We start from the raw sequence: 57,671 nt of genomic DNA, 5'->3' as shown, positions 1-57,671 counted from the left end.
GCCGAGGCTCACCGGGGACGGGTGCCGATGGCCGTGGCCTCGGGAGGCGCCCGCCAGGCCGTGGAGGAGACCCTGCGTGTCACCGGCCTACGCCCCCTCTTCGACACCGTGGTCACCAGGGACGACGTCCGCTACGGCAAGCCCGCCCCCGACGTCTATCTCCTCGCCGCGCGCCTCCTCGACGTCGCCCCGTACGCCTGTGTCGCCTACGAGGACACCGACGAGGGGGTGGCCTCCGCCCTCGCCGCGGGGATGACCGTCATCGACGTCCGCCCCTCGCTGCGCTAGACGCCCCCCACACTGGCCATCTGTACTATCCAATGATGCGGATATCCGAGCTCAGCGCCGCATCGGGCGTGTCCATCCCGACGATCAAGTACTACCTGCGCGAGGGCCTGCTTCCCGCGGGCGAGCAGACCTCGGCCACCAGCGCGCGGTACGGCGAGGGCCATGTGCGCAGGCTGCGGCTGATCCGGGCGCTGCTGGAGGTCGGGCGGCTGCCCATCGCCTCCATCGGCAAAGTGGTGGCCGCCGTCGACGACGAGAGCCTGGACCTGCACCACGTCCTCGGGGTCGCGCAGTACGCCCTCGCGCCCGCGGTCGAGCCGCACACGCCCGACGAGGAGTGGACGCGTGCCCGCGCCGAGGCCGACACCATGATCACAGATCTTGGCTGGCAGATCGATCCCGAAGCCCCGGCCCGTGACGAGCTGGCCCAGGCCGTCCTCACCCTCGGCCGGCTCGGCATGCCCGCCGACGGCGAGGCCCTGCGCCCCTACGCCGACGTCGCCCTGCGGCTCGTGACCGAGCACGAGATCGGCACCGTCCCGTTCGACGGACCCCGCGAGGCCGCGGTCGAGGCCCTCGTCCTTGGCACCGTCGTGCACGGCAGGGTCCTCGACATCATGCGGCGGCTCGCCCACGAGTCGGTCTCGGCCCGTCTCCTCGGCACCTGATATCACATGAGACAAAGGTGACGAAAATGACTCAGCGCAATAACCAGCGTCACCTGTGACGGATGTCTCAATCGTTCCAATCGTCCCATGAAAGGGCAGCTCACAGCCCTGGAAAACATCTGTGAGGATTTCAATACAGCCACTGCCTGCCCATATAGGCCTGAGTAACACTCTGTTCACACATGGGCAACAGATGCGAAATCGCGACTTGCGAATCTTTGAGAGCAGAAGATCCCTCCATCCTCAAGGACTCCGCCGATGACCTTCAAGGCTGAATACATCTGGATCGACGGCACCGAGCCGACCGCCAAACTTCGTTCCAAGACCAAGGTGATGGCGGACGGTGCGGAGCTCCCGATCTGGGGCTTCGACGGGTCCAGCACCAACCAGGCCGACGGCTCCTCCTCGGACCGCGTGCTCAAGCCGGTCTTCACCTGCCCGGACCCGATCCGCGGCGGCGCCAACGTGCTGGTGCTGTGCGAGGTGCTCAACATCGACATGAGCCCGCACTCCAGCAACACCCGCGCCGCCCTCGTCGAGGTCGCCGAGAAGTACGCCGACCAGGAGTCGTGGTTCGGCATCGAGCAGGAGTACACCTTCTTCAAGGAGGGCCGCCCGCTCGGCTTCCCGATCGGCGGCTTCCCCGCCCCGCAGGGCGGCTACTACTGCGGCGTCGGCGCCGACGAGGTCTTCGGCCGCGAGATCGTCGAGAAGCACCTCGACTACTGCATCGAGGCGGGCCTGGCCATCTCCGGCATCAACGCCGAGGTCATGCCGGGCCAGTGGGAGTTCCAGATCGGCCCGGCCGGCCCCGTCGAGGCCTCCGACCACATGTGGATCGCCCGCTGGCTGCTCTACCGCACCGCGGAGGACTTCAACGTCGGCGCGACCCTGGACGCCAAGCCGGTGAAGGGCGACTGGAACGGCGCGGGCGCGCACACCAACTTCTCCACCAAGGCGATGCGCGAGGAGTACGACCCGATCGTCACCGCCTGCGAGGCCCTCGCCACGAACGCCCTGGAGCACGTCAAGCACTACGGCGCCGGCATCGAGGAGCGCCTCACCGGCCTCCACGAGACCGCCCCCTGGAACGAGTTCAGCTACGGCGTCTCCGACCGCGGCGCCTCGGTCCGCATCCCGTGGCAGGTCGAGGTGGAGAAGAAGGGCTACATCGAGGACCGGCGCCCGAACGCCAACGTCGACCCCTACCTCGTCACCCGCCTCATCGTGAACACCTGCTGCTCCGCTCTGGAGAAGGCCGGCCAGGTCTGATCCGACCGCAGACTCGAAGGCCGCGGAAGCCCTGCCGGGGGTCTCCGCGGTCTTCGGCGTTCCTCTCGTCGCTCACCCGCCCGCGCCCCTTCGGCGGCGGTCTCCGGGGCTTCTCGGAGAATCAACCCGCGAACGCGGCCAATACCGCGAGCCGAGCAAGACGATACGTTTCGACTCGCTAAATGGTACGTTCGGGCACGTGAAGACCCCGAACCCGGCCCGTCGCAGCGAGCAGTCGCGCCGGGCCATCCTGAGCGCCGCCTTCGACCTGGTAGCCGAGTCCGGATACGCCAAGCTGACGATAGAGGCGATCGCCGCCCGCGCGGGAGTGGGCAAGCAGACGATCTACCGCTGGTGGCCTTCCAAGGGCGCCGTGTTCATCGACGCCTTCCTCTCCAGGACCTCCGACGAGGAGGGGAGCGTCGCACTCCCCGACACCGGCGACCTCGGGGCCGACCTTCGCCTCACGCTGCGGGCCATCGTCGACGAGTACAACGATCCCGGGCTCGACACGATGACCAGGGCACTCACCGTCGAGTCCCTGAACGACCCCGCGATCAGCACCGAGATCACCGCGCGACTCCTGGGGCCGCACCTGGAGGCGACCAGGGAACGGCTGCGCAGTGCCCAGCGGGTGGGCCAGGTCGCCGAGGACGCGGATCTGAACGTGGCCGTGGAGCTGCTGTACGGACCGATCTACCACCGCTGGATGCTGCGCACCGCCCCTCTCACCCACGAGTACGCCGACACGCTCGTGGAGTTCGCCCTGCGGGCCTTGAAGGCGGCATAGCGGAGGCGCGGAGACCGCGACCGAAATTACCGCGCACGCCACCCGCGCGGGACGGGCCCCGGCCCGCGGCGCCCCCTCCCGCGGAGGCCGCCGGGGCCGCCGGGCTCCGGTCCCGGACAGGATCGGGCGGTGCCCGTCGCAGGCACCTGAGCACGCATGATGACGTCAGCGACCGGACAAGAGCGAAACGCCTCCCGGTGGAGCGCTCCCACGCTTCGGCGCCCCCGTTCCATGGGTCCGGACGACCTCACGTCACAAAAATCCTACAAACAGGTGCTTTAGGACAGCGCTAAACGGGTAGCTCGCGCCGTACCATAACTGCGATGCGGGACGTAGTGGAGCAATTACAGCGCTTGGGCATGTCGGGTTACGAGGCCAAGGCGTACGTCACCCTGGTCGGTGCCGGACAGCCCCTCAACGGCTACGAGGTCGCCAAACGTTCGGGGGTGCCGCGCAGCACGGTCTACGAGACGCTTGGCAAGCTGGTGGCCAAGGGCGCGGCCTACGAGCTGCGCGGCTCCGACGACGCCACCGACTACCTGCCGCTGCCGCCACGATCCCTGCTGGAGCGCATGCGCAGGGAGTTCGCCGACTCGATCGGGGCACTGGAGGTCGCGCTGCCCGCGATCGTGGCGCCGCCCAAGGCCTATCTGATCCACAGCCTCAAGGACCCCGTGGCGCTGCTCGACCGGGCGGAGGACGTGGTGGCCGGGGCACGGGGCGACCTGTTCGTGTCGATCTGGCCCGAGGAGATGAAACCGCTCTCCCCGCTGATCAAGCGTGCCGTCGAGCGCGGGGTCGAGACCTCGGTGATGCACTTCGGCGCGGCGCGGGAGCCGGTCGGGAACCTGTACGAGCGCCGTTTCCCCTTCCCCGTACCCCTTCACGAGGGCGAGGGGAACGTGAAGGAGGACCAGGACCACCGGCTGCTCGTCGTCACGGGGGACCGGCGGGAGGCCCTCGTCGGCGGTTTCGCCGGCGGTACCGCGTGGGGCGTCTACACCGAGGACCCGGCCGTCGTCGCGATGGCGGTCGAGTACGTGAGGCAGGACATCGCCCTGCAGATCGTCGCCGACCGGGTCGGACGCGAGGCCATGCGCGAGATCTGGACGACCGACCCCGAACTCAGACGCTTCCTCACCGACCGCGACCGCCCGGCCGCCCTGCTGCGCGCCGCCGGGATGCCCGGTCACCGTCCCTACGGTTCCCTCGCGCCCCCCGCGACTCCCACCTCTCATGACCACGCCTGATCAATGCTGGCTTTAACACGGGTGTGACATCCTTCGGAGAGATTGTCCTTAATATCGGCTATCTCCATCTCGGGGGAAGGCAGGACATGGAAAAACCGGTCATCATGACGGTCGACGACGATCCTGGCGTGTCCCGTTCCATCGCCCGCGACCTGCGGCGCCGCTACGGCCACGCCTACCGCGTCATCCGGGCCGACACCGCGGTCGACGGCATGGCCAGTGTCCGCGAGCTGCGGCTCAGGGGCGACGACGTGGCGGCGATCCTCGCCGACTACCGGATGCCCCAGATGAACGGCGTGGAGTTCCTGGAGCAGGCGATGGACCTGTATCCCTACGCGCGCCGCGTACTGCTGACCGCCTACGCCGACACCGATGCCGCGATCCAGGCGATCAACGTGGTCGATCTCGACCACTACCTGCTCAAGCCGTGGGACCCGCCGGAGGAGAAGTTCTACCCGGTGCTGGACGCCCAGCTCGACGCCTGGCAGCGGACGGATCGGCGCGAGTCCGACGAGCTGCGGGTGGTGGGCGCGCGCTGGTCGGCCCCGTCGTACGAGGTCAGGGAGTTCCTGTCGCGCAACCAGGTGCCCTACCGCTGGATGCTCGACGACTCCTCGGAGGGCGCCGAGCTGCTCGCGGCGGCCGCGGAGACCGGGGAGAAGGGGTCCGCCGGCCCGGCCAGGCTGCCACTGGTCATCACCGGCGACGGCACGAAGCTCACCGCGCCGAGCACCTCGGAGCTGGCCGAGGCCGTGGGGCTGTCCACCGCCCCGGCCACCGACTTCTACGACCTGATCGTGATCGGGGGCGGTCCCGGCGGCCTGGGAGCCGCGGTCTACGGCGCCTCGGAGGGGCTGCGCACGGTGATGGTCGAGCAGCACGCCTCGGGCGGGCAGGCGGGCCAGAGCTCCAGGATCGAGAACTACCTGGGCTTCCCCGACGGCGTCTCCGGCGCCCAGCTCGCCGATCGCGCCAGGCGCCAGGCGCTGAAATTCGGCGCCGAGCTGCTCACCGCCCGCACGGTCACCAGCCTTGAGGTCAAGGGCCAGGCCAGGGTGGTCGGCTTCGCCGACGGCGGCTCGATCGCCGCGCACACCGTCATCCTCGCCACCGGCGTCTCCTACCGGCGGCTGAACGCCCCCGGCCTCGACGACTTCATCGGCTCCGGCTGCTACTACGGCGCGGCCCTCACCGAGGCGCCCGAGTGCGCGAACCGCGAGGTCTACATCGTCGGCGCCGCCAACTCGGCGGGCCAGGGCGCGGTCTACCTGTCGGGGTACGCCAGCAAGGTCCACCTGATCGTGAGGGGCGACGGGCTGGAGAGGACCATGTCGCACTACCTGATCGAGCAGATCTCCCAGATCCCGAACATCGAGGTGCACACCGAGACCGAGGTGGTCGGCGCCGAGGGCGAGGGCCACATGGAGCGGATCACACTGAAGGGTCCCGAGGGCGAGCGCACCGTCGAGGCCGAGTGGCTGTTCGTCTTCATCGGCGCCCAGCCGTTCACCGACTGGCTCGGCGACACCGTCGAACGCGACGCGAAGGGCTTCGTCCTCACCGGCCCCGACCTGACCGCCGACGAGAACAGGCCGCGCAACTGGCCGCTCCGGCGCGGGCCGTACCACCTGGAGACGAACGTGCCGGGGGTGTTCGCCGCCGGCGACGTCCGTGCCGACTCCATCAAGCGGGTCGCCTCCGCGGTCGGTGAGGGCGCGATGGCCGTGGCCCTCGTCCACCGCTACCTGGAGAAGACGTGAGTGCCCCCGACGAGGTCTCCTGCGGCGCTCACGAAGGAGGTCACATGATCGACATCGAGGTGCTCCGCGGCCTGTTCCTCTTCGAGAAGCTCGACGACGAGAAGCTCCGGTGGCTCGCGAGGTACGGGGACGAGGAGGAGTACGAGGCGGGCGACCCGATCGTCAAGCAGGGAGATCCCGCCGAATGCTTCGCCGTGCTCGTCGAGGGCGAGGTGGTGATGGTCACCGAGACCACCGCCGGACCTGTCACGATGAACCCCACCTCGCAGCCCGGCGCCTACGGCGGCGCGGTCCTCGCCTACCTCGGAGACCGCGCCCCGGCCACCTACGCCCACACGCTGCGCGCCACCAAGCCGACCCGCATGTTCATGCTCCCCGCCAGGAAGTACGGCATGATCATGGCCGAGTGGTTCCCGATGGCGGTGCACCTTCTGGACGGGGCCCGTCTGGGCGGGATGGCACAGCGGGAGCTCATCGACCGGCGGCAGCGGCTGACCGCGCTCGGCACGATCACCGCCGGGCTCACCCACGAGCTCAACAACCCGGCCGCGGCGGCGGTGCGGGCCGTCGACGACCTGCGGGTCAGGATGAAGACCTCGCGCAGGCGGCTGGCCGTGCTGGCCGAGGACGGCATCGAGCCCCACCGGCTGGGCGCCCTGGTCGACCTGCAGGAGGCGTGCGCCACCAGCCTCGCGGAGATGCCGCCCCGCTCCCCGATGGAGATCTCCGACGCCGAGGACGAGTTGTCCGACGCCATGGAGGACGCGGGGGTGGAGGACCCCTGGGAGATCGCCTCGCCTCTGGTGGCGGCCGGCTTCAAGCCGGAGAAGCTGGACAAGATCCGCGAGGCACTGGGCGAACGGTATCTGTCCGGGGCGATGCACTGGCTGGCGGAGGCCATCGAGATCACCCAGATGCTGGACGAGGTGACCGACGCGACCGAGCGGATCTCCTCGCTGATCGCCTCCGCCAAGCAGTACTCCCAGATGGACCGGGCGCCGTACCAGACGGTGGACGTGCGGGAACTCCTGGACAGCACCCTCACCATGTTCCGCGGCAAGATCCCGCCGGGGATCAGCATCGTCACCGACTACGACCCGGAACTGCCGCCCGTCCCTGCCTACGCCGGGGAGCTCAACCAGGTGTGGACCAACCTGATCCACAACGCGCTGGACGCGATGGCCGGCACCGGCGTCCTGACCGTCCGCACCCGCCTTGAGCACGACACGATCGCGCTGATCGAGATCTGCGACAGCGGCCCCGGCGTCCCCGAGGCCCTGCGCGAGCGGATCTTCGAGCCGTTCTTCACCACGAAGGCGGTCGGCGAGGGCACGGGGCTCGGCCTGGACATCTCCTTCCGCATCGTCGCCGGCCGACACGGCGGCGACCTGCGCGTGGAGTCGAAGCCCGGCGACACCCGCTTCGAGGTGCGTCTGCCCCTCACCGAGACGGCCGCTCCCGGCTGAGACCGGAACGTGGGGTCCTCCTGCCCGGCGGCGGGAGGACCCCACGGCCTCCGTGACGTCCGGCCGGTTACCGCGGTTCGGGAGGCGTGGGCGTTCGGGAAGCGCGGGTGCTCAGGAGCCGTGGACGCTCAGCGGTCATGGGCGCTCAGGAACCGTGGGCGCCGCCCGCGATCTCCATCAGACGGGCGAGGACCTTGCCGCCGGAGACCCTGACACCGTCGTGCTCCCACTCGTTGGTCACCCAGGTCCGCACGTTGCCCACCGCCTTCGCGGTGCGCATGGACAGGCCCTGATCGACGTACATGTCGTCGTAGTAGACGGCGGCGGTCACCGGAACCCGGTTGGCGGCCAGCCGGGCGGGATCGTAGAGGGCGGGCCAGTCCGAGACGGTGGCGAGGATCTCGGCGGCGCCCTTGAAGGGGCGGAGCGCGGCGATCTCGTCGAACATCCACGGATAGATCATCTCTCCGGTGGGCAGCGTCGGCCCGGCGTCCTCGCGGAACTCCTCGGGCAGCAGCCGGTGCGCGGCCCAGCCGGTGGCGGCGCCCTGGGCGTAGATCGACTCGTGCAGGACCGCGTAGAGCGGGTTGCCGACGAAGCCGGTGGCCATCATGACCTCGTACAGGAACAGGTCGGAGAGCCTGCCGCCGCTCCAGGCCTCCTCCAGCACCCAGTGCAGGTATTCGGCCCCGTCGCTCATGCCCAGGCACATGCCGAGGGTCTGCAGGCGGCGTACGGTCAGCACGTCGCCGTCGGGGAGGAGGACCTCGCGAAGACGCAGGTGGGCCGCGATCGCGTCCAGGCGCTCAGAGTCGTGCGGGTAGCGGGCGAAGTAGCGGTTCACCTTGTCGCGGACGCGCGGGTAGGTGCGGGAGTAGACGTCGTCGGCGGTGGCGTCGAGCCCGACCAGGCCACCGGTCAGGTAGCAGGCCGCCAGGCCCTCGGGAGCCCGGGAGAGGTAGGTCAGCGTGATGAAACCGCCGTAGCTCTGACCGAGGGTCTCCCACGGCCGGTCACCGGAGAGCTCGCGCCGGATCAGCTCGGCGTCGGCCACGATCGAGTCGGCCCGGAAGTGCGCGAGGCGGGCGGCGAGCTCGGCGTCCGTGCCGCGTACGGTCCTCGCGGTGATGGGGGTGCTGCGGCCGGTCCCCCGCTGGTCGAGCAGCAGGACCCTGTGGGTCTTCAGCGCGTGCCCCAGCCACCCGTCGGCGGAGGCCGGGCGAGGTGACTTGCCTCCGGGACCGCCCTGCAGAAAAAGCAGCCACGGCAGATCCTCCCCCCGTCGTTCCGGAGCCACCGCCTCACGGGCGAAGACCTCGATCGTCTCGCCACCGGGGTCGGCGTGGTCGAGGGGAACGGTGAACACGTGGTCGGTGAGCGCCACACCGGGCAGAAGGACAGTCACCCACGGAAATTTATCGGACCCGTGCGCCCGTTCTCGCCTTCGCATGCCGCCCGGGGCACGGCTTCACCGCGCCGGTTCAGGCGGGCGCGTGCCCCGCAGGGGCCGGAGCCGGGGGTGCGACGCGGCCCGCCGGGCGCACCGCGTGGCTGCGCAGCAGGAAGTCCTCGACGACCAGGGTGGCCGCGCCCAGGGCGACCGCCTCGGCGCCGAGCCTTCCCAGCTCGATCGACGTCTGCGAGAAGGGCAGCGGCAGGGCGTACCGGGAGGCCGCGGCGCGGATCTCGGGGAGGAACCGCTGCCCGAGAAGGGACCCGGCCCAGCCACCGAGGATGACGCGCTCGGGGTTGAGGAGGTTGATGAGGTTGGCCAGGCCGGCCCCCAGGGAGCCGATGGCCTCCTCCAGCGCGGGCCGCGCGAGCGGGTCGGTGAGGAGCTCGGCGAAGACGCTCTCCTCGTCGTCACCTCCCAGGTCCCTGCCCGCGCCGGCGAGTATCGCCTCGGCCCCGACGTAGGCCTCCAGGCAGCCCTGGCCGCCGCATCGGCAGGGACGCCCGTCAAGAACGATCTTGGTGTGTCCCCACTCGCCGGCGCCGTTCGCCGTTCCCCGGTAGGTGACGCCGCCGTTGACCACGCTCGCCCCGGCCCCCGTGCCGATGAAGGCCATGACCAGGTGCTGGGCACCCTTGCCCGCGCCGAACCAGAGCTCGGCCTGGCCCGTCGTCTTGACCCCGTTGTCGGCGAAGACCGGCAGCGGGGTGCCCTCGCGGATGAGCGCGCCCAGGGGAACGCCGTCCCAGCCGAACGCGCGGGCGTGGATGAGCAGGTCAGAACCCTGCTCTGCGACGCCGGGGACACCGAGGCCCATGCCCAGCACCTCGGACTCGCCGGCTCCGGCGTCGGACAGGACCGCCTCAAGACCGTCGAGGACGTGGCGGGCCACCACCGCCGGCTCGTGGTGGCTCGGGTCGAGGGCGAACTCCTTTTTCGCCCGCCCCTCCAGCGCCAGGTCGTACAGCTCCACGCGGACGCGGGTCTCCCCGACACCCACCCCGACCACGTATCCGTACGAGGGATCCACCCTGAGCATGATCCGCGGCCGCCCGCCGTCCGAGTCGACGGAGCCCGTCTCCACCACGATGCCGTCCGCGATGAGGTCGCCGATCACGTTGCTGACCGTGGCCGCGCTGAGCCCGGTCAACCGGGCGAGATCGTGCCTGCTCAACTCGCCTGCGAAGTACAGCGTCCACAGGACCACGGACCGGTTGCCCTTGCGCACGTCACGAAGGGTCCCCCGCTGTGGACGGCTCATACTTCTCCCCCGGGGAATTAATTTCAGATGTTAGTACAACTATTCTAGTCACTGCCGGTACAGGCTTTCCCGCTACGCCCACCCGTCCTGGAACGGTCCGCTGGCCTCGCGTACGGGGCGGGTTTCCCAGGCCGCGTCACGCATCACCGTTCCCGGCGATCCCTCGGCCGAGAACGTCCGCGACTCCCTTTTCAGGACTCGCATGACTCATTAATCTCATATGCCACTAAATCGGTTACCGGGCATTATTCCAATGTCACCCTCCGCCAAAGTTGACCAATCGTGACAACCAACCGCAGGGGTGAGACCGTCGAACAAGTCGACGGCACTCGGAAGGGGACGGGATGGTTCCGGGATACCGCGAGATTCGGGAACTCGGCATCGGCGGAGGCGGACGCGTGGTGCTGGCCACGTACGCCCCCACCGGCGCCTACGTTGCCATCAAATACCTCAACACGACCCTCAAGGACGATCATCGCTTCCTGGCGCGCTTTCGCGCGGAGGCGCGCGTCATGGTGGAGTTGCAGGACCCGAACGTGGTCCAGCTCTACGAGTACTACGAGGACGTCCTCGAAGCCGCGATCGTGATGGAACTGGTCGACGGGGTCGCGCTCAGGCGGATCCTGTCCGAGCACGGCAGCACGAGCCCGGAGGCGGCGCTGGCCGTGCTCAAGGGCTCGCTGCTCGGCCTGGCCTTCGCGCACGCCGCCGGGATCGTGCACCGCGACTACAAGCCGGAGAACGTGCTGATCCAGGCCGACGGCGGCAGCAAGCTGGCCGACTTCGGCATCGCGGCCCACGTCGGGGAGGCGGGGGTGACCGCCGGCACCCCCGCCTACATGGCCCCCGAGCAGTGGGAGGGGGCGCCGGCGAGCGCGGCGAGCGACGTCTACGCGGCCACGTGCGTCTTCTTCGAGTGCCTCACGGGCCACAGGCCGTACGCGGCCGATCACCGCGTCGTGATGATGCATCGGCACCGGCACGCGCCGATCCCGGCGGAGGAGGTGCCGGCGTCGGTACGCGGGCTGGTCACGCGAGGTCTGGCCAAGAACCCGGCGGACCGGCCGCGAAGCGCGCGGGCGTTCCTGGAGGAGCTGGAGACGGCCGCGCGGGCGGCGTACGGACCGGACTGGGAGCAGCGCGGGCGGCGGCACCTCGCCGAGCTCGCCACGCTGCTGGCGCTGGCGTTCCCGCTGGCCAAGCCCACGCCGAAGGCCGGCTCCTCGGTCGCCCAGACGGTGCTCGGCCGGGTGGGGCGGGCGCGCCGCCCCCGGCTGGGCCCCCGGACCCTCGCCGGGCTGGGAGTGATCACCGTCGCGATGACCGCCGGTGTGATCGCGGCCAACCGGCCGCAGGACCGGCTCTCCGCGGACACGATCTTCACCCCGCCGCCCAGCTCCGCGATCATCCAGGAGACCCCCGCGCAGCGGCGGCAGAGCCGGGTGTCGGCGCCGCCGGATCCCTCCCCGGGGCCTGAGGCCCCCTCGCGAAGCGCCGCCGTCAAAAAGCCCGTCTCCCCCTCGGGCGGCGCGAACCCCGGCCAGGCCACCTCGCCCCCCTCACGGGTCCCGTCCCCCACGCGGACGGTGATCGTCCCGCCCTCCTCACCGCCCACACCTCCCACACCGACCGGTTCGCAGCCGCCACCCCCGCCGCCCACGCCCACCCCCACACGCCCGCCCACGCCCGCCCCCGAGCCCACGGGAACGGGGACACCGGGGCCCGCGCACACGGTGAGCGGCCTGAAGGTCGTGGGGATCGACGCGCACGGGACCACGGTCGGCTTCCGCGCCTCCACGACCGGGAACGTCGCGGTGACCGTCACCTTCGCCGAGGGACCCGACCGTGACCGGCTCGTCCGGGCGGCCTCGCGCACCTCCGTGATCGGCGGGCTGAAGACCTACTCCCACACCGTCCCGCACGCCTTCACCGTCCCCGCCTGCGGGCAGACCCTCTACCGCCGCGTCACGGTCTCCACCGCGCCCCGTTCCACGGGCGGGACGTCCAGCCGCACGGAGATGGTCCACGGTGAGCCGTGCGCGCCACCCGCCGTCTCGATCACCTCCTTCGACGGCACCACGGTCAGGTTCCGCGTGAGGACCCCCACCACCTCGACGGTGATCGTGCGGCTCGGATTCGCCCAGAGAGTCGGGGACACCCGTGAGACCCTGACCGGCGGCGCACGGGAGCTGGAGCTGTCCGGCGACACCGAGTACGAGCGGGAGGTGACCGGGGAGTTCCCTGACCTGCCCGGGTGCGGGGGGTATGTCACCCGGCTGGTGACGATCACCACCTCCCCCGAGGGGGACACCCCCTCCCGGGCGGCCAGGATCGACCTGCCCTCCTGCGCCCCCGATCCCGGCACCGGCCAGGACCAGGACACGGGCGCGAACCCGGGTCCGCGGGAACCGCGGGACTCCGAGGGGCCCACAGGGAACGAGCCCGGCCTGATCGACCTGGACCTGGACGTCGACCTGGGCGGCATCCTGTGAGTTGACCACGCCCGCACCGCGTGGCGGTCGGCCGCCGACCTCTCCGGCCGGCCCCGGCCCGTGACGTGCCCGCCCACGGGTTCCCTGCCGAGGAGGGCGGGCCACCGCCTCGGGGAGCCGCGCCCACCGTACGCGAACCGGTCCTCGCCGACGGACCACCGCCCGGGGAAACCACCCCGGTGAGTGCCCGCTCGACCACAGGGTGTGCGCGGGAGGCGGCGTGCGCATAGGGTGGATTACGCCAACCAGATCCGGACATAAAGCGATCTAATTGATAAAACCGGCGTAGGGGTTGATGGGAGAGGTGGCATCGGCCACCCCGAAGCGGTGGCAGGCGACGAGCCTGCCCCCCGAGGTGACCAGTTTCGTGGGGCGTCGGCATGAGATGGCCGAGGTCAAACGCCTGCTGTCCGGGGCACCCGTGGTGACCCTCACTGGTCCCGGCGGCGTCGGCAAGACCCGGCTGGCCCTGCGCGTCGCCGCCGACGTCCAGCGGGCGTTTCCCGACGGGGTGTGGCTGGTCGAGCTCGCCGGGCTGGAGAATCCCGAGCTGCTCGCCGCATCGCTGAACGAGGCCCTGGAGATCAGGGACGTCTCCCACCGGTCTCCCCTGGATGTGCTCGTCGACCACCTGCGGGAGAAGCGGGCGCTGCTGGTCATCGACAACTGCGAGCATCTCCTGCGACCCTGCGCCGTACTGGTGGGAGCCCTCGTACGCTCGGCCCCCTCACTGCGGGTCCTCGCCACCAGCAGGCAGGCGCTGGGCATCTCCGGCGAGCAGACGCTGGTCGTCCCCACGCTGCCGCTGCCACCGGACCCCGGCCTCCCCAGGCTGTCCACAGAGGTGCCGGCGCCGTCGGAGGCGGTACGTCTGTTCACCGAACGGGCCACCGCCGTCCTGCCGGATTTCACCCTCACCGAGGCCAACCGGTCCGCCGTGGAACAGATCTGCCGCCGTCTGGACGGCATCCCACTCGCGATCGAGCTGGCGGCGGTGCGGCTGCGCGCCCTCTCCCCCGAAGATCTGTTGTCCAGGCTGGACAACCGGTTCCGGCTGCTCACCGGCGGCTCACCCGCGGCGCTGCCCCGCCAGCAGACGCTGCGCGCGCTGATCGACTGGAGCTACGCCCTGTGCGGCGAGGAGGAGCAGCTGCTGTGGCAGCGCGCCTCGGTGTTCACCGACGGCCTGGACCTCGAAGCGGCCGAGGCGGTCTGCTCGGGGAACGGCATCGAGCGCGAGGACGTGGTCGACCTGGTGATCGAACTCGTGGGCAAGTCGATCCTGATCCGGGAGGACCCTCCTTCGGCCTCCACCGCGACCCGCTACCGGCTCCTGGAGACGATCAGGCAGTACGGGAGGGAGAGACTCGCGGCCTCGGGGCAGGAGGACGCGCTGCAGCGGCTGCACCGCGACCACTACCGGCGACTCGCGGCGGAGGCGTACGCGCAGCGGTTCGGCCCGCTGCAGGTGTTCTGGTTCGGCAGGCTGAAGCTCGACCACGCCAACCTGCGCACCGCCCTGGAGTACTGCCTCGCCGACCCCGGGGAGACCCCCGCCGCCCTGGAGATGGCCGCCGACCTGCTCTACCACTGGACCACCAGCCACTATCTCAAGGAGGGACGCCGCTGGATGGACCTGAGCCTGCTCAACGGCACGGGACCGGACGAGGTCCGGGGCCGCGCGCTGTGGTCCAACAGCTGGCTGGCGATCATCCAGGCCGATGTCGTCTCCGCCACGAGAATGCTGGAGGAGGCGAGGGAGATCGGGGAGCGTCCCGGATGCGAGCGGACCCTGGCCTACGTCGCGCTCTACTCGGGGATGATCGCCATGTTCCGTGGAGACGTCGATCGCGCGATCAGCCTGTACGAGGACGCGGCGGCGCGTCACCGCGCCGACGACGACCCGACCGGTCAGGCCCTGGCGCTCATTCGTCTCTGCCTCGCCCACTCCTTCCGGGGAGACTGGTCGAGCGCCGTCGCCGCCGGCGAGGAGTGCATCGCGCTGTGCGACGCCCACGAGGAGGGCTGGCACCGGGCGTACGCGATGATGGCGCTCGGCTTCGGGGTCTGGTGCCAGGGCGACGCCCGGCGCGCCACCGAGCTGGAGAAGGAGAGCCTGAGGTTCAACCGCTCTCTCGACGATCTTCTGGGTGTCGGCGTGAACCTGGAGGTGCTGGCCTGGATCGCCGCCGCGCAGGACGACCACCAGCGGGCCGCCAGGTTGCTGGGAATCCTGGAGCAGGTCTGGCAGGTGTTCGGAGCGCCGCTGTCCGGTTTCGGGCACCTGAGGCGCTACCACGACGAGTGCGAGAAGCGTACGCGCGAGGCTCTCGGAAGGCAGTCCTTCGACACCATGCTCAGGCAGGGCTCGAAGATGCGGTGCGATAAGGCGATCGCCTTCGCCCTTGAGGAGAGCGCGCCCCGCGGCGAGCCCGCGGGCGAGGCCGAGGAGCCTTCGCCACTGACCCGCAGGGAGACGGAGATCGCCAGGCTCGTCGCCCAGGGACTGAGCAACAAGGAGATCGCGGCCTCGCTCACGATCGCGCAGCGCACCGCGGAAGGTCACATCGAGCACATCATGACCAAGCTCGGTTTCCACTCGCGGGCCCAGATCGCCGTATGGACCGGCGAGCACATCCTGAACGTGGACGGGGAGCGCCCGCCCGGCACCTGACGGACGGGACGGAGAGGCCGGGGAAGCCGGGACGCCGGAGCCGGCGAGTGCGATGATCTCGTCGGCTCCGGCGTCCTGCCGAGGCCGGGTCGGGGGACCCGGCTCCGGCATTCGGCCGAGGTCGAGTCGGGGGACTCGACCCCGGCCCTTCGGAGATGGTCTGTGTGGTCGGCTCCCGAAGGAGCCTCGCGGGAGGGTTTCCTCACCTGGCGTTCCCGGTGGCCTCGCGGTCAGGCCGCGAGCGCGTCCGCCGTCGTGAGCTCGAACCAGACGGCCTTGCCCTCGGAGGTGCGGGCACTGCCCCAGCAGCAGGCGAGAAGTTCGATCAGGTGAAGCCCTCGTCCCCGCTCCTCGTCGTCGCGTGCCCGGCACGCGCGGGGCAGGAAGGGGTCGGCGTCCTCGACCTCGCAGCGCAGCAGACCGTCCTGGAAGGAGAGGACGAGCCCGATGGCCCCCCACGAGTGGCGCAGCGCGTTGGTGACCAGCTCGCTGACGAGCAGCTCGGCGACCATGCTCTGCTCGTCCAGCCCCCAGTCCGCCAGGTGGGCGCGTGTCAGGTGGCGGGCACGGGGCACCGACGCCGGCTCGGGCGCGAAGGAGTACGACATCTCCTGGCCGTCCAGCTCTGCCTGCTCGTACGGCTTTTCGAGGAGTGGGTTCATTGTCCACCTCCCTGGTCGGCGGTTACCTCGATCGGATGCGGATCGCACGCGCGTCCCCCGCCGGAGACCATCGGCCGCCGCGGAACCACTCGTCCGCGTGGCGCGTTCGGTCCCGGCACGGCGGGCGCGCGGCGCGAGGTCATGCCGCCTGGCCCAGGGTGACCGGGTGGAGCGGGAGCGGCATGTCGTGGACGGGAGTGCTGCGGCCGTCAGGCATGAGCGCTCCGGTGTCCTCGAAGACCACCACACCGTTGCAGAGCAGACCCCACCCCTGCTCGGGGTGGAAGGCCACGAGCGACGCGGCTTCGTGGTCGGGTGCGCTGGCGAGTGGGCATCTCGGCTGGTGCTGACACATGGCTCGTACCTTTTTTAACCTTCTCTGACTGCTGTTGAGCCTTACCTGGTGTGACCAGCATCTCCCGAGACCACTACCTACATATCGGGAGAAATACCCACATGTCTACCCATTTCCCCCAAAGGCAAAGAAACCGGACATCGAGGCAAAGGGCGATCGACAAGATCAAATGGCGCGGCCACGGCGGTCCCGGCCCCGCTCACGACCTCCGGTAGATCCTTTTCATGGGCGCTTTACCACTGAAGATCACACAGAAGCGCTCTGACGTCGACTTTTGTCCGCCTATGTGACATTGATCGACTTGACGCGCCCTTTAGTCTGTCTTGACCTATCCTTGAGGGCGGGTAACCTCCCTCGTCACGGAAGACAACCGGCCAGTGGTGCCGCCACACGCGTCCCTCCTCACCCTCGGTGGGTTCGCGTGAACGCGCCGTCGCTCAACCTCGTCTGCCGGTAGCCAGGTCGCGAGGCGGAGCGACCATGCCCGCACGGCCACCGGGGGTCCCCCTGAAATCCTCTATGACACCTGAGATGCGCAAGTTCATCGAGCTGCTGGAGAGTCAGCTCGGCTACTCCGAGAAGAGCGGCGGCTACACCAAGTTCGGTGACTGGTACGGCAAGAACGTCGAGTTCGACGCCGACTACACCTCGGCCCCCTGGTGCGACATGTATCTGTCGTGGGCGGCGGAGAAGCTGGGCTACCAGGAGTGGATCGGCCAGTTCGCCTACACCGTCCACCACGCCCAGTGGTTCCGGCAGCAGGACGCCTGGGGCACCGTTCCCAAGCCGGGCGCCATCGTCTTCTTCGACTGGCGCGGCTCGGACAAGATCAGCCACATCGACCACGTGGGGATCGTCACCAGGGTCGAGGGAAACCGGATCCACACGATCGAGGGCAACATCGACGGCGGGGTCGCCAAGCGCAAGGAGCGCGACACCGGCAAGGTCGTCGGCTACGGGTATCCGGAGAAGATCAAGGCCCGGCTGGACCGGGAGGCCACCGAGAAGCAGACCATCGTCACGCCCGCCACGACCGGGGACAACGCCGTGGTGATCGGCCCCGGGCCCAACCTGATCGCGATGGTCCCCGCCCCCGCGCCGACGCGGGAGACCTCGGCCTCCACGAGGCCGGACAGGAATTCGGAGGGAGCGACGAGCAAGCCGACTCCCGGGCACACCGCCGCGACGGCGACGGGGAAGGCCGCTCCGGGCGGCGACGCCCACGCCGCGTCCGGAGGGAACCCCGCCGCGAACACCCAGCGGAGCGACCGGGCGACCACGAAGGCGCCCGGCAAAACCCAGGCGCCGGCCACCGGCCGTACCTCGCCGGGCAAGCACGCCAAGGCCTCCACCGCCGACACCAGCGCGCTCGCCGTCACCCCCACCGCCACCGCCCGCGACCTCGCCACGCCCGTCCCCGGTTTCGACACCCCCGCCGTGCTCGCCCCGGTCCTGCTCGCCGCGGCCGCGATCCTCGCGCACGGCAAGGCGAGGCAGTCGAGGGTACGGCTCCTCGCATCCGCCTCGGGGCGCGCCGCGGTGGCGGCCCCCACATCCTCGTCCCGCAGAACTCCGGGCCGCCGTCGTGCCCCGGGCCGCCGTCGCATGCCCAGAAACGCCTCCGCCCGCGATCTCTCGTACACGCCGCCCCCGGTCGGCACCCCGGAGAACACGCCTGTCTTCCCCGGCCTCGGGAACGCGCCGGCCTCGCCCGGCACCCCGGAGAACACGCTCGTCTCCCGCGATCCCCTGTACGCGCCGATCCCGGCCGACGCCTCGGAGAACACGCCCATCGCCCCCGATCTCGGGGACCCGTTCTTCCCCTCCCGCAGGGCCACGAGTCCCAGGGAGATCGTTCCCGAGAGCACGTTCGCCCCGGCCGCCGCCGCCGGGTTCCCCTCGGTCACGACCTCCGTCGCCCACGTCGAGGAGCCCTCAGGGCGCCCTGCCGCGCTCTCCCCCGTACCGCGCCCTCGCGACGACCGCCCCCGGGCCCCCTACCGGGGCAGGCGTCGCCTGCAGGAGCAGGCCGTGGCGGAGTCGTCGACCTGGGTCCAGGATTCCCCGCCGCGCGGGCGCCGCCACCGCCGGGCCGACCCCGTCGTCACCACCGTCCCGGCCCCCCCGACGCGCCCCGCCCGTCCTGTCCGCCCCATCGCCCCCACCCGGTCCACCACGTCCGCCCGCCCGGTCCCCGGACCGAGAACGGCCGTTCCGGTCTCGACGGTACGGACCGGCCGGGGTGAACCCGCCATCCCGGCGGCCTCCGCCACGCTCCTCGCGGAGCCGGGCGACATCCTGGTCCACAGCGGCTATCGGGGACGGCGCCGGGCGAAGACACCGGTCTAGGCGACGTCGTCGAAGTGACGGCCGAGTCTCGTGGCGCCCCGTCACCCGGCCGTCCCACCGGAGGTGGCCGTGACACCTCGACGGCGAGACCTGGGACGCCCCGGACGGACGCGCGGATCCGTACCCGCGCGCCCGCTCATGCGAGGAACACGAGCTGCGCGGCGGTGAGGATGTCGAAAACACCGCACCACTCCGCGTACGAACGCGACACGACCGCGTTCCTCCTGAGGTGTACGAAGTCCCAGACGCCGTGCAGGAACCAACCAGCCGCGACCAGATGGCGGCCCAGGTCGGGCTCCACCATCAGCGCGGCCAGGACCAGAGCGCCGAATCCGATCATTCCCAGGGACTGCGCCCGGAACGAGCCCGAGCGGCGCAGGTCGCCGGAGACGGCGCCCCACACCAGGACGGCCAGTGCCACGACGGCGACCACGACCGGTACGGCGACCACGTCCAGTGTCCGCAGGACCAGGTAGAGGACGACGGAGACGAGGAGCGCCGGCCACGACGCCTCCCGTCGCCGGATCTTGGCCACCACGAGGTAGACCAGGGGCAGGAGCAGCAGGATCTCGGTGAGCGCGGTGATCTCCCCCGCCGAGGAACCTCCGGCCGACGCCGCCGACACCGCCGACACGGCCGCCGTCCCGCCCGCCAGGACGGTCGGCCAGCGCCGCAGCACGGCCTTCCAGCGAGTACCGCGCGCCATGACGTCAGACACGGGAGGGACCCCCGTACTCGTCGCGGCGGCGGAGCATCACCAGGAGCATGAGCGGGAGCATCAGGACGTGTTCCAGCAGGAGCAGCGCGTCACCCGAGATCACCCCCATCCACAGCAGCGGGAACAACGCGAGGGCGGAAACGAGCATGGCCCCGGCCATCTCCAGCGTCGCGGCCCAGCCGTGACCTCGGTACCGCATCCAGACGATCATCCCGGCGGACATGTTGACGGCCATCTCCGAGGCGACCACCTCCGGTCGCGCCGGTAACTCCAGGCCCGTGAGCGCCAGCCCGGCGCGCACGGCGGCACCGAGCACCGCCATGCCGACGACCATCGCCGCGAGCATCTCCAGGTAGTGGCGCCAGAACGGCCACCAGGTGCGGACATGGACGGTTCTTACTGTCATCTCGTGCTCCTCCGGTGTACGGGGTCGGGGTACGTGCCCCCAGACTGCGGGAGGGCGGCAGCCGCCAGTAGTGGCGAAACGGCACGTCCCGGCATGGTCGTGTCACGAGATTTCGTGACATTTGTCATCGGGGCACCCCATGGCCTCCACCTGGCGGGGGACAATGGCCGCGTGCGTGACGGGCCGAGTGAGCAACCGATTCAGCAACCGATTCAGCAGCCGGGTCAGCACGGAACGGGACTCAGCGGTTTCCGCCGCTACACCTGGTGGAGCCTCACCGGGGGCATCACGGTCTCCCTGGTGCTCTTCGTCAGGGCCTGGGCGATGGACGAGGGCGTGCCCTCCCAGATCAGGGGCGTCACCGGCCTGGCCCTCGCCGTGCTGATCGTGTCCGTCGGCGTGCTGCTCGGCCGCCGGCTGCCGCGCGTACCCGGTGACGAGCGGGACCGGTTCCGCGCCTCACCGGCGCGCGAACGGGCCGCCGGGCCGCCGGTGGGCTGGTTGGTGACAGGGGGTCTCGCGACGACCGTGCTGGGCGCGGTCCCGCTCGCCTCACGCGACGACGGGCTGTGGGCGGTGGCACCGGCGGTGATGGTGTCGATCACGGCGATGTTCCTGCGGCCGGCGCACCGGCGCACCCTCATCGCCGGTGCGGTGGTCGTCGCGGCGGCACTCGGCGGGTCCGTGGCCCTCGCCTCGGGGGACTCCGACTGGCTCCTCGCGGTGGCCTTCCCCGTCGGCACGGTCGTCTCCTTCGCCTGGATGGCGCTGGGCATGCTGTGGGCCTGGGACGTCGCCGACCGGCTGGACCAGGCACGGCGCCTCGCCGCCGAACTGGCGGTCAAGGACGAGCGGCTGCGGTTCGCCGCCGACCTGCACGACATCCAGGGACATCACCTGCAGGTGGTCGCGCTCAAGAGCGAGCTGGCCGAGAGGCTCGCCGAGTCCGATCCCGCCCGGGCCGCCGCGGAGATGCGGGAGGTACGGCGGCTCGCGTCCGACGCGCTCCGCGACACCCGTGCCGTGGTGCAGGGATACCGGCGCACGACCCTGGAGGACGAGATCGCCAACGCCGCGAAGGTGCTGACCGCCGCAGGCATCGACACGGCCGTGGAGCACGGCCGGGCCGGCGGGGCGGACACTCTGCCCGAGCCCGCCCGCCACATCCTGGGCCTGGTGATGCGCGAGGCCACCACCAACGTGCTGCGCCACAGCCGGGCGCGTCGGGCACGCATCGCCTACGACGTCGAGGACGGCCGCGCCCGGCTCCGGATCGGCAACGACGGCGTCGAGGACGGTCGCCTCCAACGGGGAGCGGGCGGTGAGGGAGCCGAGAAAGGCCACGCCCGGCTCCGGATCGATGGCGAAGGGACCGACGGCGAAGGGACCGACCGCGACCGTGCCCGTCGAGGCGTCGGTGGCGAAGGAGCCGAGGAGGACCGCGCCTGGCAGGGGGGCGCCGAGCGGCCCCCTGCGGGAGCGGGCACCGGCACCGGGCTGCGCTCCCTGACAGAACGGCTGGAGCGGGCGGGCGGCACGCTGGACTGGCGGTGCGACGGCGACCTCTTCGAGATGGTGGCCGCCCTGCCCGCCGACGCGCACGCGTACCCGGCCGAGGCGGGCGCACGGTGATCCGGTTGCTGGTCGCCGACGACGAGGACCTCATCCGAGGGGCCCTGGCGGCGCTGCTCTCACTGGAGGACGACCTGGACGTCGTCGCCGAGGCGGCCACCACTACGGACGCGGTGCGCCTGGCACGCGAGCGGCGACCGGACATCGCCGTGCTCGACCTGGAGATGCCGCCCGCCGACGGGCTGCGCGCCGCGCAGGCGATCCGCGCCGAGCTGCCCACCCGGATCGTCCTCGTCACCCGGCACGCCCGGCCCGGCGTGCTGCGGCGTGCCCTCGCCGCGGGGGTGAGCGGGTTCGTGCCCAAGACCACGCCCGCCACCCGGCTGGCCGAGATCATCCGCGACGTCGCCGCAGGCCGGCGCTACGTGGATCCCGACATCGCCGCCTCCGCGCTGTCGGAGGACGACTGCCCGCTGTCCGAACGGGAACTGGAGGTGCTGCGCGCGTCACGGGCGGGCGCCTCGGTCAACGAGATCGCGGCGCAGGTCCATCTCGCCCCCGGCACGGTCAGGAACTACCTGTCGGCGGCGATGGCCAAGCTCGGTGTCGGCTCCCGCCACGCCGCCGCGCACCGCGCCTGGGAGGAGGGCTGGATCTAGGTCTCGCCCGCCGCGTCACGGTGAACACGTCACCCTTGGAACCTCCCTCCGCCCAGGTGAGGCAGATGGTCTCTCCTGGGCCGGGAAGACGGGTCGGTCCCCGCCGGTGTGGCACCGGCGGGGACCGCGTTCACCAGGACCCGGAGGCCGGGCGCCCCGAGGGCACCCCGGCGCATCCGGGATGGCGCGCTCAACGCTGCTCGGGCGGGCGCTGCCCCATCGAACGGCGCAACTGCTCCAGCTCGGCCTCCAGACCGGCGATGCGGGTGTTGGCCCCCGGGCCCCCTGCGCTCCCGGGGCCGGGCTGGGGGTTCGGCGGACCGTAGGGCGAGTGCGGCCGGACCGCCCGGGTCTCCTCCGGCGCGGCCGGGAGCGGATAGGGCGCCCGCTGCTGGTACTGCTGCGGCGCGCCGTACGGCTGTCCCTGCTGTCCGTACTGCGGCTGCCCGTACGCGGCACCGCCGTGCACCTGTGCCGCGTAGCCGGGCTGCGCACCGTAGGGGGTGGGCGGGAACGGGGCCGGTCCCCTGGAACGGCGCCTGCCCCTCGCGACCGCCACGATCGTACCGATCACGAACAGGACGACCAGGCCGCCGCCACCCCACAGCAGCCACGGCAGGATCGGCGTGCCGCTCTCGTCCTTGCCCGCGGTGATGGCCTGCTGGGAGTCGCTGATGTACTTGGCGACGTACGGATGGTTCGGCTGCAGCGCCTGCACCTCGCGGAACCTGGGCAGCGCGTCGGAGTACCTGTTCTGGAAGAACAGGTCGAGCGCCTCGTTGTAGGCCTTCGTCGTCGTCGACTCGACCGGCTTGATGTTCTTCTCGTTCAGCTTCTCCTTGACGATGCTGACCGGCAGCACGAAGCTCTCCGCCTCGGTGGAGCCGCCGTCCTGCTGGACCAGGCCGCCGACGAGGACACCGATCACCTTGCCGTTCTTGGCGAACACCGGACCGCCCGAGTTGCCGGGATAGGAGGGCGCCTGGGTCTGGATGTACGGCACCCCTTCCGGGGTCTGGCGGGCGGCGTTGTAGGGCCCCTCGGTGAAGGCCGGATCGAGCTTGGACTCCAGGTTGAAGATCGAGGTCTGCGTCACCGTGCCGGGGAACCCGCTGATGTAGAGGGTGTCGCCGACGCGCACGTCGGAGTCCTCTCCCAGCGGCACGGTCGGCAGATTGTTCTGCCCGTTGGCCTTGAGGATCGCGACGTCCTTGCCCGGGTAGACCGTCCCCTTGGCGACGAGCTCGATCGGCACCGTCTTGGTGGTCTTGTCGACGCCGCCGCCCGGCAGGCTCTGCAGCAGCGAGAGCGAGCTCTGAACGTTGCGGATCTTGATGTTGTCCGCGTTCCAGATCTGGAAGATCTTCGTCGCCGTCCTGAGGATCTCCTCGTCGGAGGCGATGTCCCCGAGGTCGGCGACCAGGTCGGCGGCGTCCTTCTCGTTGATCTTCGTGAGTGCCTGTGCCGCGAAGGTCCGCGCCAGTTCGGTCTCCTCCTGGCCGACGCAGTGCGCCGCGGTCACCATGTAGCCGTCCGGCGTGACCCACCAGCCGGTGCACAGCCCGCCCGCCGTCGCCTCGACGACCCGCTCACGCCCGCCGGGCGAGAAGTAGCGGCCCGGGTCCTTCGCCATCTGCTGGACGACCCAGCGGTAGATGCTGTTCTCGTCGGAGGAGATCTTGCCGCTCTGCACGGCGTTCACTCCCTGCTGGGTGAGGACCCTGATCGCCTCCAGGTTCGCCTCGGGCGTCGGCACGGCCACGTCGGCCGTGTAGGACACCGAGGTCAGCTGGACGGCCGGGTGCGTCCTGGCGGCCAGCCACGTCCCGACGGGGACGTCGACCTCCTTGGGTTTCGCCACCGCGGTGCCCGGCAGCACCAGCGTGCTCGCCAGCACCAGGCCGGCGACGGCGCTGATTCTTCCCCACATCTTCGTACTCTCCCAAAACTCGCTTCCCAGGCGAGAGCATGGCGGAGGCCACTTGGGGAGGACTTGGAAGCGACTGGGACGGCGTCCCGCCCTTCAGCCGCGACCGGCGCCGACGAGTTCCCTGTCCGGCTCCTCCGCCTCCTCGTCCTCCTCGTGGCCTTCGACGGAGAGGTTGGGCAGGATACGGTCCAGCCAGGCGGGGCACCACCAGTTGGCCCTGCCGAGCAGGGCCATGGTCGCCGGGACGAGCAGTCCCCGGATGATCGTGGCGTCCACCGCGATGGCCACCGCCAGTCCGACACCGAAGATCTTGACCATGGGGTCGGGGTAGGCGATGAACGCGACGAAGACCGAGACCATGATCAGGGCGGCGGAGGTGATGACCCTACCGGTCGACCCCAGCCCCTCGGCCACCGCCCTGCGGTTGTCGCCGTGCCTCAGGTACGCCTGCCGCACGGCCGTGAGCAGGAAGACCTCGTAGTCCATCGACAGGCCGAACAGGATCGCGAACAGCATCAGCGGGATGTAGCTGTCGATCGGCACCGTGAAGAACACCGTGCTCAGGTACGAGTCGTCCGCGCTGACCGGCGTGTCCATGCCGACCAGGCGGCTGCCCAGTCCCAGGGAGAAGACCAGCGAGAGCGCTCCGAAGGCGGCGCCGAGGGAGATCAGGTTCATCAGCGCGGCCTTGATCGCGACGACCGGCGAGCGGAACGCCAGCAACAGCAGCAGCGCGCTCAGCAGGACCACGACGCCGACGACCAGCGGCGTGCGTCCGGCGATCCTGTCGCCGGCGTCGGCCATGCCGGCGACCTGACCGCCCACGTGCACCTGGGCGCCCTCGACGTCGAGGGCGCGCACCGCCCTGACCACGTCGAGCGCCCGGGGGTCACTCGGAGCGTAGTCGGGGATCGCCTGCACCAGCGCCGCCGTGCCGTCCTCGTTGAGTACGGGATCGCCGACGTGGGCCACTCCCTCGACGTCCGCGACGCGGTCCTTCAGGTCGCGCAGCACGGCCGGGGTCGGTTCCCGGTCGACGACCTTCGTGTCCAGGTCCGCCACCACGACGAGCGGGCCGTTCATGCCGGGTCCGAAACCGGCCTGCAGGAGTTCGTAGGAGCGTCGGGTGTCGGTGCCGCGGTCGGCGTAGCCGTTGTCGATCGTGCCCAGCTTGATGGCGAGGGCGGGTGCGGCCAGCGCGCCCAGCAGGACGATGCTGAGCGCGAGCACGCTCCACGGCCGCCTGGCCACCCAGTTGCCCAGCGAGGTCCAGCCCGACGAGCCGTGGTTGCCCTGTCTTCCCATGAACGGCAGGCGCAGCGCGTTGACCCGGTGCCCGAGCAGGCCGAGCAGCGCGGGGACCAGCGTGACCGAGGTGACCACCGCGCAGACGACCGAGATGCCGGTGATCCAGCCGAGTGTCTGCAGCAGGGGGAAGCCCGCGAGCATGAGCGCGCTGAGCGCGATGATCACCGTGGCTCCGGCGAACACCACCGCGCCGCCGGAGCTCGCGACCACCCGGCGGACCGCCTCGCGGACCGGCAGGCCGTCGGCCAGCAGCTTGCGGTGCCTGCTGAGCAGGAAGAGCGCGTAGTCGATGCCGACGCCGAGACCGATCATCGTCGCCATGATCGACGCCTGCTTGGGCACGTCCACGACGTGGCCGAGAAGGCTGACCACGCCGAGCCCGGTCGCGATGCTGACCAGCGCGGTGAAGATCGGGATCATCGCGGCCACCAGGGTGCCGAACGCGAGCAGCAGGACCAGCAGCGCGCAGATCACACCGATGATCTCGCTCGTCCCGGTCTTGATCTCCTTGTCCGCCGGGTTGGCCGAGGCCGCGGGCACCGCCTCGATGCCCGCGGCCCGTGCGGGCTCGGCCGCCTCGGAGAGGAGTTTGGTGGTCTCGGCCAGCTTGGTGGTGTCGTTCCCCTCCAGCTTGACCGCGATGATGCCGATCTCCAGGCTGGGGGCGAGACCGCCCACCTGGTAGGGGGACTTCACCTCCACCACGTGCGGCACCTCGCGGATCAGGTCCACGGCGCGTTCCACCGCGCGCTTCCTGGTCTCGGAGATGAGGGGGCCGTCGGGCGAGTAGAGGACGATCTGGGCCGAGCCGCCGGCTCCGTAGCCGGGGCCGAAGCCGTCCTTCATCAGGTCGACGGCACGCTGGGCGTCCGTGCCGGGGATGCTGACGTCGTTGCTGACCGGTCCCGGGAAGAGCACGGAGCCCGCCGTCAGCAACGCCGCCGCGATCACCCACAGGGCCAGCACGGCCTTGCCGTGCCGCGCGCACCAACTTCCCAGCCGCCCCAGCAAACCAGACATCGGTGACCGCCCCGCTTTTGGAGTATCAAACATCCTGAAAACTCGTACTGTACGCTCGTACAGTACCTACGGGAGAGCGTAGGGGGATAAATCGGTAAATGCTGTAAGCAGCGTGGGACTGAGACGATGACCACACCTGAGCACGGGCACGAAACGCGGGAGCGAATTCTCGACGCCGCCCGTCAACTGTTCGCCGAGCGCGGTTACGCCGCGACCTCGCTGGCCGACATCGCCTCCGTCGTCGGCCTGACGAAGACGGCCGTCGCCTACCACTTCCATCCCAAGGACCGTCTGGCCACAGAGCTGATCGCACCCGCGGGCCAGGACATCGTGGCTCTGATCGAGGACGACTTCACCGACGACCGCGCCTTCGTCGAGGCCCTGGTGACCTTCACGGTGAGGCATCGGGCGATCATCCGGCTCATCATGGAGGACATCCACTGCGCCGACGACGCGCCTCCCGGCTCCCCCGGCGAGGCCATCCGCGCCTTCCGCGACGCGATCTACGACCGTCTGGCCGGACCCGACCCCGACCCCGCCCGCCAGGTCTGGGCGTGGGCCACACTCGGCTCGCTCCAGTCGGTGATCAAGACGATCGACCTCCCCCAGGAGGAGGTCAGGAAGACCCTCCTCGCCACCGTCCTCGCCTCCCTGTGAACACCCCGGGCACGGCGCCGCACGCGGCTCCTCCCGGGCGTGACCACGCTGGACGGCGCTGAACTCTCCACGCCTGCCTCCGAAGGTTCCGCCACCCCGGTCCCCTCACATCGGGCCGGGACGGCGAACCCTCACCGCGTTCGACCGGCCCTCAGGTGTATCGGGCCGAAGGAGCGCCTCACCCGGAAGGAGCCGCCTCCCCGGGAACGGACGTCGGCGGGACCGTGGGGTCGGGGGGCTCGATGGTCTCCCCCGGGTCCGGCCCAGGTCCCGGTCCCGGGCCCGGACCGCTCTGCGCCTCGACCCCGACCGTGAGCACGATCGTCGCGCCTGGTCTCGCGCAGGTGCCGGCCGCCACGCTCTGCGCCAGCACCACTCCGTCCTGGGCCTCGTTGGTGACCAGACGCGCCCGCGTGCGCACGGCGAAACCCGCCCCGCCGAGGGTGTTGGAGGCGTCGGTCGCGCCCTGACCGGTGACCGGCGGCACCGGAACACCGTGCCTGGAGACGACGAGCGCCACCGCGCTCCCCGGAGAGACGCGCCTGCCCGCGCCGGGAGTGCTCGCGAGCACCCGCCCGGCCGGCTGGTCCGAGCAGCGTGTGCTGACCCCGCCGGAGACCAGCCCGGCCTGGGCGAGCGCCGCCTCGGCGCCTCCCCTGGCGAGACCGACCAGCGTGGGCACCTGGGTGCCACCGGAGACCTGCAGATCGACCCTGCCCTTCTTCGGCAGGGCCGTCCCCGGCGCCGGGCTGCTCGCGAGCACCTCCCCGAGCGGCCGGCCCGAGTCGACCGCCTTCACGGCCCCCGCGACCAGTCCGGCCCGTTTGATCAGGCGCGCCGCCTCGGAACGATCCAGCCCGATGAGCGCGGGCACGACCACCGTGGCGGCGGGGGGCGACAGCGGGGAGGATTTGACGCCCTCCGCGCGCGGGGGCCCGGCAGGGACGGTCGGCACGACCGGGAGAGGTTTGATCGGAGCGCTCGCCCTGCCCTCGTGCGACGTGGTGCCGCCCTGGGCCGTGGCCTCCACCACGGGGACGATCGGCGGCGCGGACGCGCCTCCCGGCGCCACACCGCTCAGTGCAGGAACCAGCACCCCCACCAGCACGGCGGCACTGACGAGCAGCGCGCCGGAGACCGCGACCGAGGCCCTGGTCGCCGCACGCCCCGGATGAGTCCGGGGCTCGTCGAACTTCTCACCCTCCGCGGGGAACGCGCGCCCGCCGGACCTCGCGCCCGCCGAGGACGCACCGCCCGATTCGCCGGACCGGCCGGCCCCGGCCCGCCGGGCGGACCCGGAGACGCTCCATCGGCCGGAAGCGCCCGTGAGACCGGACCACCCCGAGGGGCCAGAGGCGTCAGGCCCGCCGAGCACGGCCGGGAACCCCGGCACCGGCGACAACCGGGACCCGACCACCGAGCGGCCCCCGTCGTCGCCGAGCAGCGCGAGCAGCAACTCCCGGCTGGTGGGGCGGTTGCGGGGATTCTTGTCCAGGCAGTCGACCACCAGCGCGCCGAGCAGCCCGTCGAGACGGCCCAGTTGCGGGGCCGCGGTGAGAATCCGGTTCAGCACGGCCGCGATCGAGTCCTGTCCGAAGGGCGCCTGGGCGTTGGCGGCGAAGCACACCGTGGCCCCCCAGGCGAAGACGTCGGCCGCCGGATCGATCTCGGCGCCCTCCACCTGCTCGGGCGCCATGTAGGCGGGGGTGCCCGCGCCGCGCCCGCTCTGGGTGGCCGCGGCGTCCAGCGCCCTGGCCAGCCCGAAGTCGATCACCCTTGGCCCGTCGGGACCGAGCAGCACGTTCTGAGGCTTGAAGTCGCGGTGCACGATCCCGGCCCGGTGGATGGCCGCCAGCGCGGTCGCCGTGCCGATGGCCAGGCGCTCCAGCCTGCCTCCCTCGCGGGGCCCGCTCACCGCGACCTCGCGGTGCAGCGACGGGCCGTCGACGTACTCGCTGACGATGTAGGGCCGGTCGCCGTCCAGCCCGGCGTCGATCACCTGGGCCGTGCAGAACCTGGCGACCTGCTTCGCCAGCTCGACCTCGCGCAGGAAGACGTCGGGATCCTCCCCCACCGAACCGTGCAGAAGCTTGACCGCGTAGGGCTCGGAGCCGGTGTCGGGGCGCACCCCGACATAGACCACCCCCTGCCCACCCTCTCCGAGACGCCCGATGATCTCGTACTCACCGAGCCGTGCCGGATCCCCCGTTTTGAGCGGCTGCGCATACGGCACGCGAGCCTCCCCTCGCCGCCACCCTTCTCACTCAAGAAGAAGCATCGCCGACAGTCAACGGGGATGAAGGTCTTGTCTTCCTCACCGTGACACTCATGTGATGCTCAGGTCAGGGCAAGACACAACACATCCCCCGAATACGCAGCCGCCTTTATTCTCCCTGCCCGCCATGTCGCTCCGCGGACCAGCCGGTAGCCTGGCGAGGTGCTTGAAGCGATCAAAGCCACCCGTTATGTGACACCTCTGCGTGAGGGTGGCTCGCTGCCCGGGATCATGGAGGCGGACGACCTCGGCACCCACGTCGTGAAGTTCCGCGGCGCGGGGCAGGGCCGCCGGGTCCTCGTCGCGGAGATCGTGGCCGCCGGGCTGGCCCGGCGTCTGGGGTTCCGTACACCCGAGCTGAAGGTGATCGACGTCGATCCGCAGCTCGGCGCCCGCGAGCCCGACGAGGAGATCCAGGACCTGCTCAGGGCGAGCGAGGGCAACAACCTGGCGGTCGACTTCCTGCCGGGCGCGCTGGGCTTCGAGCCACTCGCCTGGCCCCCCGAGCCCGGGTTCGCCTCCCGCCTGCTCTGGTTCGACGCGCTGATCCACAACGTGGACCGCAGCTGGCGCAACCCGAACCTGCTCCTGTGGCACGGCGACACCTGGCTCATCGACCACGGCGCCGCGCTCTGGTTCCACCACAACTGGCCCTCGGCCAACCCGCTGCGCGACTTCGACGCGAGCGACCACGTGATGGCGCCCTTCGCCACCCTGATACCCGAGGCCGACGCCGAGTTCAGTGAGATGATCACCAGGGACCTGCTCGACGGGGTGGTGGACGAGGTTCCCGACGAGTGGCTGGAGGACGAACCGGGGTTCGACGGGGCGCAGGCGGTGCGGCAGGCGTACGTCGAGCATCTGCTGGCCCGCGCCCAGGGGCCGCGCACCTGGCTGCCGGGGCCCGCGGCCCAGGAGGCGGGACAGGACCAGGAGAGGAAGACCGGCTCGGTGGGCGCGTTCTGGAGGGACAACCGGTGAAGGACGTCTACGAGTACGCGATCATCCGGGTCGTCCCCCGCGTGGAACGCGGCGAGCTGATCAACGCCGGGGTGCTGCTCTACTGCCAGCCCCGCGGCTACCTGTGCGCCCGGGTGGAGCTGGACGAGGCGCGCCTGCGCGCCCTCGACGACAGCGTCGACCTCGAAGGAGTACGGCACGCCCTCGGCGCCTACCAGCGCTCCTGCGGCAGCGACTCGGGGCCCCTGACCAAGGAGCCGCTGGGTAGCCGCTTTCGCTGGCTGACCGCCCCGCGCAGCACGATCGTGCAGACCGGCCCGGTCCACGCCGGCCTCACCGAGGACCCGGAGACGGAGCTGGAGCGCCTCGTGACCCGGCTGGTCCGCAGCCCCTGACCGGCCCGAGATGTCCGGCCCCGGAGGTTCGACGTTGGTTCGAGGCCGCCCGGGTCGCCCGCCCTCGGGAGATCGGCGCCGCTCGCCGACGTGATCGCCACATCCCGGCCCGGCCGGGCGCCCCTGGGGCGGCCCAGATGGTCCGGCCTCGGAAAACAGAGGGCCGGTCTTGGGAGAGCACGGACGTGTCCGGGGGCGGGTTTCAGAAGAGCACGGACATGAAGGTGCCGACCTCGACGAAACCCGCCCTGCGGTAGGCGGCCCTGGCGGGGGCGTTGTAGTCGTTGACGTACAGCGAGACCACCGGCGCGAAGTAGTCGAGCGCGTGCTTGACCACCGCGGCCATCCCCGCCACCGCGTGGCCGCGGCCGCGCAGGTCGGGGTGGACCCAGACACCCTGGATCTGGCAGGCGTGCGGCGTCACCGCGCCGATCTCGGCCTTGAAGACGACCCTGCCGCCCTCGATGCGGGCGTAGGACCTGCCGATCCTGATCAGCTCGGCGACCCTGGAGCGGTAGAGGGCGCCACCGTCCCCCGCTTCGGGGGAGACGCCCACCTCCTCGGTGAACATCGCCACACAGGCCGGGAGCAGGATGTCGAACTCGTCGGGCCGGACGCGCCGCACCAGCGGGTCGGCGGGTACCGGCGACGGCTCGGCGATCACCATGACCGGCTGCGCCCAGCGGATCGCGCGGGCAGCCCCCCAGTGCGGCTCCAGCCGCTCCCAGAGCAACTCCACCGCGTCCGCGGGGCCGACGATCGAGGAGCAGCGGCGGCCCTGCTTGCGCGCACGATCGGCGAAGGCGTGGACGGCGTCCGTACCGGCGTTGACCGGAACCAGGTTCGCCCCGGCGTAACAGATGGAGGTCAGGCCGCCGCGCGGCCCGAACCCCCACATCTGGCCACCGAGCCTGGCCGGATTGAGCCCGACCGAACGGACCCTGGAGGCGACGAAGACATTGCCGACGGGATCGGTGTCGAGAAGCGCCAGGACCTCGTCTCGATCGTTGTCGTCGAGCACGCGCGACGCCGTTGTGCGCAGCATCACGTGCTCAGCCTACGCGACCCCCTCGATTTTGGCAGGAACCAACACAGAGCCTCTCATCTACCTGCTTTGGCCATCTCTTTCCACCGAGTGCCTCACCGTGTTCCCAACCATGTGCCCCGCCACGCGACCCGCCACGCGACCCGCCACGCGACCTGCCGCGTGACCGGCGGGGACGCGGACGGGCGCGGGAGCGGCCACCGGCACGGGGGCGGGGACTCCCGGACAGCGGGCGTCAGGGGCCGAGGTCTGACGGGTGCCGGGAAGGGTGCCGTCCCTGAGGTAGGCGGCGAGGCGCCGGTCGACGCAGGCGTTCCCGTTGAGCGCGATCCCGTGGTTGCCGCCGGGCACGGCCAGCAGCCGGGAGCGGGGGAACAGAGCGCGCATCCGCACCGCCCCGGCGTACGGGGTGGCGGCGTCGCGCTGCCCCTGGATCAACAGGACCGGCGGCAGCTTGGCGTCGTCGTGAATCCGTACCGGAGTCCCGGCCGGCTGGGGCCAGAACGCGCACGGCGCGTTGTACCAGGCGTTGGGCCAGGTGAGGAAGGGCGCCCTGGCGTGGACCCTGGTCATGTCGGTCCGCCAGTGTGCCCAGTCGCGCGGCCAGACGGCGTCGCGGCACTGCACCGCGAGATAGACCGCGTAGTTGTTCTCGTCCTTGTCGTCGTTCACCGCGTGCTTGCGGTAGGCGTTGACCAGAGGAGTCGCCTCCCCCTTCTTGACGTAGGCGGAGAATGCCTTGGCCAGCTGCGGCCAGATGACGTCGGAATAGCCGCCCAGGGTGTAGACGTCGTCGAGCTCGCTCGGACCGACCACCCCTCCGGCCGGGCGGCCGCCCAGCCGGGCCCGCATGGCGTCCCAGGCGAAGGAGACCGCCTTCTCCGTGGCACCGAGCCGGTAGACCGGGTTGTGGCGGGCGACCCACTTCAGGAAGTCCTCGTGCCTGTCCTGGAAGGCGACGCTCTGGTCGAGGTTGGAGCGATACCAGATGCCGCGCGGATCGACCACGCTGTCCAGGACGAGCCGCCTGAGCCGGTCCGGGAAGAGCGTCGCGTAGACGGCCCCGAGATAGGTCCCGTACGAGTAACCGAGGAAGCTGATCTTCGACTCGCCGAGGGCCGCCCTGATCACGTCCATGTCCCTGGCGGAGTTCTCGGTGGTCATGTGCGGCAGCATCCAACTCCAGCGCTCGCCGCACGCCTCGGCGTACCTGCGGGCCCGGCCGATCAGCACGTTCTCGTCGCGCCTGGTGACCGGCACCTGGTCGGGACGCGGCGCCTCGTAGTACTTCTTGGGATCGACGCACTTCAGCGCGGGATCGCTCGCCCCCACCCCGCGCGGGTCGAACCCGATCACGTCGAACCGGTCGGCCAGGCCGTCGGGAAGCCCTGCCACCACGGTCCTGACCAGGTCGCGGCCGGACGCCCCGGGGCCACCCGGGTTGACCAGCAGCGCGCCGAGACGGTCGTGCACCGCCCTCCCCCTGATCCGGTTCAGGGCGATGCCGATGGTCTGCTGCGGGTTGGCGTAGTCGAGCGGCACCCTCAGGGTGGCGCACTCCATCGGGTTGGCCCCCCCTCCGGTGGACACCACCCCGGTCACCGGAACCCCGCCCTCGCAGGAGCCCCAGACCAGCCCCTCCCTCGCCTTTCTCTCCTGGGCCACCGCCCCCTGCGGCACCCCCATCGCCACGGCCAGCATCGCGATGCTCGCGGCGATCCCGACGACCCTCTTCTTCACTGTGTGATCCCCCTACTCATACGGCAGAGGCGATGGTCTCCCGAGCGCGGCACGGTCATCCTGAACACAGCCGAACACCTGGCAAAGTGTAGTCAGATAATTGCTAACTGTAATGATCGAAGGTGAAGCGGCCCGATTGAGGGGCCATGAACGCCGACAGCGGCCATCGGGGCCCCAATGGCCCCGGCGACCCGCCCGCGCCGCGGTACGGGTGCGGCGAGGTGCGGCGCCCGTAAGACCGGCGAGTACACAGCTCCGGCCGCGCCTTGAGGCGAGGCGGCGCGGGGCTGAACGCCAAAGGAAACCGCCCGCCCCGGCGCGAACGCGATCTTCGGGGACGGGCGGAGGGGAACTTCGCGGCAGGGCGGCCGTCTGCCCCGCTCTCCGCACGTGCCGCGCCGTCGCGGTCGGCGGCTGTATCCGCCGCGAGGAGGCGGTCACCCCGGGGCGGACGGGAGCACGTGCGGGATGCGGGGTCAGCCTCCGACGACGACCTGGGGTCCGGGGGCGTCGTCGTCGAGGTCGACCTCCACGCCCATCTCCTCCGCGAGGCGCAGGGCCTCCTCGATCAAGGTCTCGACGATCTGCGACTCGGGGACGGTCTTGATGACCTCGCCCTTGACGAAGATCTGGCCCTTGCCGTTGCCGCTCGCGACGCCGAGGTCGGCCTCGCGAGCCTCGCCGGGACCGTTGACGACGCAGCCCATCACCGCGACGCGCAGCGGGACCTTCAGTCCTTCGAGCCCCGCCTGGACCTGGTCGGCGAGGGTGTAGACGTCGACCTGGGCGCGTCCGCAGGAGGGACAGGAGACGATCTCCAGGCCGCGCTCGCGCAGGTTGAGCGACTCCAGGATCTGGTTGCCGACCTTGACCTCCTCGACCGGAGGGGCCGACAGCGACACACGGATGGTGTCGCCGATGCCCTCGGCAAGCAGGGCGCCGAAGGCGACCGCGGACTTGATCGTGCCCTGGAAGGCCGGACCGGCCTCGGTGACGCCGAGGTGGAGCGGGTAGTCGCACCGGGCGGCGAGCAGGCGATACGCCTGGACCATCACGACCGGGTCGTTGTGCTTGACGGAGATCTTGATGTCACGGAAGCCGTGCTCCTCGAACAGCGAGCACTCCCAGAGCGCCGACTCCACCAGCGCCTCGGGGGTGGCCTTGCCGTACTTCTGGAGCAGGCGGGGGTCGAGCGAACCGGCGTTGACGCCGATCCTGATCGGCACGCCGCGCTCGGCCGCCGCTCGGGCGATCTCACCGACCTTGTCGTCGAACTTCTTGATGTTGCCGGGGTTCACCCGGACCGCCGCGCAGCCCGCCTCGATCGCGGCGAAGACGTACTTCGGCTGGAAGTGGATGTCGGCGATCACCGGGATCTGCGACTTCTTCGCGATGATCGGCAGCGCGTCGGCGTCGTCCTGGGAGGGGACGGCGACCCTCACGATCTGGCAGCCCGAGGCGGTCAGCTCGGCGATCTGCTGGAGCGTCGCGTTGACGTCGGCGGTGACCGTGGTGGTCATCGACTGGACGGAGACCGGCGCGTCCCCGCCCACGGGGACGGAGCCGACCATGATCTGACGGGATATGCGTCGCTCGGCGATCGGCCTGGTCCTGACGGACGGGATTCCGAGAGCAACAGAAGTCATTTTCAGCCCTTGAAGAGTCGACGACATTCATCAGTCTAGGCAGTCCCGGTGAGCTCGCGTGCCCGTATCCTCGCCCAGGAGTCGGCGTCGAGCACCTCGGCGACCGAGGCGGCCTCGGTCACCGCGTGCTCGGAGACCACCGCCGCCACGGTGTCGACGATGCCGGGGAACGGCAGGCGCCCGGCCATGAAGGCCTCGACACAGACCTCGTTCGCGGCGTTGTAGACGGCGGGGGCGGTGCCGCCGGCCTCGCCGACGTGCCTGGCCAGCGCGACGGCGGGGAAGGCCTCCTCGTCGAGCGGCTCGAACGTCCAGGTGTGCGCCGCGGTCCAGTCGACCGCGGCGGAGGCGTCGGCGACCCGCTCCGGCCAGCCGAGGGCGAGGGCGATGGGCAGGCGCATGTCCGGCGGGCTGGCCTGGGCGATGGTCGAGCCGTCGACGAACTCGACCATCGAGTGGATGACCGACTGCGGGTGGACGACGACCTCGATGCGGTCGAAGCCGATGTCGAAGAGCAGGTGGGCCTCGATGACCTCAAGGCCTTTGTTGACGAGTGTGGCGGAATTCACCGTGATGACCGGCCCCATCGACCAGGTGGGGTGTGCGAGGGCCTGCTCGGGGGTCACGTCCGCGAGGTCCGCGCGCGACCTGCCGCGGAACGGCCCGCCGCTCGCGGTGACGACCAGGCGGCGCACGGCGGAGGCGTCGGGGCCGGCGGGGCCCGCCGCCCACAGGCACTGGGCCAGCGCGGAGTGCTCGGAGTCGACAGGGATCAGCTGGCCGGGTTTGGCCAGGCGTTTCACCAGCGGCCCGCCGACGATCAGCGACTCCTTGTTGGCGAGCGCGAGCACCCGGCCCGCCTCGAGCGCGGCCAGCGTGGAGGTCAGCCCCAAAGCCCCGGTGATTCCGTTGAGTACGACGTCGGCGGGCCAGGCGGCGGCCTCCGCCACCCCCTCGGGGCCGATCAGCACCCGCGCGCCCACCCCGTGCGCGGCGAGGGCCTCTCGCAACTCCGGCAGCGCGGAGGGGTCGGCGACGGCGACCACGTCGGGCCGGAACTCGGCCGCCTGCCTGGCCAGCAGATCGACCCGGCCACCGTAGGCGGCCAGCGCGGCCACCCGGAACCTGCCGGGGTTGCGGGCGATGACGTCGAGGGACTGGGTCCCGATGGACCCGGTCGAGCCGAGCAGGACGACGGAACGAACGGTGTCTGGCTGCACCGCCCCATTCTCCCGGCTCGGACCGCGCTGTCGAATCGGCCGTACCGGGGTGAATCGGCCCCCGTCCGCGATCCGACGCCCCAAGGGATCGTCGAATCGGCCGTACCGGGATTGATCAATCCGGATCAGCGTACGTCAGTGGTGATCAGGCAGGATCACGGCGAAAAACTGTTAGCCGTGGAACACGCGATAAAAGGCAGTATTTAAGTCCGAATTTCGTCATATCAATAGTTGTAAAGCCTGAGAAATGCGTACGTACAGCGCACTAGCTTCCCGGAACAGCGACAGGCCCTCGGGAGGTACATATGCGGCGCACGGCACGATTCGTCCCTATTCTCACCGCCATCGCGGGAAGCACACTGCTCTCCGCGACGGTCGCGCACGGCGCCACCGTGGATGCCACGGTGGATGCCAGGCTGGACACCCCGGCGGGTGCCACAGCGGGCGCGGCGGGCAGGAGCGGGGGCGGCGTCACCCCGGCGCGGGCCGTTCCCCAGCCGGTCGAGGAGGAGGCGGCCGACACCAGGAAGGAGCAGCAGACCGTCCAGCGCTACTGGACCGAGGCGAAGATGGAGGCGGCCAAGCCGCTCGCCGCCCTCGTCCCCGAGAAGGACGGCGCCCGGCTCACCGCGGGGGCGATCGCGGCCCAGACCGCGGCCGACCCCGTCTCCGTCCCCGCGACCGAGCCCGACGGCGACGCCGTCACGGTCACCAAGGGCTCGGCGGCGGCCCGCCCCTCCACCGGCGCGGCGTGGACCCGTCGCGGGGCGATCGCCAAGACCGCGGGCCGGGTGTTCTTCACCTACCAGGGCCGCAACGCCTCATGCTCGGCGAGCGCGGTGACCAGCGAGAACAAGAGCACCGTGATCACAGCGGGGCACTGCGTGAGGATGGGCGGCGCCTTCCACGGCAACTGGGTCTTCGTGCCCGGCTACCAGAACGGCGACCGGCCCCACGGCACGTGGGTGGCGACCACCCTCTACACCACCCCGCAGTGGAACAACAGCGAGGACATCAACTACGACGTGGCCTCGGCCGTGGTGGCCCCGCTGAACGGCAAATCGCTGACCGACGTGGTCGGCGGCCAGGGCGTCTCCTTCAACCAGGCGCGACGCCGGCAGATGCACTCCTTCGGCTACCCGGCCGCCGCCCCGTACGACGGTTCCAAGCTGGTCTACTGCGCCGGGCGTGCGTTCGACGACTTCCTGATGTCCCGCGACATCGGGCTGAACTGCGACATGACCGGCGGGTCGAGCGGCGGGCCCTGGTTCCTCGACTTCAACGAGAGCACCGGCCTCGGCACCCTGAACTCGGTGAACAGCTTCAAGTACGGCTTCGCCGAGGGCTGGATGTTCGGCCCCTACTTCGGAGCCGAGGCGCGGGCCGTCTACGAGGCGGCCCAGACCACCGGCACCCCCTGATATTGACCAAAAGTAATCACAGGAACACCACGCGTAGTGCAAACTCGGGTTTCATGACCTCAAGCCTCCCCCTGCTTGCGGCCGCCTCGCTCCTCGCCGGGTCGCTGAGCGCCCCGGCGGCCGGCGCGACGGCCACCTGGCAGGCGGTCACCGAGCTCGGGAAACGGTCCGCGAAGTCCCCCGCCCACCCCTCCGTGAAGACGACGGGGGAAGCCGGGACGACGGAGACGGCGGGAAAACCCACGACGGTCGCGACGTCCGGCATGACGGACGTCGCCGAGCACGCGCCCGCTCCCACCGCGTCGGAGCGGGAGCGTCTGCTCGGCTACTGGACCCCTCGCCGGATGGCCTCCGCGACCCCCTTCGACCGGCTCGACAAGGTCACCGGAACGCTCGGGCGGCTCTCCGCCGCCGGCCGGGGGGTCGCCTCCCGCCAGAGTTCGCACGGCGCCGTGTCCCGCACCGCGGGCGCCCGGTGGACCTCCGGCGGGGCGGTGGCACGCACCACGGGGCGAGTCTTTCTCACCATCAAGGGCAGCGACTTCGTGTGCTCGGCGAGCTCGGTCAGGAGCGCCAACAAGGATCTGGTGGTGACCGCCGGCCACTGCGTCAAGGACGGCACCGGCGCCTGGGCCGACAACTGGACCTTCGTCCCCGGCTACAGCCAGGGCCGCCGCCCGTACGGGCAGTACACCGCGCGCCGCATGTTCGTCGCGGGCCCCTGGTCGCGTGAGGGCGACGACAGCCACGACATCGGCATGGTGGCGGTCGCCACCAGCGGCGGCAGGCACCTCGGCGACGTCGTCGGCGGCCAGGACATCGCCTTCGGCGTTCCCAGGGGGCGCCTCGCGAGCGGTTTCGGCTTTCCCGCCGACGCACCCTACGACGGCGAGCACCTGGTCTACTGCGCGGGCCCGCTCCGCGACGACCCGAACGGGCAGACCCGAGACCAGGGCATGCGCTGCGACATGACCGCCGGATCCAGCGGAGGGCCCTGGCTGAGCGGCTTCGACGCCTCCACCGGCCGGGGCACGATCGTCTCGGTCAGCAGTTTCAAGTACAGCGACGACCGCCGCACCATGTACGGCCCCTACTTCGGTGACTCGGCCAAGGCCCTCTACGCCACGGCCTCCGCATCGTGACCTCGACGCGGAGACCGCGCCGAGAGCGCCGCAAGGTCGGTTCGACGGCGCCGAGAGCCGGGCCCCGGCCCGTCAGAGGGTGAGACCGGTGAGGACCATCACCTTCTCGTAGGTGAAGTCCGCGATCGCCGAGCGAAGTCCCTCGCGGCCGACCCCCGAGTCCTTGACCCCTCCGTAGGGCATCTGGTCGGCGCGGTACGACGGCACGTCACCGATGATCACACCGCCGACCTCCAGCTCCCGGTTGGCGCGGAAGGCGTGGTCGAGGTTGCGGGTGAACACCCCTGCCTGCAGGCCGTACCTGGAGTCGTTGACCGCGGCGAACGCCTCGTCCACGCCGGACACCCTCTGGACGACCATCACCGGGCCGAAGACCTCCTCGCGGGAGACCTTGGCGTCGGCCGGCACGTCGGCGAGCACGGTCGGCGCAAACGTGGCGCCGTCGCGGGTGCCGCCGGTCAGCAGGCGGGCGCCCGCGGAGACGGCCTCGCCGACCCACTGCTCCACGCGCTCGGCGGCCTCGGCCGACACGAGGGGGCCGACCTGCGTCTTCTCGTCGGCGGGGTCACCGGTGACCAGGGCCTCGACGGCCGGGACGAGCCGGGCCACGAAGTCGTCGTGGACCGACGCCTCGACGATCACCCGCTGTACGGCGATGCAGCTCTGACCGGCCTGGTAGTTGGAGAACAGCGCGATCCGCGAGGCAGCCCAGTCGAGGTCGGCGTCGGCGAGCACGACCGCGGCGGCGTTGCCGCCGAGTTCCAGGGTCACGTGCTTGCGCGGGACCCGGTCGATGATCGCGTACCCCACGGGGGCCGAGCCCGTGAAGGAGACGACCGGCAGGCGTGGGTCCTCGACCAGTGCGCCGGCGCGGTCGTTGGGCACGGGGAGCACGGAGAACATGCCCTCCGGCAGGTCGGTCTCGGCCAGGATCTCACCCAGGACCAGCGAGGAGACCGGCGTCGCCGGTGCGGGTTTGAGGACGATCGGGGCACCGACGGCGATGGCCGGGGCCACCTTGTGCGCGACCAGGTTGAGCGGGAAGTTGAACGGGCTGATGCCCAGGATCGGGCCGTGCGGGACCCGGGAGACGTAGGCGAGGCGGCCCGCGGAGGCGGCCTCGGTGTCCAGGCGCACGGTCTCGCCGCCGAGGCGGCGGGCCTCCTCGGCCGCGAACCTGAAGGTGGAGATCGCCCGGCCGACCTCGCCGCGGGCCCAGAAGATCGGTTTGCCGTTCTCGGCGGTGATCAGGGCGGCGATCTCGTCGGCGCGCTCGGCGAGGCGACGCGAGACGTGCGCGAGGGCCTCGGCCCGTACGTGGATCGGGAGCGCGGCGGCCTGTTTCCGCACGGCCGCCGCGGCGGCCACGGCCTCCTCGACCTGGCCGTCGGTCGGCACGGAGCAGACGGCGACGACGCGGCCGTCGTGCGGGTTGGTCACGGTGAGCTCGGTTTCGCCCTTGGCGGAGCGTCCGGCGAGCCAGAAGGGGCGCACGTCCATACCCAGACGCTATGTCACCGGCGTGGGAGCGGCCTTACTCCACTCCGCACAACAGCCTCACGACGGCACGCCGTTCCGCATAAACCCGCCCGCCCGTTCCCTGTAACGAAAACAGGGGTAATCGGGGATATTCCTTACAAGGCACCGGTTTGAATGATCTTCACCGTGGCTAAGTCACCGGATGACGATGAGAGCGGAAGGGCGTGGGCGCATGACCTCCTCGGCGCCGCGCGGCCTTCAGGGCGCCTACCTTGTCGGTGAGCGGGCATCTCAGGACGAGCTTCGTGCCAGGTTGCTCGACGTCGCCAGCCAGTTGCTGGTCACCATCGGGCCGGAGAGCCTCTCGATGCGCCGCATCGCCACCGAGGCGGGATGCTCGACGACCGTCATCTACACCATGTTCGGCAGCAAGGAGGGCCTCGCCGAGGCGCTGTACCTGGAAGGCTTCGAGCGCTTCCGGCGCCGTCTGGAGGCCGTGCCCTCGCGCAAGGACGCCCTGGAGCACCTCATCGCGCTGGGTCCCGTCTACCGGGAGGCCGCACTGGACGAGTCCGGTTACTACGCCCTGATGTTCGAGCGCGCGATCCCCGGCTTCGTGCCGAGCGAGCGGGCCAGGACCCTCGCCCGCGCGGCGCTGAACATCGTCGATCGGGTGATCGCGGACTGCATCTCGGCGGGATACATCGTCCCCACCCAGCCCAGGAAGATCGCCGACGCCGTGTGGGCCGCGGCCCAGGGCGCGATCGGCTTGGAACGTGCCGGGCACCTGCGCGACAGCGCCACCTACGAGACGGTCACCTACGCCGTCATCTCCCGCTATCTGGTCGTCGACCGCGACTGACCCCGACGGCGTCCCCCGATCTGGGCCCCCGCCCTCACCTGGCGACGGCGAGGGCGACCCAGAGTTCGGCGCGGACGGCGGGATCCTCAAGGTCGCGGCCGACCAGCTCCGCCACCCGGCGCATGCGGTAGCGCAGAGTGTGGCGGTGCACCCCGAGCCGCTGCGCCGCCGCGTCCCAGTGGCCGTTGCAGTCCAGGTAGACGCGGAGGGACCCGAGCAGATCCGCACGTGAGCCGTACTCCCTGAGCGGGGCGAGCAGCGCGGAGGAGAACGCCTCCGCCACGCCCGGGTCGAGCAGGGAGAGCAGCCCCTGACCCGCCAGGTCGGCGAAGCGCGCCACCGGCGCGGTGCCGCGCCCGGCCGCGGCGAGCGCCCGGTCGGCCTGCTCCAGTCCCGCGCGCAGGTCGTCGAGACCCACCGGTTCACCGACCCCGACGGGGCCGTACTCGCCGAGCGTCGCGGCCACGGCGTCGGCCCGCGCGGGCGGGACCAGCAGGACCACCCTGTCGCCGTCGGCCGCCGCGAACTCGGCCCCCGCGGCCTCGAGCACCGCCTCCGGCTCCCCGGCGCAGGCGATCGCCACCAGCGGCTCGTCGGCGAACCGCTCCCCGAGCCGCTCCAACGTCTCGCACCCGGCCTCCAGCTGCCCGGCCAGCAGCAGCCGCAGCACCGCGGAGCGGACCCGGCGTTCGGCGGCCAGGTGCTCCACGCCGTGCTCGACGGTGAGCGTGAGCAGGGACGCGGCGGCGTTGACCACGGTGTGCGCGACCGGGGTGAAGGACCGGCCGATGCCGACGGCGAGGAATCCCCTCACCCGACGGGCTCCCAGTGGCCGCACGATGACGTGTTCCTCGGGCGAGGAGAGGGCCACACTCGCGGGAGCGCCCTGGCTCGTGATCCTTCTCAGCCGTTCCAGCTCGGGGCCGAGGTCTCCGGCCGCCGCCGCGGCACCTCTGCCCGCCAGATGTCGTACGGCCCCCGCCTCGTCGAGCAGGATCGCCCAGCCGCCCAGCTCGCGGGCAAGGCGGTCGATCACCGCGCGAGGGCCCTCCGGGCGCAGCGCGGCGCGGGTGAGACGTCCCTGGGCGGCGAAGGCGCTGCTGAGCTCGTCGTACTGCTCGGCGGCGATCAGCTCGCTCACCGCCTTGCCGATGGCGACGAACGGGGTGTCGCGCGGCACCTCGACGAGCGGCAGCCCGGCCCGCGTGGCGGCCTCGACCAGCGCCTCGGGGATCGTCTCGTGCCCGAGTCCGACGCCGAATCCCAGTCCGGCGACGCCTCTGGCGACCAGGCGCTCGACGTAGGGGCCGGCGTTACGGGCGTCCAGGCGCATGCCCGTGGTCAGGACCAGTTCACCACCCTCAAGAAACGGGGTGGGATCTTCCAGCTCGCTGACCGCCACCCAGCGCACCGGCCGGTCGAGCGCCTCCCGCCCGGTGAGGACGACGAGCCCGAGAGCGAGCCGCCGTACGACGGTGTTCAGCGTCGGCGCCATCCCCACCCCCTTTTTTGTACGTTATGTCTATTCCGCTCTTCGCAATTTTGCCATAGCGCATCATCGGCACACCGGCATTGGCGACATAGCTTCACATCATGAGCACCGTCACCGAGGGCGGCCCCTCGCTTCCGCAGGAGCGCCGCCTCGTCACCGAGATTCCCGGCCCGAGGTCCCGCGAACTGCTCGCGCGCAAGCAGGCCGCCGTACCGCCGGGCATCGGCACCACGCTGCCCGTCTTCGTGACGCACGCCGGGGGCGGTGTCGTGGTCGACGCCGACGGCAACTCCCTGATCGACTTCGGGTCCGGCATCGCGGTGACCGGTGTCGGCAACTCCGCCCCGCGCGTCGTCGAGCGGGTGAGCAGGCAGGTGGCGGACTTCACCCACACCTGCTTCATGATCACGCCGTACGAGTCGTACGTGCGGGTCGCCGAGAAACTCAACGAGATCACCCCCGGTGACCACGAGAAGCGCACCTTCCTGCTCAACAGCGGCGCCGAGGCGGTGGAGAACGCGGTCAAGGTCGCCCGCCACGCCACCGGCCGCCAGGCGGTCGTCGTCTTCGAGCACGGCTACCACGGCCGGACCCTGCTGACGATGACGCTGACGGCCAAGAACATGCCCTACAAGCACCGCTTCGGCCCGTTCGCACCCGAGGTCTACCGGGTGCCGCTCGCCTATCCGTTCCGCTGGCCCACCGGCCCGGAGAACTGCGCGGAGGAGGCCGCGGCCCAGGCGATCGACCAGATCACCAAGGAGATCGGCGCCGAGAACGTCGCCGCCGTGGTGATCGAGCCGATCGCGGGCGAGGGCGGCTTCATCGAGCCCGCCAAGGGCTTCATGCCGAGGATCCTGGAGTTCTGCCGCGAGAACGGCATCGTCTTCGTCGCCGACGAGGTGCAGACCGGCTTCTGCCGTACCGGCCACCTGTTCGCCTGCGAGGACGAGGGCATCGTGCCCGACATCATCGTCACCGCGAAGGGCATCGCGGGCGGCCTGCCGCTCGCCGCCGTCACCGGCCGCGCCGAGATCCTCGACAAGGTCCACGTCGGCGGGCTGGGCGGCACCTACGGCGGCAACCCGCTCGCCTGCGAGGCCGCGCTGGGCGTGATGGAGACCATCGAGGCCGACGACCTGATCGGGAAGGCCCGCCGCATCGGCGAGACCATGCTTCCGCGGCTGCGCGCCATGGCGAAGAGAAACCCGATCATCGGCGACGTACGTGGCCGGGGCGCCATGATCGCTATCGAGCTGGTCGTCCCCGGCACCGGGGAGCCCCACCCCACGGCGGCGGGCGAGATCGCGAAAAGGTGCCATGCCGAGGGTCTGCTCGTGCTGACCGCGGGCACCTACGGCAATGTGCTGCGTTTCCTGCCGCCACTGGTCATCCCCGATCACCTTCTGGAGGAGGGTCTCGCGATCCTGGAGAAGGCCGTGAACGAGGCCTGACTGTTTAGAACGCACCAAAAGGGGCACCCGGCTTGATGCCGAGTGTCCCTTTTGCCGTTATACGGCCCGCATGTAGGCCGTGATTTAACCACCGCTTGACATCCGCCACAGCGATCACGGGTCGTGACCGCGTTATAACGGTTCCGATATGAAAGTACGCGATCAAGACAGGAAACGTGTCGACGTCCTCCTCGCGGCCGAGCCACGGGAGAGAACAAGGAGTCACCACGCTGGAGGAATGTAATCGGCTTCCTCCCCACGACCGAAGCCAGGGGATTCCTGCCCTCACGGGTTAGGGCTCCTGCTTCACCGCCAGTTGCCCGCCAGGAGAAAAACTCTCCCTTTGAGGTCTTACCCCAACTCCACAGGCGTTTTCCCTCTCCGCCGGTCCGGCGGCGAGGGTGGTGCGGGTCATGCGTACGGCGGCTTGGTTGTCACCACCGCGCGCGCATGCCACCAACCCGTGCGGCGCCTTGCCGCGTTTCCTTCCCACGCCTCAAGGCGGGGTCTCCGCGCTGAAAGGAACACGATGAACTGGAGGCCGCCCAGAACGGCACACGCCACGATGACCTTCGATCCCGACGGACTGACCCGCACCCAACGTGAGGGCGAAGCCTGCGTGGCCTGCCACAAGAAGTGGCCCCGCCCGCGGACCAGGATCGGCCGCCTCCCCGACGGCACGGCCCTCTTCGCCTGCCCGGAGTGCGCCGACGCGCTGCTACCGCAGCAGGACGACGCCCGCTCCCGACCCCGGCGCGTGGCCTTCTTCTGAGCTCTTCCCGACAACCGGTGCGAGTCCGCGGCCCCGCACCGGTTGATCACCGGTACGGCCGCGATCTCCGTCGGCGCCCCGATCACCCTCGCGAAGCCGGTGCGGCCGGAATCCCCGGAACGCCTTTACGAAGTAAGCCGAGGAGGCGGCGGGGAGGGGCGTCAGGCGGACAGGAGCGTCTCGACGGTCTCGTCGCGTATGCCCCACGGTGAGCCGTAGGCGTTGAGCAACTCCAGGAAGGGCACCGCGTCGAACGCCTCGGGGCCGAGCACGCCGCTGCCCGACCAGGCGCCGGTGGCCAGCAACTCCAGGGCGACCACCGGGTGCACGGCCGTCTGCCAGACCACGGCCTGGCAGCCGTACTCCCGCATCGACCACTCGTTGTCGACCACGTGGTAGAGATAGACCTCGCGCGGCCGGCCGTCCTTGCCCACGCCCTTCACCCAGGTCCCGGCGCAGGTCTTGCCTCGCATCCGGTCGCCGAGTGTGGCCGGGTCGGGCAGGCTGGCCGCGACCACGTCGCGCGGTGAGGCCTCGACTCCCCCCACCTTGATCTTGTCCGCGTTGTCCAGGCCGAGCTTGTGCAGGGTCTTCAGGACCCCGATGAACTCCTCACCCAGGCCGTACTTGAACGTCACCCGCTTGGCGTCGATGTAGCGGGGCACGAGGAGCACCTCCTCGTGCTCGACGTTGACGCACTCCACCGGCCCGATCCCCTCGGGGAAGTCGAACACCTCGGGCTCGCTGAACGGCTCGGTGGTGTGCCAGCCGCCGTTCTCCCAGATCACCGGCGGGTTGAGGCACTCCTCGATCGTCGTCCAGATGGAGAACGTCGGCGCGAAGTCGTAGCCGTCGACCACCAGGTTGGAGCCGTCGCGGATGCCGATCTCCTCGATGCTCCGGAACAGGTGCTCGGCGGCGTAGCGCGCGAACACGTCGGCGAGCCCCGGCTCCACCCCCATCCCCACCAGCGCCAGGCCGCCCTTCTGCCGCCAGGCCTCGGCGAGGGCGAACTGCTCGTCGCCGAGTTTCACCCCGGTCAGCTCGTACGGCCTGCGCGGATGCGGTCGCGACAGCGACATCGCCATGTCGAGGTAGTGGGCCCCGGCGTTGAGCGCCGCCTCGAACAGGGACATGGTGAAGCGGGGGTCCACGGCGTTGAAGAGCACGTCGCAGCGATGCTCGGCGAGGGCGGCCTCGACCGCCACCCGGTCGGAGGCGTCCAGCCCGATGGCACTGAAGCGCGGGTCCGCGATCCTGGCCACGACGGCGGCGGCCCGGTCCTGTTGGGAGTCGGCGACCACGATGTGTTCGAAGAAATCTCGGCGTGCGGCGATCGGCACGACGGCGGAACCGACGCCGCCCGCTCCAACAAGAAGGATTCTCATGGCGACCAGACTACCCACTGACTGGTCAACCAGTCGATATCGAGAGCATGATTTTCCCACCGAATCCATCGCCAAACACGATCAAGACAACGAAAAGCGCGGCCAAACGCGAGATACACGGGCATGACTGGGGGCGAGTGTCGCGAGGAGGGAAGGACGGGCCCGCGGCCCTTCAGGCTCGGACCGGCGGGAAACCGGTCACTTCAGGAGCTGCTTCCAGCGCTCCGCCCACTCGGTGTAATCGGTGCATTCCCCACCACGGCCCCCGCAGTCGCGCGTCGGGCGGGCGGCGAAGACGACATCGCGCAGCCACCGGCTGTCTCGAACGTGGTAGATCTCGCACATCCGGCGGGCGTGACCGCCACACGCCTCCGGATTGGCCGGGGCCAGCCCGGTCCAGGCCGCGGCGGGGCGCTGCGCCGACGCCGAACTCACCCAGTTCAGCCACCGGTAGCCGCAGTTGGGGCTGGCGGGCTTCGCCGCGAGCATCCACGAGTCGACCCACCCGGTCATCGGCACCCCCTCCAGCGCCTTCATCGGCCGGCCCGCGCGCCGGAAGAGGTCCAGGTGGTACGGGAGAGCCTGGGCGATCCGCACCGGTCCCGCCGACAGGGCCCTGACCAGGTCGAGCGAGCCGTCCCAGTAAACCCGGTCGGCGCCCTCGCCCTCGGCGAGGAGCCTCAGGGCGGCGTCGAGCTGTGCGGAGGTGAGCTGGAACGGATCCTCCCTCTTCGACTCGGGACGCCTCCCGCCGAGGGCGAGTGCGGCGTCGGCGATGCTCAGCGGGCTGTTCCTGATCGCCGCGGAGGACGTTTCGTAGAGCGCCGACGGCCTTTCGGGCCTGCCCTCCTCGTAGAGGACCCGGTTGACCCCCCACAGGTAGGGGATGCCGTAGACCTTGCCGTCCTCGCGCAGACCGGGCAGCTCGCGCAGGCGCCTGGGGATCCTCCGGTAGTCGTCGACCAACGCCGTCTCCAGCGGCGCCACCTTCCCCTGCGCCACCAGCAGCCCTGCCAGGTCGGGGGCGGGTGAGACGGCGTCGTAGGCGCCGGTGGCGAACCTGACGGCCATCTCCTCGCTCGTACGGACCCGGTCGAGCTTGACGACGCAGCCGCTCTCCCGCTCGAAGGGCGCGAGCCAGTTGACCTGCGAACTGGTCCCGCCGTATTCGACGTACCCCTGGAAGGTGAGCACCCGCAGCGTGCCCTCGCCCTCGCCGATGGACGGCGAAGGCGTCGGGCTCGAAGTGGCCTCACGGGTCGCGGCGGTGGGCGTCGCGGAGGGGGTGACGGGTGTCGCGGAGGACGAGGGGCCGCGCATCGGCCTCGCCGTGGTCGTGGCTCCCGCCTGGGCACAGGCGGCGAGCGCCAGCACGCCCACTCCGAGCAGCGCTCCCAGACGCGCCGGGCGAAGCCTGTCCCTGCCTACGAGGCCCACGAGGTTTCCTCCCGACATCGCCACCGACCTGCCGGGAGCCTACCGGCCCGCGCCCGCCCCGGGCATCCGCATGTCACACCGGGAAAGGGGCGGGAAAAAGACGCGAGGCCCGCGCCCCGGCAGGAGGGGCGCGGGCCTCGCGGGTCGGAGGCTACCCGTTGGTCGGGAAGCCGAGGTTGACGCCACCGTGGCTCGGGTCGAGCCATCGGGAGGTGACGACCTTGCCCCGAGTGTAGAAGTGCACGCCCTCGGTCCCGTGGACGTGGGTGTCCCCGAAGAGCGAGGCCTTCCAGCCGCCGAAGCTGTAGAAGGCCATCGGCACCGGGATCGGCACATTGATGCCGATCATGCCGACCTCCACCTCGTTCTGGAAACGCCGGGCCGCGCCGCCGTCGTTGGTGAAGATCGCGGTGCCGTTGCCGAACTCGCCACCGTTGATCAGCTCCAGGCCCTCCTCGTACGAGGAGACGCGGACGATCGACAGGACCGGGCCGAAGATCTCCTCCCGGTGGACCCGGGAGCCGGCGGCCACGTGGTCGAGGACCGTGGGGCCGAGCCAGAATCCGGCGGTGTCCTGGGCGGCACCACCCCCGAGGACGGGGGTCAGGCGGCCGTCCACGACGAGCTTCGCACCTTCGGAAACACCCAGGTCGAGGTAGGAGACGACCTTGTCGCGGTGGGCCCCGGTGACGAGGGGTCCCATCTGGGAGGACGGGTCGTCGCCGGGGCCGACGGTGAGCGCGGAGACCCGAGAGACGATCTTGTCGACCAGCTCGTCCCCGACCGGGTCCACGGCGAGCACGACGGAGATCGCCATGCAGCGCTCCCCCGCCGAGCCGAAACCGGCCGACACCGCCGCGTCGGCGACGAGGTCGAGGTCGGCGTCGGGCAGGACGAGCATGTGGTTCTTGGCGCCGCCGAGCGCCTGGACCCGCTTGCCGTGGGAGGTGCCGGTCTCGTAGACGTACCTCGCGATGGGCGTGGATCCGACGAACGAGACCGCGCGCACGTCCGGGTGCTCCAGCAACCGGTCCACCGCCACCTTGTCGCCCTGGACGACGTTGAAGACGCCGTCGGGCAGCCCGGCCTCCTTCCACAGCGAGGCCATCAGCAGCGACGCCGAGGGGTCCTTCTCCGACGGCTTGAGGACGAAGGCGTTGCCCGCGGCGATCGCGATCGGGAACATCCACATCGGCACCATCGCCGGGAAGTTGAACGGGGTGATCCCGGCCACGACGCCCAGCGGCTGCCGGATCGAGTAGGAGTCGACCCGGGTGGAGACGCCCTCGGAGAAACCGCCCTTGAGCAGGTGCGGGATGCCGCAGGCGAACTCCACGACCTCCAGGCCCCTCGCGACCTCGCCCAGCGCGTCGGAGTGGACCTTGCCGTGCTCCTCGGAGATGAGACGGGCCAGCTCGTCGCGGTTGGCGTACATCAGCTCCCGGAAGCGGAACAGCACCTGCGAGCGCTTGACCAGCGAGGCGTCCCGCCACGCGGGCCAGGCCTCGACGGCGGCGGCCACGGCCTCGTCCACCTCGCCCACGGACGCGAGGTGGACGCGACCCGCGACCTCCCCGGTCGCGGGATCGAAGATCTCCGTGGTGCGGCCGGAGCCCTCGACGGAGCCTCCGCCGATCCAGTGGGTGACGTTCTTCACGAGACGACCTCGGCGTTGATGGTTTCGAGCGCGTTGACGATGATCCCGAGGCCGTCCGCGGCCTCGTCGAGGGAGAGGGTGAGCGGCGGGGCCATCCGGAGCACGTTGCCCTTGAGGCCGCCCTTGCCCGCGAGCAGGCCGGACTTCCTGGTCTCCTCCATGAACCGGGTGGCGAGGGCCGGCGAGGGTTCGCCGGTCGCCGGGTCGACCAGCTCGACGGCGAACATCAGGCCCTTGCCACGGACGTCGCCGACGATCGGCAGCCTCGGCGCCGCCTCACGGAGCCCGTCGATGATCAGGGCGCCGGTCCTCGCGGCGTTCGCCTGCAGGTCGTGGTCGAGGACGTAGTCCAGGGTGGCGTTGGCGGCGGCCATGGAGATCGGGTTGCCGCCGAAGGTGGCCAGCCCTACGGCGTGGAGGTTGTCCATCAGGTCACCGCGGGCGACGACGCCTCCGACCGCGAAGCCGTTGCCCAGCCCCTTGGCGAAGGTCATCATGTCGGGCGTGACGCCGTGGTTCTGGATGCCGAAGAAGGCCGAGCCGGTGCGCCCCCAGCCGGTCTGCACCTCGTCGGAGATGAACAGGATGCCCTCGGCGTCGAGGACCTCCTTGTAGGCGGCGAACAACCCGTCGGGAGGCATGGTGAAACCGCCCACCCCCTGGATCGGCTCGGCGATGAGCGCCGCCACGTCGCCGGCGACGACGGTGGACAGCACGTGGCGCAGGTCGTCGACGCACGCCGCGATGTAGTCGGCGTCGGACAGGCCGCGGAACCGGGTGAGATGCCGGTCGGCGCCGTGCAGGAAGTGCACGTTCAGCGGTGACAGCGAGTTGTTCTTCCACGCGCGGTTGCTCGTGACGCTGACCGCTCCGAAGGAGCGGCCGTGGTAGCTCTGCCGCATGGCGAGCACCTGGTCGGACTTACGCGCGTAGGTCGCCAACAGCAGGGCGGTCTCGTTCGCCTCGGTGCCGGAGTTGGTGAAGAAGACCTTCGCGTCCGGGATGCCGGAGAGCCTCGCGATCTTCTCGGCCAGCTCCACCTGACCGCGCAGCAGGTAGACCGTGGAGGTGTGCACCACGCCGGTGGCGATCTGCCGCTCGACGGCCTCGCGCACCTCGGGCACGTCGTACCCGATCATGTTGGTCAGGATGCCCGCGAAGAAGTCGAGATAGCTCTTGCCCGACGCGTCGACGACGCGGTTTCCCTTGCCCGAGACGATCTCGATGGGCTCGTCGTAGTAAAGGGCCAGCCAGTTGGGCATTACCGCGCGATGGCGCGCAAGGAGGTCCGACATACATCGAGTATCGCCTCTCGGGGCCACCGCTCATACCTACAATATGTCGGCATATCCCCGCCAAACCCTGCACACTGTCAAGCTCCGCCCGTGAGGATCACCCTCCCCGGGGGCCGCGAGGCACTGGGGGGCACCGGGAGGCGGTCGTCCGCTCCGCCGGGAAAAGGTCCCTGACGCGGCCGCAGGGCACTGAGGGGTACCGGGCGGTCGTGCGGCTCGCATCCCACGGCGCCCTCGCATCCCGCAACGAAGCCGTGCGGCTCGCGCCGAAGCGCAGGCGACCTGAGCTCCGCCCCGGACCCCCGGCGACTCGCGCCATCCTTGGCGTGGCGCGAGCCGCACGGGGCCGACGACCTGGACGACCTCTCAGCTCCCCGCCTTCACCAGTCCCTCCTCCGTACCGGCTCCGGACACGGGCGCGGGGCGCAACACCAGGAACGCCAGCGTGGCGGCGGCGAGGGTGAAGCCGACCCCCACCCAGGAGCCGAACGACATGGCCGAGACGAACGCCTCGCGCGCGGTCTCGATCACCCCCCCGTCCCCCAGCCGCAGCGCCCCACCGATCGACTCGCGCGCGGCGGCCGGGGCGTCGTCGGGCATCGACGCGGTGTAGACCCCGGCCAGCACGCTGCCGAGCACGGCGACGCTCAGCGCCATGCCGACCTGTTGGACGGTGTCGTTGAGCGCCGACCCGACGCCGGCGTGCGCGGGCGGTACCGCCCCCATCAGCGTCGCGTAGGCCGCGGGCCCCGCGAGGCCCCCGCCGACCCCCATGAGCATGAGACCGGTGATCAGCAGGCCGTACCCGGTGTCGGCGGTCATGACGGCGAGCACCCCGAACCCACCGGCCATCACGGCGAGGCCGACGGCGACCAGCATCCGGTTGCTGACCTTCTGCCCCAGCGCGGCGCCGACCCCGTTGAACACCGCGGCGGCCACGGCGTACGGCAGCAGCGCGAGACCGGCGCGCATCGGACTGTAGCCCAGCACGAACTGCAGGTACTGGGTGAGCATCAGCAGCAGCGCTCCCGTGCCGAACGACATCAGCACGATCGAGAACGACGCCCCGCTGAAGTTCCGGTCGCGGAACAGCTCCAGCGGGAGCATCGGGTGCTCCGTCCTGAGCTCCCAGATCACGAACGCCCCCAGCGCCGACACCGCCAGCCCGGCGGCGACCAGCGACTCCGCCGAGGTCCAGCCCGCGGTCGGCGCGGAGATGACCACGTAGACGAGGGCGCTCATGCCGGTCGTGGACAGCACGACGCCGACCGGGTCGAGCCTTCTCGCCGGACCGCGCGACTCGGGCATCAGCAGCGCCGCGGCGATCACGGCGACGATCGCGACTGGCACGTTGAGCAGGAAGATCGATCCCCACCAGTAGTGTTCGAGCAGGAAGCCGCCCAGCGTAGGACCGGCGATCACGCCGACCATCGCCACCGCGCTCCACGCGGCGATCGCCTTGCGGCGCTCCTCCTCGTCGAAAACGGTGATCAGGATCGACAGGGTGCTCGGCATCAGGATGGAGCCACCGACGCCCATGAGCGCGCGGGCGCCGATCAGGTGCCAGGGCTCGGTGACCAGCACGGCGAGCAGCGAGGCACCGCCGAACAAAACCAGACCGATGATCAGGAAGCGCTTGCGACCGTAGCGGTCCGACAGGCTGCCAGAGGTGAGCAGTAGCCCGGCGAAGACCAGGACGTAGGCATCGATGATCCACTGGATGTCCGCCGGGCTCGCCCCCAGATCAACCATGAGGGCGGGGATCGCCAGATTCAGAACGGTGTTGTCCACCACGAGGACAAGCAGGCTCAGACAGAGCACTCCGAGGATCCACCAGCGCCTCGGATCACGTTCGACTCGTACAGTGTTCGATTCCACTCGCACACTGTACGATAAGCTCGAACAGCGTGCCACAAGATTTATGCTTGAGGAGTGGAACAGCAATTCAGCTCCGTCTGGACCCGCGAACAGCGCACCGCGAAGAGCCCCACCCTCAGCCGCGCGCAGATCGTTCGCACGGCGATGGAGCTGCTCGACGCCGAAGGGCTGGACGCGCTGAGCATGCGCCGCCTGGGCGCCAAACTCGGCTCGGGGACGACCAGCATCTACTGGCACGTGGCGAACAAGGACGAGTTGCTTGAGCTGGTCCTCGACGAGGTCTACGGCGAGTTCGACATCCCGGACGTCCGGGAGACCAGCTGGCGCAACGCCGCCTCCTCCTTCGCGTACTCCATCCGCCAGGCGCTGTTCGCGCACCCCTGGGTCATCGGCTACATCGGGATCACCCCCGCCATCGGCCCCAACGCGATGCGGATGATGAACCGGCTCGTCACCACCTTCGACCACGCCGGGTTCCGCGGCCTCGACCAGGACCACGCCGCCTCGACGCTCCTGGCGTACGTGCTCGGGGTCACCGCGCCCGAACTCTCCTGGCGGGCGATGACCGCCAAGGCGGGCCTCAACTCCAACGAACTGAACGAGGCCCTGCAGCCCGTGGTGGAGAAGGCGGCGGCCGACTACCCCGGACTGGCCGCCCGCTACGCCGAGTACCGGTGCATGGACGTCGACGCCGCCAGGGCGCTCAACTTCGAGTTCGGCCTGACCTGCTTCCTCGACGGACTGGAGGCCCGCCTGAAGCGCGCCGCCCCACCTCCGGCGCCGCGGGGCCGCTCGACGCCTGGTGCGGACCTCGAAGAAACCGGGGAGTTGCGCCGGTAGGCACGCAGGAGCGGGTGAGGGGCGGCGATGGAGCATGGGGTCGCCGTCGGATGGACCGTCGCGGCGCGGCTCTTCGATCCTTGGACCGCCCCCACAGGAGTCGAGCCGTGACCCCCTCGCGGGGAGAAAGCAGGTGGCGGGGAGGGTGGGGCAAACAGGCTGTAAAGCGTGACCCCCTCGCGCTTACATGCTGATCGGATATTCTCGACAGGTGCTCCCTACTGTCGCCGACGTCCTCGCCCTGGACACCGTCCGTCGGGGCAATCCACGGGTCGTGGCGGGGGCCGACCGGCTGGACAGCCGGGTGCGCTGGGTGCACGTGGGCGAGGTGACCGACATCGCCCACCTGCTGCGCGGAGGCGAGCTCGTGCTCACCACCGGCATCGCCCTACCCGACGATCCCCGCAAGCTCGCCGACTACATCGGCGAGCTCGTCGCCGTGGGCGCGTCGGGGCTGATCGTGGAACTGGGCCGCAAGTTCATCGGGGAGCTGCCCGGCGCCGTGGTCCGCGCCGCCGAGGCTCACGGCCTGCCTCTGGTCACCCTGGCCAGGGAGACACCGTTCGTGCAGATCACCGAGTCGGTGCACGCCCGGATCATCGACATCCAGCTGGAGGAGCTCCGCGCCTCCGAGCAGCTGCACGAGGTCTTCACCGAGTTGTCGGTCGAGGGCGCCTCTCCGGCGGATGTCCTGGGCCAGGTCGCGAGGCTGTCCGGGCGCCCCGCGTTGCTGGAGAACCTCGCCCACCAGGTGCTGGCCTGCGAGACCGCCGGCCGCGACACCGGCTCCCTGCTCGCGGGCTGGGAGACCCGCTCCCGCGCGGTCGCACCCGACCTGCGCACCGCCTACGACGCCGCCTCCGGCTGGCTGGTCACCATGGTCGGCGCACGCGGCCAGGACTGGGGCCGCCTGATCATCCTCTGCGACACGGAGCCAGGGCCGCGCGACATCGTGCTCGCCGAGCGCGCCGCGACCACCCTCGCCCTGGGCCGCCTGCTGGAGCGCCACCAGGAGTCACTGGAACGTCAGGCGCATGGCACGATCATCACCGGAATCCTCACCCACGCGTACGCCGACCCCGAGGAGGCCGCGGCACGCGCCCGCGCGGTCGGTGTGTCACTCACCGGCCGCAAACTCATCAGCGTGGTGCTCCGCCTGGCCGAGACCGCGGACAAGCCGCTCGAGGGCCAGGAGCAGCTCATCCAACTCGGCGAGCTGGCGGACGCGGCCGCCGCCGCCTGCCGCGAGGCCCGCCTTCCCGCCCTCGTCGGCGCCCTGGATCAGAACCGGGTCGGCGTCCTGCTCCCCCTTCCGCCGCGCGTCCTCCCCGAGGCCGCGCTGACCACGCTCGCCGATCACCTGCGTGCGGCCTTCACCGTCCCCTTCGTCCTCGCCGCCGGCTCCCTGGTCGAGTCGATCCGCGACGTACGGAGAAGTTTCCTGGAGGCCGAGCAGGTCGCCGACGTGGCCGTCAGGCACCCCGACGGCCGCGCCTTCTACCGGCTGCCCGACCTTCGCCTGAGAGGCCTGCTCCATCTTCTGCGCGACGACGCCCGGCTGCAGACCTTCGCGGAGCGCGAACTCGGGCCGCTACTCGCCCACGACGCCCAGCGCGGCGGCGATCTCACCGGGATCCTGCGGGTCTATCTCGACTCGGGCCGCAACAAGGCCGTCGCCGCCCAGAGAGCCCATCTGTCCAGACCCGCCTTCTACGACCGTCTCCGCAGGTTGGAGCGCGTCCTCGACACCGATCTGGACGATGTCGAATCCTGTCTCTCCCTCCACGTCGCCCTCCTGGCTCTGGAGTCCTTCCGGAGAGACAGTCCCCGTTCCTGAAAGGTCCCCATGCCCGAGATCTTCGTTCCCGAGGCCGCCGATCTGACCCGGATGGTCGCCGCCGCCGGGGCGTTCTCCGTCCCCACCGACGACGTACGGCTGTCACCGGAGGAGCTGGAGCCCCACCAGATCCTGGCGGGTTCTCCGCGCGTCTCGTCGATCGAGCTGTGGTCCTCACCGGACGGCAGGCAGAGCCGGGGCATCTGGGAGATCACGCCGGGCACGGTCGTCGATGTGGAACGTGACGAGATGTTCGTGGTCCTGTCCGGCCGTGCCACGCTGGAAATCGACGGCGGCGCCACCCTGGAGCTCGTGCCCGGATCGGTCTGCCTGCTCGCCGAGGGCGCCAAGACCGTCTGGATCGTCCACGAGACGCTGCGCAAGGTGTATCACTGCGTGGGCTGACGGAATCAGGTACGCGGGACCTTCAGCGTGAGCAACAACACTTTCTTGGGATGTTTCACCTGTTTCACTCCCCTTGACCCGTAGATCTCGGCACGATGGTTCACGAAATCGGAGACCAACGGGGAGAGATGCACATGTCGCGACACCTTGTCGCTGGATTGATGACTCTGACACTCACCGCTGTGGCGGTTCCCGCCGAGGCGAAACAGGCGAGTGTCGGGTTTCCCTCCTCCGCGTTCCCGCTGGGTGTGAGCATGGCGCCGGTTAAGAAGCAGCAGAGCGTGGCACCGGGAATTACCCTTTTTAGTGTGAAACACGGCAAATCCACCCAAGGGTGGACAGTTTCCGCTCTTATGCCCAACGGGCATGACTCCGGTTCCCTGGTCACGGCACAGACGGTGGCTCAGGCGATGGAGGACGCCGGATTCGCCCCTGAGATCCTGAGAATCGTGCAGCCCGCAGCCTCGGACGCTCCGGCCGTGGAGCGTTACATGGTGAGGACCGGCCTGTGGTCGTTCGGCCAGCGGGCCAAGGCCGACAAGGTCGTGAAGGAGCTCAAGGCGGCCGGTGTCCGGGCCAAGACCGACTATCTCGGCGACGACGGCACAGACACCACCGGCCCCTGGGACATGCGCGTGCTGATGGTCAACCCGAAGCTGTTCAAGGGCTCCTTCAAGACGAGCGTCGGCAAGAGCGTGGCCAAGCGTGAGAGCACCAGCTCGATGTCGAAGCTGGCCGGCGCCATCGCCGGGGTCAACGGCGGGTTCTTCAACATCCACACGGCCAAGGCGCTCCAGGGCGACCCGGTCGGTGTGTCCGTCGTGGGCGGCAGGCTCCTCAGCGAGGCCGTGCCGGGCCGCAGCGGCCTCGTCATCACCCAGGGCCGCAAGGCGCGGATCACCGAGCTGAAGACCACGGTCACCGCGATCTCCTCCGACGGGACGAAGGCCGAGATCAACGGCATCAACCGGGCCGCCGGGGCCGAGGAGCTCGTCCTCTACACCGAGGAGTTCGGCGGCAAGACAGCAACCGACGGCGGCATCGAGGTCGTCGTCAACGCCGCCGACGGCAGGGTCATCAAGGTCCGTCAGGCCGGCGGCATCGTCGCCCGGGGTACCTACCTGCTCCACGGCACCGGCCTGGCAGCCGTCTGGCTCCAGGAGCACGGGCAGGGAACCTGGATGAAGGTGGACGGGAAGGTGATCGACCTGCGCACACAGCGGGCCATACCGCTCACCCCGGAGACACACATCATGGGTGGCGGGGTCGGGCTGGTCAGGAACGGCCGGGTGCGCATCACTGCGGCGGCCGACGGACACGCCTCGATCAACATGATGCTCCGGCGTCACCCGCGCACGATGGTCGGCGTCGACAAGTCGGGCGGGCTCATCCTGGCCACGGTCGACGGACGCAACCCCGGCGTCAGCGTGGGCGCCTCGATGGTGGAGGCCGCCCAGCTGATGCGGTGGCTGGGAGCCAAGCAGGCCATCAACTTCGACGGCGGCGGCTCCAGTGTGATGGTCGTCAACCACAAGGCCGTGAACCGGCCTTCGGACGGCGCGGAGCGAACCGTGGGTGACGGTCTCTTCATCACCCCCTGACGGGAAGCAGCGGTGTAACGGAGAAGCCCCGGTCCTGAAGGACCGGGGCTTCTCCGTTGCCCGGATCTATTGAAAGGAAAAGACCCTGGAAAGCACGAAAGGGCCCCCACCACATGGTGGGAGCCCTTTTCGTAAAAGATTGTCCGGCGGTGACCTACTCTCCCACACCGTCCCCGGTGCAGTACCATCGGCGCTGAAGAGCTTAACTTCCGGGTTCGGAATGTAACCGGGTGTTTCCCCTTCGCCATAACCGCCGTAACCCTATGAAACACACAAACACATACCGTTTGTTGTCTCAGAATTGCCTAGTGGACGCGAGCAAAAGTTGCTTTGTGGTCAAGTCCTCGGCCTATTAGTACTGGTCAGCTCCACACATTACTGCGCTTCCACTTCCAGCCTATCAACCCGGTCGTCTACCGG

45 protein-coding genes and 2 rRNA genes (1 of these 47 running past the window's edge) are annotated in these 57,671 nt (G+C 70.5%); 24 read left to right on the top strand and 23 right to left on the bottom strand.

Translation table 11 applies throughout. The features are described 5' to 3' along the window. The 7 genes from ABZ664_RS00235 to ABZ664_RS00205 form a co-directional block, all read left to right on the top strand. On the top strand, positions 1–288 hold the end of the coding sequence (locus tag ABZ664_RS00235) for an HAD family phosphatase (RefSeq protein ID WP_362501075.1). 306 nt of this gene lie to the left of the window's left edge; only the last 288 of its 594 coding nucleotides appear in the window; its start codon lies beyond the left edge, outside the window; it ends in the stop codon at positions 286–288. Between the two features lie 35 nt (positions 289–323). Then, a complete protein-coding gene (locus ABZ664_RS00230; RefSeq protein ID WP_362501073.1) occupies positions 324–956 on the top strand; it encodes a MerR family transcriptional regulator in 633 nt (210 codons plus the stop codon). Between the two features lie 258 nt (positions 957–1,214). After that, entirely contained in the window at positions 1,215–2,228 is a 1,014-nt protein-coding gene (glnII, locus tag ABZ664_RS00225) for a glutamine synthetase (RefSeq protein WP_362501071.1), read from the top strand. Positions 2,229–2,427: 199 nt separating this feature from the next. Then, positions 2,428–3,018 carry a TetR/AcrR family transcriptional regulator gene (locus ABZ664_RS00220; protein WP_362501069.1) on the top strand — a complete coding sequence of 197 codons (591 nt, stop codon included), beginning with the start codon at positions 2,428–2,430 and terminating at the stop codon, positions 3,016–3,018. A gap of 323 nt (positions 3,019–3,341) precedes the next feature. Then, complete coding sequence (locus tag ABZ664_RS00215) at positions 3,342–4,268, top strand: helix-turn-helix domain-containing protein (protein ID WP_362501068.1); 927 nt, start codon at positions 3,342–3,344, stop codon at positions 4,266–4,268. A gap of 86 nt (positions 4,269–4,354) precedes the next feature. Next, on the top strand, positions 4,355–6,028 hold the full coding sequence (locus ABZ664_RS00210; protein ID WP_362501066.1) for an FAD-dependent oxidoreductase: 1,674 nt from the start codon (positions 4,355–4,357) through the stop codon (positions 6,026–6,028). Positions 6,029–6,072: 44 nt separating this feature from the next. Then, the gene (locus ABZ664_RS00205; protein WP_362501064.1) at positions 6,073–7,494 is read left to right on the top strand and encodes an ATP-binding protein; all 1,422 of its coding nucleotides are present in this window, start codon (positions 6,073–6,075) and stop codon (positions 7,492–7,494) included. A 145-nt stretch (positions 7,495–7,639) separates the two neighbouring features. On the opposite strand, the gene ABZ664_RS00200 is transcribed toward ABZ664_RS00205, so the two are convergent. The 3 genes from ABZ664_RS00200 to ABZ664_RS00190 all read right to left on the bottom strand — a co-directional run bounded on the left by ABZ664_RS00200 (position 7,640) and on the right by ABZ664_RS00190 (position 10,412). Beyond that, on the bottom strand, positions 7,640–8,899 hold the full coding sequence (locus tag ABZ664_RS00200) for an alpha/beta fold hydrolase (RefSeq protein ID WP_362501062.1): 1,260 nt from the start codon (positions 8,897–8,899) through the stop codon (positions 7,640–7,642). Positions 8,900–8,975: 76 nt separating this feature from the next. Next, positions 8,976–10,208 (bottom strand): ROK family transcriptional regulator, encoded by a 1,233-nt coding sequence (locus ABZ664_RS00195; RefSeq protein ID WP_362501060.1) that lies wholly within the window; start codon positions 10,206–10,208, stop codon positions 8,976–8,978. A gap of 72 nt (positions 10,209–10,280) precedes the next feature. Next, positions 10,281–10,412 carry a hypothetical protein gene (locus ABZ664_RS00190; protein ID WP_362501058.1) on the bottom strand — a complete coding sequence of 44 codons (132 nt, stop codon included), beginning with the start codon at positions 10,410–10,412 and terminating at the stop codon, positions 10,281–10,283. Between the two features lie 140 nt (positions 10,413–10,552). Here ABZ664_RS00190 and ABZ664_RS00185 point away from each other — a divergent pair, with 140 nt between their 5' ends. Further along, positions 10,553–12,700, top strand: coding sequence for a protein kinase (locus tag ABZ664_RS00185; protein WP_362501056.1), 2,148 nt, complete (start codon positions 10,553–10,555; stop codon positions 12,698–12,700). A 295-nt stretch (positions 12,701–12,995) separates the two neighbouring features. Continuing rightward, positions 12,996–15,374: a LuxR C-terminal-related transcriptional regulator gene (locus ABZ664_RS00180; protein ID WP_362501054.1), complete on the top strand. Its 2,379-nt coding sequence runs from the start codon at positions 12,996–12,998 to the stop codon at positions 15,372–15,374. A 230-nt stretch (positions 15,375–15,604) separates the two neighbouring features. Here ABZ664_RS00180 and ABZ664_RS00175 read toward each other — a convergent pair whose 3' ends face one another. Together ABZ664_RS00175 and ABZ664_RS00170 are read right to left on the bottom strand one after the other, a co-directional pair. Then, positions 15,605–16,036: an ATP-binding protein gene (locus tag ABZ664_RS00175; RefSeq protein ID WP_362501052.1), complete on the bottom strand. Its 432-nt coding sequence runs from the start codon at positions 16,034–16,036 to the stop codon at positions 15,605–15,607. Positions 16,037–16,175: 139 nt separating this feature from the next. Beyond that, positions 16,176–16,391: a DUF5999 family protein gene (locus ABZ664_RS00170; RefSeq protein WP_362501050.1), complete on the bottom strand. Its 216-nt coding sequence runs from the start codon at positions 16,389–16,391 to the stop codon at positions 16,176–16,178. Positions 16,392–16,922: 531 nt separating this feature from the next. Here ABZ664_RS00170 and ABZ664_RS00165 point away from each other — a divergent pair. Continuing rightward, positions 16,923–18,740, top strand: coding sequence for a CHAP domain-containing protein (locus ABZ664_RS00165; protein WP_362501048.1), 1,818 nt, complete (start codon positions 16,923–16,925; stop codon positions 18,738–18,740). 136 nt (positions 18,741–18,876) lie between these two features. Here ABZ664_RS00165 and ABZ664_RS00160 read toward each other — a convergent pair whose 3' ends face one another. Both ABZ664_RS00160 and ABZ664_RS00155 read right to left on the bottom strand, forming a co-directional pair. After that, positions 18,877–19,458, bottom strand: a complete 582-nt coding sequence (locus tag ABZ664_RS00160) for a hypothetical protein (protein ID WP_362501046.1) — start codon at positions 19,456–19,458, stop codon at positions 18,877–18,879. Beyond that, positions 19,451–19,864: a hypothetical protein gene (locus tag ABZ664_RS00155; protein ID WP_362501044.1), complete on the bottom strand. Its 414-nt coding sequence runs from the start codon at positions 19,862–19,864 to the stop codon at positions 19,451–19,453. Before ABZ664_RS00155 ends, ABZ664_RS00160 begins: the two co-directional genes overlap by 8 nt. A 171-nt stretch (positions 19,865–20,035) precedes the next feature. Here ABZ664_RS00155 and ABZ664_RS00150 point away from each other — a divergent pair, with 171 nt between their 5' ends. Further along, positions 20,036–21,496 (top strand): histidine kinase, encoded by a 1,461-nt coding sequence (locus tag ABZ664_RS00150; protein ID WP_362501042.1) that lies wholly within the window; start codon positions 20,036–20,038, stop codon positions 21,494–21,496. Further along, complete coding sequence (locus ABZ664_RS00145; protein ID WP_362501040.1) at positions 21,493–22,095, top strand: response regulator transcription factor; 603 nt, start codon at positions 21,493–21,495, stop codon at positions 22,093–22,095. The genes ABZ664_RS00150 and ABZ664_RS00145 overlap by 4 nt, the downstream gene beginning before the upstream one ends. Before the next feature lie 190 nt (positions 22,096–22,285). On the opposite strand, the gene ABZ664_RS00140 is transcribed toward ABZ664_RS00145, so the two are convergent. Then, complete coding sequence (locus ABZ664_RS00140) at positions 22,286–24,025, bottom strand: serine protease (protein ID WP_362501038.1); 1,740 nt, start codon at positions 24,023–24,025, stop codon at positions 22,286–22,288. A 93-nt stretch (positions 24,026–24,118) separates the two neighbouring features. Beyond that, on the bottom strand, positions 24,119–26,353 hold the full coding sequence (locus tag ABZ664_RS00135) for an MMPL family transporter (RefSeq protein WP_362501036.1): 2,235 nt from the start codon (positions 26,351–26,353) through the stop codon (positions 24,119–24,121). Positions 26,354–26,479: 126 nt separating this feature from the next. On the opposite strand from ABZ664_RS00135, the gene ABZ664_RS00130 reads away from it, so the two are divergent. Further along, a complete protein-coding gene (locus ABZ664_RS00130; protein WP_362501034.1) occupies positions 26,480–27,010 on the top strand; it encodes a TetR family transcriptional regulator in 531 nt (176 codons plus the stop codon). Positions 27,011–27,188: 178 nt separating this feature from the next. On the opposite strand, the gene ABZ664_RS00125 is transcribed toward ABZ664_RS00130, so the two are convergent. Then, positions 27,189–29,243, bottom strand: a complete 2,055-nt coding sequence (locus ABZ664_RS00125; protein WP_362501032.1) for a PASTA domain-containing protein — start codon at positions 29,241–29,243, stop codon at positions 27,189–27,191. A 204-nt stretch (positions 29,244–29,447) separates the two neighbouring features. Between ABZ664_RS00125 and ABZ664_RS00120 the strand changes: the two genes are divergently transcribed. Together ABZ664_RS00120 and ABZ664_RS00115 are read left to right on the top strand one after the other, a co-directional pair. Next, positions 29,448–30,266 carry a HipA family kinase gene (locus ABZ664_RS00120; RefSeq protein ID WP_362501030.1) on the top strand — a complete coding sequence of 273 codons (819 nt, stop codon included), beginning with the start codon at positions 29,448–29,450 and terminating at the stop codon, positions 30,264–30,266. Next, entirely contained in the window at positions 30,263–30,640 is a 378-nt protein-coding gene (locus ABZ664_RS00115) for a DUF3037 domain-containing protein (RefSeq protein ID WP_362501028.1), read from the top strand. Before ABZ664_RS00120 ends, ABZ664_RS00115 begins: the two co-directional genes overlap by 4 nt. Positions 30,641–30,842: 202 nt before the next feature. On the opposite strand, the gene ABZ664_RS00110 is transcribed toward ABZ664_RS00115, so the two are convergent. From ABZ664_RS00110 to dxr, 4 genes are all read right to left on the bottom strand, one after another. Beyond that, a complete protein-coding gene (locus ABZ664_RS00110; protein ID WP_362502204.1) occupies positions 30,843–31,685 on the bottom strand; it encodes a GNAT family N-acetyltransferase in 843 nt (280 codons plus the stop codon). A gap of 60 nt (positions 31,686–31,745) precedes the next feature. Further along, on the bottom strand, positions 31,746–33,425 hold the full coding sequence (locus ABZ664_RS00105) for an alpha/beta hydrolase (RefSeq protein ID WP_362501026.1): 1,680 nt from the start codon (positions 33,423–33,425) through the stop codon (positions 31,746–31,748). Positions 33,426–33,901: 476 nt separating this feature from the next. Next, positions 33,902–35,071 carry a flavodoxin-dependent (E)-4-hydroxy-3-methylbut-2-enyl-diphosphate synthase gene (gene ispG / locus ABZ664_RS00100; protein WP_362501024.1) on the bottom strand — a complete coding sequence of 390 codons (1,170 nt, stop codon included), beginning with the start codon at positions 35,069–35,071 and terminating at the stop codon, positions 33,902–33,904. A gap of 35 nt (positions 35,072–35,106) precedes the next feature. After that, positions 35,107–36,291 carry a 1-deoxy-D-xylulose-5-phosphate reductoisomerase gene (dxr, locus tag ABZ664_RS00095; protein WP_362501022.1) on the bottom strand — a complete coding sequence of 395 codons (1,185 nt, stop codon included), beginning with the start codon at positions 36,289–36,291 and terminating at the stop codon, positions 35,107–35,109. 305 nt (positions 36,292–36,596) lie between these two features. On the opposite strand from dxr, the gene ABZ664_RS00090 reads away from it, so the two are divergent. Together ABZ664_RS00090 and ABZ664_RS00085 are read left to right on the top strand one after the other, a co-directional pair. Further along, positions 36,597–37,712 (top strand): peptidase, encoded by a 1,116-nt coding sequence (locus ABZ664_RS00090; protein WP_362501020.1) that lies wholly within the window; start codon positions 36,597–36,599, stop codon positions 37,710–37,712. 53 nt (positions 37,713–37,765) lie between these two features. Further along, entirely contained in the window at positions 37,766–38,854 is a 1,089-nt protein-coding gene (locus ABZ664_RS00085) for a trypsin-like serine protease (RefSeq protein WP_362501018.1), read from the top strand. 72 nt (positions 38,855–38,926) lie between these two features. Here the strand turns inward: ABZ664_RS00085 and ABZ664_RS00080 are convergent, their stop codons facing one another. Beyond that, entirely contained in the window at positions 38,927–40,354 is a 1,428-nt protein-coding gene (locus ABZ664_RS00080) for an aldehyde dehydrogenase family protein (RefSeq protein WP_362501016.1), read from the bottom strand. 211 nt (positions 40,355–40,565) lie between these two features. On the opposite strand from ABZ664_RS00080, the gene ABZ664_RS00075 reads away from it, so the two are divergent. After that, positions 40,566–41,195, top strand: coding sequence for a TetR/AcrR family transcriptional regulator (locus tag ABZ664_RS00075; protein ID WP_362501014.1), 630 nt, complete (start codon positions 40,566–40,568; stop codon positions 41,193–41,195). Between the two features lie 34 nt (positions 41,196–41,229). Here ABZ664_RS00075 and ABZ664_RS00070 read toward each other — a convergent pair whose 3' ends face one another. Further along, a complete protein-coding gene (locus ABZ664_RS00070) occupies positions 41,230–42,690 on the bottom strand; it encodes a PucR family transcriptional regulator (RefSeq protein ID WP_362501012.1) in 1,461 nt (486 codons plus the stop codon). 98 nt (positions 42,691–42,788) lie between these two features. Between ABZ664_RS00070 and gabT the strand changes: the two genes are divergently transcribed. Beyond that, the gene (gabT, locus tag ABZ664_RS00065) at positions 42,789–44,141 is read left to right on the top strand and encodes a 4-aminobutyrate--2-oxoglutarate transaminase (protein ID WP_362501010.1); all 1,353 of its coding nucleotides are present in this window, start codon (positions 42,789–42,791) and stop codon (positions 44,139–44,141) included. Positions 44,142–44,670: 529 nt separating this feature from the next. Then, positions 44,671–44,913, top strand: coding sequence for a hypothetical protein (locus ABZ664_RS00060; protein WP_362501008.1), 243 nt, complete (start codon positions 44,671–44,673; stop codon positions 44,911–44,913). Between the two features lie 161 nt (positions 44,914–45,074). Here the strand turns inward: ABZ664_RS00060 and ABZ664_RS00055 are convergent, their stop codons facing one another. The 5 genes from ABZ664_RS00055 to ABZ664_RS00035 form a co-directional block, all read right to left on the bottom strand. After that, positions 45,075–46,301 (bottom strand): saccharopine dehydrogenase C-terminal domain-containing protein, encoded by a 1,227-nt coding sequence (locus ABZ664_RS00055; protein ID WP_362501006.1) that lies wholly within the window; start codon positions 46,299–46,301, stop codon positions 45,075–45,077. Positions 46,302–46,499: 198 nt separating this feature from the next. Then, positions 46,500–47,738: an extracellular solute-binding protein gene (locus ABZ664_RS00050; protein ID WP_362501004.1), complete on the bottom strand. Its 1,239-nt coding sequence runs from the start codon at positions 47,736–47,738 to the stop codon at positions 46,500–46,502. Positions 47,739–47,889: 151 nt separating this feature from the next. Further along, positions 47,890–49,395: a CoA-acylating methylmalonate-semialdehyde dehydrogenase gene (locus tag ABZ664_RS00045; RefSeq protein WP_362501001.1), complete on the bottom strand. Its 1,506-nt coding sequence runs from the start codon at positions 49,393–49,395 to the stop codon at positions 47,890–47,892. Continuing rightward, the gene (locus tag ABZ664_RS00040) at positions 49,392–50,690 is read right to left on the bottom strand and encodes an aspartate aminotransferase family protein (protein WP_362500999.1); all 1,299 of its coding nucleotides are present in this window, start codon (positions 50,688–50,690) and stop codon (positions 49,392–49,394) included. The genes ABZ664_RS00045 and ABZ664_RS00040 overlap by 4 nt, the downstream gene beginning before the upstream one ends. A 366-nt stretch (positions 50,691–51,056) precedes the next feature. After that, a complete protein-coding gene (locus tag ABZ664_RS00035) occupies positions 51,057–52,568 on the bottom strand; it encodes an MFS transporter (protein WP_362500997.1) in 1,512 nt (503 codons plus the stop codon). A gap of 54 nt (positions 52,569–52,622) precedes the next feature. On the opposite strand from ABZ664_RS00035, the gene ABZ664_RS00030 reads away from it, so the two are divergent. The 4 genes from ABZ664_RS00030 (at position 52,623) to ABZ664_RS00015 (ending at position 57,251) form a co-directional block, all read left to right on the top strand. Then, positions 52,623–53,408, top strand: coding sequence for a TetR/AcrR family transcriptional regulator C-terminal domain-containing protein (locus ABZ664_RS00030; protein WP_362500995.1), 786 nt, complete (start codon positions 52,623–52,625; stop codon positions 53,406–53,408). A gap of 211 nt (positions 53,409–53,619) precedes the next feature. Further along, the gene (locus tag ABZ664_RS00025; RefSeq protein ID WP_362500993.1) at positions 53,620–55,245 is read left to right on the top strand and encodes a PucR family transcriptional regulator; all 1,626 of its coding nucleotides are present in this window, start codon (positions 53,620–53,622) and stop codon (positions 55,243–55,245) included. A 9-nt stretch (positions 55,246–55,254) separates the two neighbouring features. After that, on the top strand, positions 55,255–55,650 hold the full coding sequence (locus ABZ664_RS00020; RefSeq protein WP_362500991.1) for a cupin domain-containing protein: 396 nt from the start codon (positions 55,255–55,257) through the stop codon (positions 55,648–55,650). A gap of 353 nt (positions 55,651–56,003) precedes the next feature. Beyond that, positions 56,004–57,251: a phosphodiester glycosidase family protein gene (locus tag ABZ664_RS00015; protein ID WP_362500989.1), complete on the top strand. Its 1,248-nt coding sequence runs from the start codon at positions 56,004–56,006 to the stop codon at positions 57,249–57,251. A gap of 141 nt (positions 57,252–57,392) precedes the next feature. On the opposite strand, the gene rrf is transcribed toward ABZ664_RS00015, so the two are convergent. Both rrf and ABZ664_RS00005 read right to left on the bottom strand, forming a co-directional pair. Beyond that, a 5S ribosomal RNA gene (gene rrf / locus ABZ664_RS00010) occupies positions 57,393–57,509 on the bottom strand. A gap of 74 nt (positions 57,510–57,583) precedes the next feature. After that, positions 57,584–57,671: ribosomal RNA gene (locus tag ABZ664_RS00005) — 23S ribosomal RNA — on the bottom strand; the annotation flags it as partial.

The organism is Streptosporangium sp. NPDC006930 (assembly GCF_040635605.1).
Taxonomy (GTDB): Bacteria; Actinomycetota; Actinomycetes; order Streptosporangiales; family Streptosporangiaceae; genus Streptosporangium.
The sequence above is the reverse complement of the archived record's forward strand: the minus strand, read 5'-3'. Positions and strand labels throughout refer to the sequence as shown.

Bases quoted from the DNA above. Each gene is read 5' to 3' on its own strand.
- ABZ664_RS00230 (WP_362501073.1), top strand. From the start codon at position 324: ATGCGGATATCCGAGCTCAGCGCCGCATCGGGCGTGTCCATCCCGACG.
- glnII (WP_362501071.1), top strand. From the start codon at position 1,215: ATGACCTTCAAGGCTGAATACATCTGGATCGACGGCACCGAGCCGACC.
- ABZ664_RS00215 (WP_362501068.1), top strand. From the start codon at position 3,342: ATGCGGGACGTAGTGGAGCAATTACAGCGCTTGGGCATGTCGGGTTAC.
- ABZ664_RS00210 (WP_362501066.1), top strand. From the start codon at position 4,355: ATGGAAAAACCGGTCATCATGACGGTCGACGACGATCCTGGCGTGTCC.
- ABZ664_RS00205 (WP_362501064.1), top strand. From the start codon at position 6,073: ATGATCGACATCGAGGTGCTCCGCGGCCTGTTCCTCTTCGAGAAGCTC.
- ABZ664_RS00195 (WP_362501060.1), bottom strand. From the start codon at position 10,208: ATGAGCCGTCCACAGCGGGGGACCCTTCGTGACGTGCGCAAGGGCAAC.
- ABZ664_RS00190 (WP_362501058.1), bottom strand. From the start codon at position 10,412: ATGCGAGTCCTGAAAAGGGAGTCGCGGACGTTCTCGGCCGAGGGATCG.
- ABZ664_RS00185 (WP_362501056.1), top strand. From the start codon at position 10,553: ATGGTTCCGGGATACCGCGAGATTCGGGAACTCGGCATCGGCGGAGGC.
- ABZ664_RS00180 (WP_362501054.1), top strand. From the start codon at position 12,996: ATGGGAGAGGTGGCATCGGCCACCCCGAAGCGGTGGCAGGCGACGAGC.
- ABZ664_RS00175 (WP_362501052.1), bottom strand. From the start codon at position 16,036: ATGAACCCACTCCTCGAAAAGCCGTACGAGCAGGCAGAGCTGGACGGC.
- ABZ664_RS00170 (WP_362501050.1), bottom strand. From the start codon at position 16,391: ATGTGTCAGCACCAGCCGAGATGCCCACTCGCCAGCGCACCCGACCAC.
- ABZ664_RS00165 (WP_362501048.1), top strand. From the start codon at position 16,923: ATGCGCAAGTTCATCGAGCTGCTGGAGAGTCAGCTCGGCTACTCCGAG.
- ABZ664_RS00155 (WP_362501044.1), bottom strand. From the start codon at position 19,864: ATGACAGTAAGAACCGTCCATGTCCGCACCTGGTGGCCGTTCTGGCGC.
- ABZ664_RS00140 (WP_362501038.1), bottom strand. From the start codon at position 24,025: ATGTGGGGAAGAATCAGCGCCGTCGCCGGCCTGGTGCTGGCGAGCACG.
- ABZ664_RS00135 (WP_362501036.1), bottom strand. From the start codon at position 26,353: ATGTCTGGTTTGCTGGGGCGGCTGGGAAGTTGGTGCGCGCGGCACGGC.
- ABZ664_RS00130 (WP_362501034.1), top strand. From the start codon at position 26,480: ATGACCACACCTGAGCACGGGCACGAAACGCGGGAGCGAATTCTCGAC.
- ABZ664_RS00110 (WP_362502204.1), bottom strand. From the start codon at position 31,685: ATGCTGCGCACAACGGCGTCGCGCGTGCTCGACGACAACGATCGAGAC.
- ispG (WP_362501024.1), bottom strand. From the start codon at position 35,071: ATGACTTCTGTTGCTCTCGGAATCCCGTCCGTCAGGACCAGGCCGATC.
- ABZ664_RS00090 (WP_362501020.1), top strand. From the start codon at position 36,597: ATGCGGCGCACGGCACGATTCGTCCCTATTCTCACCGCCATCGCGGGA.
- ABZ664_RS00085 (WP_362501018.1), top strand. From the start codon at position 37,766: ATGACCTCAAGCCTCCCCCTGCTTGCGGCCGCCTCGCTCCTCGCCGGG.
- ABZ664_RS00080 (WP_362501016.1), bottom strand. From the start codon at position 40,354: ATGGACGTGCGCCCCTTCTGGCTCGCCGGACGCTCCGCCAAGGGCGAA.
- ABZ664_RS00075 (WP_362501014.1), top strand. From the start codon at position 40,566: ATGACCTCCTCGGCGCCGCGCGGCCTTCAGGGCGCCTACCTTGTCGGT.
- ABZ664_RS00070 (WP_362501012.1), bottom strand. From the start codon at position 42,690: ATGGCGCCGACGCTGAACACCGTCGTACGGCGGCTCGCTCTCGGGCTC.
- gabT (WP_362501010.1), top strand. From the start codon at position 42,789: ATGAGCACCGTCACCGAGGGCGGCCCCTCGCTTCCGCAGGAGCGCCGC.
- ABZ664_RS00060 (WP_362501008.1), top strand. From the start codon at position 44,671: ATGAACTGGAGGCCGCCCAGAACGGCACACGCCACGATGACCTTCGAT.
- ABZ664_RS00055 (WP_362501006.1), bottom strand. From the start codon at position 46,301: ATGAGAATCCTTCTTGTTGGAGCGGGCGGCGTCGGTTCCGCCGTCGTG.
- ABZ664_RS00040 (WP_362500999.1), bottom strand. From the start codon at position 50,690: ATGTCGGACCTCCTTGCGCGCCATCGCGCGGTAATGCCCAACTGGCTG.
- ABZ664_RS00020 (WP_362500991.1), top strand. From the start codon at position 55,255: ATGCCCGAGATCTTCGTTCCCGAGGCCGCCGATCTGACCCGGATGGTC.
- ABZ664_RS00015 (WP_362500989.1), top strand. From the start codon at position 56,004: ATGCCCAACGGGCATGACTCCGGTTCCCTGGTCACGGCACAGACGGTG.